The 55,035-nt window shown below is 64.0% G+C and carries 61 protein-coding genes and 1 pseudogene (1 of these 62 only partly in view); 20 read left to right on the top strand and 42 right to left on the bottom strand.

Annotation, left to right across the window (positions count from 1 at the left end; translation table 11 throughout):
- Positions 1-82: 82 nt before the first annotated feature.
- The 4 genes and pseudogenes from CHB97_RS07330 to CHB97_RS07345 all read right to left on the bottom strand — a co-directional run.
- Positions 83-715, bottom strand: a pseudogene (locus CHB97_RS07330) (tyrosine-type recombinase/integrase); the annotation flags it as partial.
- A 319-nt stretch (positions 716-1,034) separates the two neighbouring features.
- Entirely contained in the window at positions 1,035-2,612 is a 1,578-nt protein-coding gene (guaA, locus tag CHB97_RS07335; protein ID WP_089287331.1) for a glutamine-hydrolyzing GMP synthase, read from the bottom strand.
- A gap of 103 nt (positions 2,613-2,715) precedes the next feature.
- Positions 2,716-3,384 (bottom strand): DUF2987 domain-containing protein, encoded by a 669-nt coding sequence (locus tag CHB97_RS07340; protein WP_089287332.1) that lies wholly within the window; start codon positions 3,382-3,384, stop codon positions 2,716-2,718.
- A 23-nt stretch (positions 3,385-3,407) separates the two neighbouring features.
- Entirely contained in the window at positions 3,408-4,229 is an 822-nt protein-coding gene (locus tag CHB97_RS07345) for a class II glutamine amidotransferase (RefSeq protein WP_089287333.1), read from the bottom strand.
- Positions 4,230-4,427: 198 nt separating this feature from the next.
- On the opposite strand from CHB97_RS07345, the gene CHB97_RS07350 reads away from it, so the two are divergent.
- From CHB97_RS07350 to CHB97_RS07360, 3 genes are all read left to right on the top strand, one after another.
- Positions 4,428-4,607: a CsbD family protein gene (locus CHB97_RS07350; RefSeq protein ID WP_089287334.1), complete on the top strand. Its 180-nt coding sequence runs from the start codon at positions 4,428-4,430 to the stop codon at positions 4,605-4,607.
- Positions 4,608-4,629: 22 nt separating this feature from the next.
- Positions 4,630-6,222, top strand: a complete 1,593-nt coding sequence (locus CHB97_RS07355) for a phospholipase D-like domain-containing protein (protein ID WP_244559448.1) — start codon at positions 4,630-4,632, stop codon at positions 6,220-6,222.
- Between the two features lie 178 nt (positions 6,223-6,400).
- Positions 6,401-7,333, top strand: coding sequence for a ribose-phosphate pyrophosphokinase (locus CHB97_RS07360; protein WP_089287335.1), 933 nt, complete (start codon positions 6,401-6,403; stop codon positions 7,331-7,333).
- Between the two features lie 118 nt (positions 7,334-7,451).
- Here the strand turns inward: CHB97_RS07360 and CHB97_RS07365 are convergent, their stop codons facing one another.
- The 3 genes from CHB97_RS07365 to gatC all read right to left on the bottom strand — a co-directional run bounded on the left by CHB97_RS07365 (position 7,452) and on the right by gatC (position 10,636).
- Complete coding sequence (locus tag CHB97_RS07365) at positions 7,452-8,483, bottom strand: methyl-accepting chemotaxis protein (RefSeq protein WP_089287336.1); 1,032 nt, start codon at positions 8,481-8,483, stop codon at positions 7,452-7,454.
- Positions 8,484-8,852: 369 nt separating this feature from the next.
- Entirely contained in the window at positions 8,853-10,334 is a 1,482-nt protein-coding gene (gene gatA / locus CHB97_RS07370; protein ID WP_089287337.1) for an Asp-tRNA(Asn)/Glu-tRNA(Gln) amidotransferase subunit GatA, read from the bottom strand.
- Positions 10,334-10,636: an Asp-tRNA(Asn)/Glu-tRNA(Gln) amidotransferase subunit GatC gene (gatC, locus tag CHB97_RS07375; protein ID WP_089287338.1), complete on the bottom strand. Its 303-nt coding sequence runs from the start codon at positions 10,634-10,636 to the stop codon at positions 10,334-10,336. The genes gatA and gatC overlap by 1 nt, the downstream gene beginning before the upstream one ends.
- A gap of 102 nt (positions 10,637-10,738) precedes the next feature.
- Here gatC and ruvX point away from each other — a divergent pair, with 102 nt between their 5' ends.
- Entirely contained in the window at positions 10,739-11,272 is a 534-nt protein-coding gene (gene ruvX / locus CHB97_RS07380) for a Holliday junction resolvase RuvX (protein WP_089287339.1), read from the top strand.
- A gap of 226 nt (positions 11,273-11,498) precedes the next feature.
- Positions 11,499-11,942 (top strand): DNA-binding transcriptional regulator, encoded by a 444-nt coding sequence (locus CHB97_RS07385; RefSeq protein WP_089287340.1) that lies wholly within the window; start codon positions 11,499-11,501, stop codon positions 11,940-11,942.
- A 5-nt stretch (positions 11,943-11,947) separates the two neighbouring features.
- Here the strand turns inward: CHB97_RS07385 and CHB97_RS07390 are convergent, their stop codons facing one another.
- A complete protein-coding gene (locus CHB97_RS07390; RefSeq protein ID WP_160105649.1) occupies positions 11,948-12,496 on the bottom strand; it encodes a GNAT family N-acetyltransferase in 549 nt (182 codons plus the stop codon).
- Between the two features lie 240 nt (positions 12,497-12,736).
- Here CHB97_RS07390 and CHB97_RS07395 point away from each other — a divergent pair, with 240 nt between their 5' ends.
- Together CHB97_RS07395 and CHB97_RS07400 are read left to right on the top strand one after the other, a co-directional pair.
- Entirely contained in the window at positions 12,737-13,501 is a 765-nt protein-coding gene (locus CHB97_RS07395) for a TerB family tellurite resistance protein (protein ID WP_089287342.1), read from the top strand.
- A 69-nt stretch (positions 13,502-13,570) separates the two neighbouring features.
- A complete protein-coding gene (locus tag CHB97_RS07400) occupies positions 13,571-15,385 on the top strand; it encodes an ATP-binding cassette domain-containing protein (RefSeq protein ID WP_089287343.1) in 1,815 nt (604 codons plus the stop codon).
- A 65-nt stretch (positions 15,386-15,450) separates the two neighbouring features.
- On the opposite strand, the gene gpmA is transcribed toward CHB97_RS07400, so the two are convergent.
- Both gpmA and CHB97_RS07410 read right to left on the bottom strand, forming a co-directional pair.
- Entirely contained in the window at positions 15,451-16,140 is a 690-nt protein-coding gene (gene gpmA / locus CHB97_RS07405; RefSeq protein WP_089287344.1) for a 2,3-diphosphoglycerate-dependent phosphoglycerate mutase, read from the bottom strand.
- 108 nt (positions 16,141-16,248) lie between these two features.
- Entirely contained in the window at positions 16,249-17,532 is a 1,284-nt protein-coding gene (locus CHB97_RS07410; RefSeq protein ID WP_244559449.1) for an alpha/beta fold hydrolase, read from the bottom strand.
- 92 nt (positions 17,533-17,624) lie between these two features.
- On the opposite strand from CHB97_RS07410, the gene CHB97_RS07415 reads away from it, so the two are divergent.
- The 3 genes from CHB97_RS07415 to CHB97_RS25820 all read left to right on the top strand — a co-directional run bounded on the left by CHB97_RS07415 (position 17,625) and on the right by CHB97_RS25820 (position 19,044).
- Positions 17,625-17,888, top strand: a complete 264-nt coding sequence (locus CHB97_RS07415) for a hypothetical protein (protein ID WP_089287345.1) — start codon at positions 17,625-17,627, stop codon at positions 17,886-17,888.
- Between the two features lie 115 nt (positions 17,889-18,003).
- Positions 18,004-18,618 carry a polyhydroxyalkanoate synthesis repressor PhaR gene (gene phaR / locus CHB97_RS07420; protein ID WP_089287346.1) on the top strand — a complete coding sequence of 205 codons (615 nt, stop codon included), beginning with the start codon at positions 18,004-18,006 and terminating at the stop codon, positions 18,616-18,618.
- Positions 18,619-18,810: 192 nt separating this feature from the next.
- Positions 18,811-19,044: a hypothetical protein gene (locus CHB97_RS25820; RefSeq protein WP_143270767.1), complete on the top strand. Its 234-nt coding sequence runs from the start codon at positions 18,811-18,813 to the stop codon at positions 19,042-19,044.
- A gap of 78 nt (positions 19,045-19,122) precedes the next feature.
- On the opposite strand, the gene CHB97_RS07430 is transcribed toward CHB97_RS25820, so the two are convergent.
- The 6 genes from CHB97_RS07430 to CHB97_RS07460 all read right to left on the bottom strand — a co-directional run bounded on the left by CHB97_RS07430 (position 19,123) and on the right by CHB97_RS07460 (position 26,343).
- The gene (locus CHB97_RS07430) at positions 19,123-22,287 is read right to left on the bottom strand and encodes an efflux RND transporter permease subunit (RefSeq protein ID WP_089287348.1); all 3,165 of its coding nucleotides are present in this window, start codon (positions 22,285-22,287) and stop codon (positions 19,123-19,125) included.
- Positions 22,284-23,453 carry an efflux RND transporter periplasmic adaptor subunit gene (locus CHB97_RS07435; protein WP_244559450.1) on the bottom strand — a complete coding sequence of 390 codons (1,170 nt, stop codon included), beginning with the start codon at positions 23,451-23,453 and terminating at the stop codon, positions 22,284-22,286. Before CHB97_RS07435 ends, CHB97_RS07430 begins: the two co-directional genes overlap by 4 nt.
- 276 nt (positions 23,454-23,729) lie before the next feature.
- Positions 23,730-24,797 (bottom strand): 5-(carboxyamino)imidazole ribonucleotide synthase, encoded by a 1,068-nt coding sequence (locus CHB97_RS07445; RefSeq protein ID WP_089287349.1) that lies wholly within the window; start codon positions 24,795-24,797, stop codon positions 23,730-23,732.
- A 25-nt stretch (positions 24,798-24,822) separates the two neighbouring features.
- Positions 24,823-25,290 (bottom strand): 5-(carboxyamino)imidazole ribonucleotide mutase, encoded by a 468-nt coding sequence (gene purE / locus CHB97_RS07450; RefSeq protein ID WP_089287734.1) that lies wholly within the window; start codon positions 25,288-25,290, stop codon positions 24,823-24,825.
- A gap of 163 nt (positions 25,291-25,453) precedes the next feature.
- On the bottom strand, positions 25,454-25,654 hold the full coding sequence (locus tag CHB97_RS07455; protein ID WP_089287350.1) for a YdcH family protein: 201 nt from the start codon (positions 25,652-25,654) through the stop codon (positions 25,454-25,456).
- Positions 25,655-25,782: 128 nt separating this feature from the next.
- Entirely contained in the window at positions 25,783-26,343 is a 561-nt protein-coding gene (locus tag CHB97_RS07460; RefSeq protein ID WP_089287351.1) for a GNAT family N-acetyltransferase, read from the bottom strand.
- A gap of 167 nt (positions 26,344-26,510) precedes the next feature.
- On the opposite strand from CHB97_RS07460, the gene CHB97_RS07465 reads away from it, so the two are divergent.
- Complete coding sequence (locus CHB97_RS07465; RefSeq protein ID WP_089287352.1) at positions 26,511-26,801, top strand: acylphosphatase; 291 nt, start codon at positions 26,511-26,513, stop codon at positions 26,799-26,801.
- 262 nt (positions 26,802-27,063) lie between these two features.
- On the opposite strand, the gene CHB97_RS07470 is transcribed toward CHB97_RS07465, so the two are convergent.
- The 7 genes from CHB97_RS07470 to CHB97_RS07500 form a co-directional block, all read right to left on the bottom strand.
- Positions 27,064-27,309 carry a hypothetical protein gene (locus tag CHB97_RS07470; protein WP_089287353.1) on the bottom strand — a complete coding sequence of 82 codons (246 nt, stop codon included), beginning with the start codon at positions 27,307-27,309 and terminating at the stop codon, positions 27,064-27,066.
- Positions 27,310-27,425: 116 nt separating this feature from the next.
- Positions 27,426-28,157, bottom strand: a complete 732-nt coding sequence (gene lexA / locus CHB97_RS07475; RefSeq protein ID WP_089287354.1) for a transcriptional repressor LexA — start codon at positions 28,155-28,157, stop codon at positions 27,426-27,428.
- Between the two features lie 172 nt (positions 28,158-28,329).
- Entirely contained in the window at positions 28,330-29,529 is a 1,200-nt protein-coding gene (gene glp, locus CHB97_RS07480) for a gephyrin-like molybdotransferase Glp (RefSeq protein ID WP_089287355.1), read from the bottom strand.
- A gap of 27 nt (positions 29,530-29,556) precedes the next feature.
- Entirely contained in the window at positions 29,557-30,042 is a 486-nt protein-coding gene (gene moaC / locus CHB97_RS07485; RefSeq protein ID WP_089287356.1) for a cyclic pyranopterin monophosphate synthase MoaC, read from the bottom strand.
- A 3-nt stretch (positions 30,043-30,045) separates the two neighbouring features.
- Entirely contained in the window at positions 30,046-30,864 is an 819-nt protein-coding gene (trpC, locus tag CHB97_RS07490; protein ID WP_089287357.1) for an indole-3-glycerol phosphate synthase TrpC, read from the bottom strand.
- The gene (gene trpD / locus CHB97_RS07495) at positions 30,864-31,901 is read right to left on the bottom strand and encodes an anthranilate phosphoribosyltransferase (protein WP_089287358.1); all 1,038 of its coding nucleotides are present in this window, start codon (positions 31,899-31,901) and stop codon (positions 30,864-30,866) included. The genes trpC and trpD overlap by 1 nt, the downstream gene beginning before the upstream one ends.
- Positions 31,902-31,913: 12 nt before the next feature.
- Positions 31,914-32,519, bottom strand: coding sequence for an aminodeoxychorismate/anthranilate synthase component II (locus tag CHB97_RS07500; RefSeq protein WP_089287359.1), 606 nt, complete (start codon positions 32,517-32,519; stop codon positions 31,914-31,916).
- A gap of 207 nt (positions 32,520-32,726) precedes the next feature.
- On the opposite strand from CHB97_RS07500, the gene CHB97_RS07505 reads away from it, so the two are divergent.
- The 6 genes from CHB97_RS07505 (at position 32,727) to yihA (ending at position 37,822) form a co-directional block, all read left to right on the top strand.
- Positions 32,727-33,983: a divergent polysaccharide deacetylase family protein gene (locus CHB97_RS07505; protein ID WP_160105650.1), complete on the top strand. Its 1,257-nt coding sequence runs from the start codon at positions 32,727-32,729 to the stop codon at positions 33,981-33,983.
- A gap of 147 nt (positions 33,984-34,130) precedes the next feature.
- On the top strand, positions 34,131-34,265 hold the full coding sequence (rpmH, locus tag CHB97_RS07510) for a 50S ribosomal protein L34 (protein ID WP_089287361.1): 135 nt from the start codon (positions 34,131-34,133) through the stop codon (positions 34,263-34,265).
- Between the two features lie 47 nt (positions 34,266-34,312).
- A complete protein-coding gene (rnpA, locus tag CHB97_RS07515) occupies positions 34,313-34,720 on the top strand; it encodes a ribonuclease P protein component (RefSeq protein WP_244559451.1) in 408 nt (135 codons plus the stop codon).
- On the top strand, positions 34,717-35,007 hold the full coding sequence (yidD, locus tag CHB97_RS07520) for a membrane protein insertion efficiency factor YidD (RefSeq protein WP_089287363.1): 291 nt from the start codon (positions 34,717-34,719) through the stop codon (positions 35,005-35,007). The genes rnpA and yidD overlap by 4 nt, the downstream gene beginning before the upstream one ends.
- An 82-nt stretch (positions 35,008-35,089) precedes the next feature.
- On the top strand, positions 35,090-36,817 hold the full coding sequence (yidC, locus tag CHB97_RS07525) for a membrane protein insertase YidC (RefSeq protein ID WP_089287364.1): 1,728 nt from the start codon (positions 35,090-35,092) through the stop codon (positions 36,815-36,817).
- A gap of 327 nt (positions 36,818-37,144) precedes the next feature.
- Positions 37,145-37,822 carry a ribosome biogenesis GTP-binding protein YihA/YsxC gene (yihA, locus tag CHB97_RS07530; RefSeq protein ID WP_089287365.1) on the top strand — a complete coding sequence of 226 codons (678 nt, stop codon included), beginning with the start codon at positions 37,145-37,147 and terminating at the stop codon, positions 37,820-37,822.
- A gap of 191 nt (positions 37,823-38,013) precedes the next feature.
- Here the strand turns inward: yihA and CHB97_RS07535 are convergent, their stop codons facing one another.
- The 9 genes from CHB97_RS07535 to coxB all read right to left on the bottom strand — a co-directional run bounded on the left by CHB97_RS07535 (position 38,014) and on the right by coxB (position 45,903).
- Positions 38,014-39,489 carry a carboxypeptidase M32 gene (locus CHB97_RS07535; protein ID WP_200819863.1) on the bottom strand — a complete coding sequence of 492 codons (1,476 nt, stop codon included), beginning with the start codon at positions 39,487-39,489 and terminating at the stop codon, positions 38,014-38,016.
- Positions 39,486-40,220 carry an SURF1 family protein gene (locus tag CHB97_RS07540; protein ID WP_089287366.1) on the bottom strand — a complete coding sequence of 245 codons (735 nt, stop codon included), beginning with the start codon at positions 40,218-40,220 and terminating at the stop codon, positions 39,486-39,488. Before CHB97_RS07540 ends, CHB97_RS07535 begins: the two co-directional genes overlap by 4 nt.
- A gap of 27 nt (positions 40,221-40,247) precedes the next feature.
- A complete protein-coding gene (locus CHB97_RS07545) occupies positions 40,248-40,652 on the bottom strand; it encodes a DUF983 domain-containing protein (RefSeq protein ID WP_244559452.1) in 405 nt (134 codons plus the stop codon).
- A complete protein-coding gene (locus CHB97_RS07550) occupies positions 40,634-41,506 on the bottom strand; it encodes a cytochrome c oxidase subunit 3 (RefSeq protein WP_089287367.1) in 873 nt (290 codons plus the stop codon). The genes CHB97_RS07545 and CHB97_RS07550 overlap by 19 nt, the downstream gene beginning before the upstream one ends.
- Before the next feature lie 57 nt (positions 41,507-41,563).
- Complete coding sequence (locus tag CHB97_RS07555) at positions 41,564-42,214, bottom strand: cytochrome c oxidase assembly protein (RefSeq protein ID WP_089287368.1); 651 nt, start codon at positions 42,212-42,214, stop codon at positions 41,564-41,566.
- Positions 42,211-42,387 (bottom strand): hypothetical protein, encoded by a 177-nt coding sequence (locus CHB97_RS25825; RefSeq protein ID WP_200819885.1) that lies wholly within the window; start codon positions 42,385-42,387, stop codon positions 42,211-42,213. Before CHB97_RS25825 ends, CHB97_RS07555 begins: the two co-directional genes overlap by 4 nt.
- A gap of 14 nt (positions 42,388-42,401) precedes the next feature.
- On the bottom strand, positions 42,402-43,310 hold the full coding sequence (cyoE, locus tag CHB97_RS07560) for a heme o synthase (protein ID WP_089287369.1): 909 nt from the start codon (positions 43,308-43,310) through the stop codon (positions 42,402-42,404).
- 95 nt (positions 43,311-43,405) lie between these two features.
- Positions 43,406-45,019, bottom strand: a complete 1,614-nt coding sequence (gene ctaD / locus CHB97_RS07565; protein WP_089287370.1) for a cytochrome c oxidase subunit I — start codon at positions 45,017-45,019, stop codon at positions 43,406-43,408.
- 26 nt (positions 45,020-45,045) lie between these two features.
- On the bottom strand, positions 45,046-45,903 hold the full coding sequence (coxB, locus tag CHB97_RS07570; RefSeq protein WP_089287371.1) for a cytochrome c oxidase subunit II: 858 nt from the start codon (positions 45,901-45,903) through the stop codon (positions 45,046-45,048).
- Between the two features lie 463 nt (positions 45,904-46,366).
- Between coxB and tldD the strand changes: the two genes are divergently transcribed.
- Complete coding sequence (tldD, locus tag CHB97_RS07575; RefSeq protein ID WP_089287372.1) at positions 46,367-47,803, top strand: metalloprotease TldD; 1,437 nt, start codon at positions 46,367-46,369, stop codon at positions 47,801-47,803.
- A 52-nt stretch (positions 47,804-47,855) separates the two neighbouring features.
- On the opposite strand, the gene CHB97_RS07580 is transcribed toward tldD, so the two are convergent.
- The 7 genes from CHB97_RS07580 to CHB97_RS07610 all read right to left on the bottom strand — a co-directional run bounded on the left by CHB97_RS07580 (position 47,856) and on the right by CHB97_RS07610 (position 51,951).
- Positions 47,856-48,239, bottom strand: a complete 384-nt coding sequence (locus CHB97_RS07580) for a VOC family protein (RefSeq protein ID WP_089287373.1) — start codon at positions 48,237-48,239, stop codon at positions 47,856-47,858.
- Positions 48,240-48,405: 166 nt separating this feature from the next.
- On the bottom strand, positions 48,406-48,888 hold the full coding sequence (locus CHB97_RS07585) for a F0F1 ATP synthase subunit B (protein ID WP_089287374.1): 483 nt from the start codon (positions 48,886-48,888) through the stop codon (positions 48,406-48,408).
- Complete coding sequence (locus CHB97_RS07590) at positions 48,888-49,493, bottom strand: ATPase (protein ID WP_244559453.1); 606 nt, start codon at positions 49,491-49,493, stop codon at positions 48,888-48,890. Before CHB97_RS07590 ends, CHB97_RS07585 begins: the two co-directional genes overlap by 1 nt.
- Before the next feature lie 205 nt (positions 49,494-49,698).
- Positions 49,699-49,923 carry a F0F1 ATP synthase subunit C gene (locus tag CHB97_RS07595; protein ID WP_089287375.1) on the bottom strand — a complete coding sequence of 75 codons (225 nt, stop codon included), beginning with the start codon at positions 49,921-49,923 and terminating at the stop codon, positions 49,699-49,701.
- A 64-nt stretch (positions 49,924-49,987) separates the two neighbouring features.
- Positions 49,988-50,731: a F0F1 ATP synthase subunit A gene (locus tag CHB97_RS07600; RefSeq protein WP_089287376.1), complete on the bottom strand. Its 744-nt coding sequence runs from the start codon at positions 50,729-50,731 to the stop codon at positions 49,988-49,990.
- A 5-nt stretch (positions 50,732-50,736) separates the two neighbouring features.
- Positions 50,737-51,147, bottom strand: a complete 411-nt coding sequence (locus CHB97_RS07605; RefSeq protein WP_244559454.1) for an AtpZ/AtpI family protein — start codon at positions 51,145-51,147, stop codon at positions 50,737-50,739.
- Between the two features lie 114 nt (positions 51,148-51,261).
- A complete protein-coding gene (locus tag CHB97_RS07610) occupies positions 51,262-51,951 on the bottom strand; it encodes an SCO family protein (RefSeq protein ID WP_244559455.1) in 690 nt (229 codons plus the stop codon).
- A gap of 78 nt (positions 51,952-52,029) precedes the next feature.
- Between CHB97_RS07610 and CHB97_RS07615 the strand changes: the two genes are divergently transcribed.
- Together CHB97_RS07615 and CHB97_RS07620 are read left to right on the top strand one after the other, a co-directional pair.
- Complete coding sequence (locus tag CHB97_RS07615) at positions 52,030-52,575, top strand: EndoU domain-containing protein (protein WP_160105651.1); 546 nt, start codon at positions 52,030-52,032, stop codon at positions 52,573-52,575.
- The gene (locus CHB97_RS07620) at positions 52,572-52,838 is read left to right on the top strand and encodes a hypothetical protein (RefSeq protein WP_089287380.1); all 267 of its coding nucleotides are present in this window, start codon (positions 52,572-52,574) and stop codon (positions 52,836-52,838) included. The genes CHB97_RS07615 and CHB97_RS07620 overlap by 4 nt, the downstream gene beginning before the upstream one ends.
- Before the next feature lie 14 nt (positions 52,839-52,852).
- Here the strand turns inward: CHB97_RS07620 and glp (CHB97_RS07625) are convergent, their stop codons facing one another.
- The 3 genes in view from glp (CHB97_RS07625) to ubiB are tightly spaced (at most 33 nt apart) and all read right to left on the bottom strand, a layout consistent with a single transcriptional unit that may run on beyond the window.
- On the bottom strand, positions 52,853-54,073 hold the full coding sequence (gene glp / locus CHB97_RS07625) for a gephyrin-like molybdotransferase Glp (protein ID WP_089287381.1): 1,221 nt from the start codon (positions 54,071-54,073) through the stop codon (positions 52,853-52,855).
- Complete coding sequence (gene mobB / locus CHB97_RS07630) at positions 54,070-54,600, bottom strand: molybdopterin-guanine dinucleotide biosynthesis protein B (RefSeq protein WP_089287382.1); 531 nt, start codon at positions 54,598-54,600, stop codon at positions 54,070-54,072. The genes glp (CHB97_RS07625) and mobB overlap by 4 nt, the downstream gene beginning before the upstream one ends.
- A 33-nt stretch (positions 54,601-54,633) precedes the next feature.
- Positions 54,634-55,035, bottom strand: partial view of a 2-polyprenylphenol 6-hydroxylase gene (ubiB, locus tag CHB97_RS07635; RefSeq protein WP_089287383.1) — the 3' portion only. The gene runs 1,149 nt beyond the window's last position; the window shows 402 of its 1,551 coding nt (coding positions 1,150-1,551); the start codon falls outside the window, past its right edge; its stop codon occupies positions 54,634-54,636.

Raw genomic sequence — 55,035 nt, forward strand, 5'->3', positions numbered from 1 at the left:
TGCCGTGACCTTCCCCTGCTTAACTCGAACCATCAAAACCTCCTTCAATCCCGAATTTTAGGTCAATGGCTCTCCACTTTTCCAGGGCAAGTCCAGCGGGCGAGAGCGAGCGGTCCTTGGGAACGAACGTCGCGATCGACGCCGGCCCGACCTCTTCGGCGGGGTTCGGCACCTTCTCGCCGTGCAGCTTCGCGAAGGCGAAGACCAGCTTCACGATGTCACGGACATGGACCGCCGTGGCCGGTGCTCCCCGCTTCTTCACCTTGTCACACATCGCCCGGAGATCCTCGGGCGTGATTTCCGTCAGCAGCCGATTGCGGAACGTCGGCAGGATGTCCCGCTCGTAGATCGAGCGGCGCATCGCGCGGGTGCTTTCTGCCATCCGGTGCTCTTGCAGCCAGCGTTCGCCAAACTCGCCGAAGCTCTTTGCTTCCTTGATGCGGCGCTTCTCGCGCTGCTTCTCCTGGGCTGGTGACCGCCCTTCCTGAATCGAACGCTGCGCGTCGATCAGCTTCTCCCGCGCACGGGCCAGAGAGAGGCCCGCCGGCCCGTATCGGCCGAGGGTCAAGGTCTCGCGTCGACCGTGCATACGGTAATCATAGCGGAACACGACGGCACCCGACGGGTTCACGACGACATACATACCGTCACGGTCAGAGACCTTATATAATTTGTCCTTTGGTTTCAGTGCCTTGATTGCCGCATCAGTAAGCATCGGCCCCCTCCTAGATCGTTCAAAAAACGCCAGAGAGCCCCTAAAAATACCGCCAGGCCAAAATCGACCAATCCTGACGGCACATTATCCTTTATTCTCAATGGAATAAGGTCAAAAAAATACCGTCACAAGCTCTCTAAGCCATGACGGTATATGCAAATCTGCGATGTCACAAGACGCCCCATACCGTCAGCGCCGCCGTCGATCGCGAGGCTTTCCCAGCGATTGACGGCGAAAGACAGCGGAGATAAAATTATTTATTTTCAATACGTTATGGTGCGAAATCGGCGGTTATCGGCGGCGTTTGGGTAGGCGCGAATTATTCCCACTCAATCGTGCCGGGCGGCTTGGACGTGATGTCGTAGGTCACCCGGTTGATGCCGCGCACCTCGTTGATGATGCGGGTGGCGACGCGGCCCAGGAAGCCATGGTCGAACGGATAATAATCCGCCGTCATGCCATCCACCGAGGTCACGGCGCGCAGCGCACAGGCGTAATCATAGGTGCGGCCATCGCCCATCACACCCACCGTGCGCACCGGCAGCAGCACGGCGAAGGCCTGCCAGATGGCGTCATAGAGGCCGGCATTGCGGATTTCTTCCAGATAGACCGTGTCCGCCTTGCGCAGAATCTCCAGCTTCTCCCGCGTGATCTCACCGGGGATGCGGATCGCCAGGCCAGGCCCTGGGAACGGGTGACGGCCGACGAAGCTGTGCGGCAGACCCAGTTCGCGGCCCAGTGCGCGCACCTCGTCCTTGAACAGTTCGCGCAGCGGTTCCACCAGTTTCAACTTCATGCGGTCGGGCAGACCGCCAACATTATGGTGCGACTTGATGGTGACGGACGGGCCGCCGGTGAAGGACACGCTTTCGATCACATCCGGGTAGAGCGTGCCCTGGGCCAGGAATTCCGCCCCGCCGATCTTGGCGGCCTCGGCATCGAACACCTCGATGAACAGGCGGCCGATAATCTTGCGCTTCTGTTCCGGATCAGAAACGCCTTCCAGCTGGCCCAGGAACATGTCGGACGCATCCACATGCACCAGCGGGATATTGTAATGGTCGCGGAACAGGGTGACCACCTGATCGGCCTCACCCGCGCGCATCAGGCCGGTATCGACGAAGATGCAGGTCAACTGGGTGCCGATCGCCTCATGGATCAGCACGGCGGCGACGGAGCTGTCCACCCCGCCGGACAGGCCGCAGATCACCTTGGAAGAACCCACCTGTTCGCGGATGCGGGCCACAGCTTCGGCCCGGAAGGCGGCCATGGTCCAGTCGCCCTTCAGGCCCGCCACCTTGAACAGGAAATTGCGGATCAGCGCATCGCCATGCGGGGTGTGATAGACCTCCGGGTGGAACTGCACGGCGTAGAAGCGGCGGGTATCATCGGCGATGATGGCATAGGGTGCGCCTTCCGACGTGGCGACGATGCGGAAACCTTCCGGCAGCTTCGTCACCCGGTCGCCATGGCTCATCCAAACCTGTTCGCGGGCGCCGACATGCCAAGGGCCGTCGAACAGAGCGCAATCATCCTGCACATCCACAAAGGCGCGGCCGAACTCGCGGGTATCGCCCGGTTCCACCTTGCCGCCCAGCTGTTCGCACATGGTCTGCTGACCATAGCAGATGCCGAACACCGGCACGCCCAGCGTCCACACAGCTTCGGGGGCGCGGGGGCTGCCGGCTTCCGTCACGCTGGCAGGGCCGCCGGACAGGATGATGGCGCGGGGGGCGAAGGCGCGGATACGCTCTTCCCCGGCGCTGAACGGGATGATTTCGCAATAGATGCCGGCTTCGCGCACGCGCCGGGCGATCAGCTGCGTCACCTGCGATCCGAAATCCAGGATCAGGACGCGATCGGGATGGGCGGCGATGTCGGGGGCGGCGGCGGCCATGGCGCATATTCCTGGCTAGTGTCGGAAAATGCGCCGCACCCTAACCGAGGGGGCGGGGTGCGACAAGCAAACGCCAAGCAGGGCAGCCCCCGCTTCAGGGCGCTTACTCCTTGGTGCTGATGGCCGTATAAGCGGGGGGTTTGCTGAATGTGATGGTCGGGTTTTCCCGCCGCAGCTTCTTGTCATTGGCGATCATCACCCGCCCGTCTTTGTCGGCCTTGATCTGCCGGCTGCCGGACGGCCCCGCCAGGGTGGCCGTGCAATCCACCCCGCAGAAGACCCGCAATGTCTGGGCCGAGGGTGCCACGAAGGACAGCATCCCCGCTTCCTTGCCGATCAGCTTGTCAAACTGGGCAAAGGCCGCCTGCACATCAGCATAGGTGAAACCACTGCCATCGGCCGGCAGCTTCATGCCCACCTGCACGCGGATTTTATAGTTCTTCTCCGACTGATTGAACTGGACCAGCGTATTGGTCTTCAGCCAGTCCGGCTGATAGGGAAGCTGGAAGGCATTATCGGCATCGACCGGAATATCCAGCACGCCATCCGGGCTGGCGATGCTGATCGTCACCGGCAGATTAAGCTGTTTGCCATCTTCGGCCCGGATAGAGGTACGCAGCGACAGCCGGTCCCGTTCCTTCAGGGAATAGAACTTGTCCAGCTGGTCGAACAATTCCTTGTAAGGCACCTGATGCACCGCCGTCTGGGCGATGGCAGGGCCGGCCAGCAGCGGTAACGCCAGGACCAGGGCGGCCAGCACAGGATTCCTCATCGCCTTATCCTCCTTGGATGATGTCACGTGACAGGGGCCAGCGGTTCCACCCGCACCTGCCCGCCTTCCGCGACCAGGACGCTGGCATCCGGCACCTCCGTCCAATGGCCGGGATCTTCATCCAGCGGTTCAGAGAGGACCAGCACCGAATCCCGTCCCCTTCCGTCCAGGCAGAGCTTGCCATCCTGGCAGCCTTCGACATGGCCTTGTGTCCAGTACAGGCTGGGGGAATGTTTGTCGCTGGACCAGCGCACGGCATAAAGCCGCTTGCCATCGCTGGCCGCCGCCGTCATGCGGAACGGTTCTTCCACCCCTTCGGCCCGCATCAGGCCCAGAATCTGGGCGATGGTGCGGGCAAAGGCGCCGGCCGGGTCTTCCATCAAGCCATTGCCCAGGGCCAGGAAGAAGAAGGCCTCGCTATCCGTCGATCCTTCACGGAACCGGTAAAGATCGCGGCGGATCAGCCCTTCCACATCCTGGCGCACCTGGGGCCAGCCACCGATCTGGCCATTATGCATGAACAGCCAGTCGCCATAACGGAACGGATGGCAATTCAGCCGCGAAGTGGCCGTACCAGTGGAGGCCCGCACATGGGCAAAGAACAGCGGCGAGCGGATTTGTTCGGCCAGGGATCGCAGATTGGCATCCGACCAGGCGGGCATCGTATCCCGGTAGAGGCCCGGCCGGGTCAGGTCGCCATACCAGCCCAGGCCAAACCCGTCGCCATTGATGGAAACGACACTACGCTGGGCGTGCAGCGACTGGCGGATCAGGGAATTGCGGGGCTGGAACAGCAATGTATCCATGGAAATCGGCACGCCCGCATAGGCTAACCAGCGACACATGAAAAGGGGACTCCAAAAGCCAACGGGCAACAGACTGGCCGGTTCTTGTGGCGGAACAAGGGCGGATAGCGGCAGGGCAGCGCATGGGGGGTACCCCCTCAGCCGATGGACCCACAGCCCCCACGCCCCCGTTTCAACAACATCCCGCCGCTGCACACAGCAGACATGGCGGGCCAACAACCGGTCTGGAGGACCACCATGAGCAAGGAAAACATCAAGGGCAAGCTCAACGAGGCGAAGGGTGAGATCAAGCAGGCCGTGGGCCGCGCCACCGACAATCCGCGTCTGGAAAATGAAGGCACCGCCGACAAGGTGAAGGGCAAGGCCCAGCAGGTGGCCGGCCATGCCAAGGATGCCGTCCGCGATATCACCCGCTGAGCCAGCAGGGGCCGGACCAATCATGCGCGAGACCATGACAGGTGCGGCCCGTGACCTGAGCAGTGCCCCCCCGCCGGACGGGGCCCCCGCGTCCGGCGGGCCGGTGGCCTTGCTGCGCCCCGGCGAAACCTGCTGGCGGCTGGAGCGGGCCGACCGGCTGGGTGTGATGATCGACGCACAGGATTATTTCCGCACCCTGAAACAGGCTTTGCAGGGTGCCCGCCATCAGGTGCTGTTGATCGCCTGGGATTTTGATACCCGCATCCGGCTGGAACCCGACCGGGACCAGCCCATACCGGCCAAGGCCCCGGATAAGCTGGGCCGTTTCCTGGCCTGGCTGATCCGGCGCAAACCGGGGCTGCAGGTCCATGTGCTGAAATGGCGGTTCAGTGGTCTCTGGGGTCTGATGCGGGGCATGACACCGCTCTGGGTCTTGAATCTGATGAGCGACCGGCGGCTGCATTACCGGGTGGCGTCTGACCATCCGCTGGGCGCCTGCCATCACCAGAAAATCGTTGTCATTGATGACCGCATCGCCTTTTGCGGCGGCATTGATGTGACGGCGGAGCGCTGGGACACGCGCGGCCATCTGGATGATGATCCGCGCCGCCGGGGCCCCGGCCCCAAACATTACGCACCCTATCATGACATGAGTGCCGCCGTGGATGGGGCCGCCGCCCGCGCGCTGGGCGATCTGGCCCGCCAGCGCTGGCTCCACGCCACCGGTGAACGGCTGCCGGCACCGCCGCCAGCCACAGCCGATGACCCGGACCCCTGGCCCCCCGGCCTGCTGCCCTTGTTGCGCCGGTCCCTGGTCGGCATCGCCCGCACCCAGCCCGCCTTCAACGGACAGGAAGAGGCGCATGAGGTGGAGCGGCTCTGGCTGGAGGCCATCCATGCCGCCCGACACTACATCTATATCGAGGCGCAATATGTCGCCTGTCGCCGCATCGGCCAGGCCCTGCTGGAACGGCTGGAGCAGCCGGACGGGCCGGAGATTGTCATCATCAACCCCACCATCGCCAATGGCTGGCTGGAGGAAGCGGCCATGGGCCGCGCGCGCGACCATATTCTGGGCGCGCTCTGCGCCGCCGACCCGGAAGGGGAGCGATTCGCCTGTTATGCGCCCGTCACGCCCAAAGGGGTGCGCATCTATGTTCATGCCAAGCTGCTGATCGTGGATGACAAGCTGCTGCGCATCGGTTCCTCCAACATGAATAACCGCTCCATGGGGGTGGATACGGAATGCGATCTGGCCGTGGCGCTGGGGGATGGGCCAGCGGATGCGGCGGGGCGGGCCCGGTTGCGGGAGATGCGCGACGGGCTGATCGCCGAACATGTGGGCATCTCCGTGCCGCTGGCCACGCGAACGATTGCCGAAAGAGGCGGCATGATCGCCGCCATCGAGTCCCTGCGCCAGGCCGGCGGCAAAACCCTGATCCCGATCCTCTGCCAGGAGGTGAATGCGGCGGAAACCTTCCTGGTGGAGCAGGAATTGCTGGACCCGGAGCGGCCGCGCTACCCGTTCCAATCCTTCTTTCACCGGCTGGATTGGGGCTGGGCCCGTCGCCGCAAGGCCCGCCGGCTGCGGCGGGCGGTAAAACCGATAAAATGATATAAACCGCATCCATGTTTTGACGGTCTGCCACACCGTTGTAACGCGCAAGGGTGCCGCGATTTACAGCCCGGGGGGTCGGGGTTATGGTGCGCCCGCCTTCGTGAAGGTTTGGCGACACTGTTCCGCAGGGGCGCCGCTCACCCCTCCCCCTCCACCCAATGACGGGCAGCACGACATGAAGCTGATCGCCGGTAACAGCAATCAGCCCTTGGCTGAAGCCATTTCCCAGTGCCTTGAGGTTCCGCTGACCAAGGCCACCATCCGGCGTTTTGCCGATAACGAGATCTTCGTTGAGATCAACGAGAATGTCCGCGGTGAGGATGTTTTCGTGATCCAGTCGACCTCGGCCCCGGCGAACGACCATCTGATGGAATTGCTGGTCACGATCGACGCGCTGCGCCGTGGCTCCGCCCGCCGTATCACGGCGGTGCTGCCCTATTACGGCTATGCCCGTCAGGACCGCAAGACCGGCCCCCGCACGCCGATTTCCGCCAAGCTGGTGGCCAATCTGGTGACGACAGCCGGTGCCAACCGCGTGCTGACGCTGGACCTTCATGCCGGCCAGATCCAGGGCTTCTTCGACATTCCGCTGGATAATCTGGTGGCCGGTGGCGTGTTCACCAAGGACATCCAGGACCGGATCAAGGATGGCAACCTGATGGTTGTCTCCCCCGACGTGGGTGGTGTGGTGCGCGCCCGCGCCATTGCCAGCCGCCTGAATGCCGATCTGGCCATCATCGACAAGCGCCGCGAACGTGCTGGCGTCTCGGAAGTGATGAATGTCATCGGTGACGTCAATGGCCGCGACTGCATCCTGATCGACGATATCGTCGACAGCGCCGGCACGCTGTGCAATGCCGCCGTGGCGCTGAAGGCCCGTGGCGCCACTTCTGTGCGTGCCTATGTCACCCATGGCGTGCTGTCCGGCGGTGCGGTTGACCGCGTTGCCAAGTCCCCGCTGGATGAGCTGGTGACCACTGACAGCATCGTGGCGACGGAAGCCGTGCGCAATGCGCCGAATATCCGTCAGCTCTCGATTGCCAATCTGATGGCCGACGCCATCGAGCGCATCAGCAATGAACGCTCGGTCTCCAGCCTGTTCGACTGATCGGACGGCCGGTAACGGTTAAAGAAAGGGGCGGCAGGCCGATATGGCTTGCCGCCCCTTTTTATTTGGCGTCGCACATCAAGGAAGGGGGCGGGCTTCCGGCCGCCCCCTTCCCGCCTCAATGGCTCTTTTCACCCGACTGGACGATCACCCCGTACCAGCCGAGCCCACGATAAGTTTCATAGCCCGGTGTCAGGGCGAAGCCCACCAGACGGCCATATTTGTCGACATAGTGGCCCATCGGTTTGCCACCGGTTTCCAGCGGGAATGTCTCCGTCAACTGCCCGCGGCCATCGGATGAAGCGATGACCCGGCCAGCGGCATCCACCAGCAGGCAGCGCGTATGGGCCTCCTCGCTGCGGTCCAGCCGCACGCCGGTGGTCACGGCACGGGCCTGCGGTTCCCAGTCGAAGAAAATACCCATGGCGCCGATGACATCGCCATCAACCGCGCCGTCACGGCGCACGGCGGTGGAATAGGTTGCCACCGTGCGGCCATCCAGGGCCGGGTTGGTGGTGACATCGACAACGGCGAAATCCGCCCCATCCTTGGTGGCCAGCGCCTGCCGGAACCAGGGCTCGTTGGCAACATTGGTGCCGATGGCATGGGGGAAACGGCGCGGCCGGCCGGTGGCAATCACCCGGCCGCTGCGGTCGGCCACCCACAGGTCCAGATAGACCGTGTAGCTGTCCAGAATCACCCCCAGGCGGGAACTGGCAAAGGCCGTCGCATCCGGCGTGGGGGCGGCGATGCAATCCACCACCGCCTTGTCGGTGGCCCACCAGCGCACGTCACAGGAACGTTCGTAAAGATTCCGATCGATGATCTCGATCATGTTCAGCGCCAGATCGGCCAGACGCTGGCCCCGGAAGCGAACCATCAGGTCTTCGCCCACGGTGGCCATACGGTCCACCAACTGGCCGATCTCGCTCCGCAGCTCGCTGGCCACGACACTGACCTGGCGGGAGATGGAATTCACCTCATTCGCCACCACGGCAAAGCCACGCCCGGCATCCCCGGCGCGGCCGGCCTCGATCAGCGCGTTGAAGGCCAGCATCTTGGTGGTACGGTTGATATCTTCGATGGCGGAGACCTTCTGGCTCGCCACATCCAGCACGTTCCTCGTCAGATCGATAAGGCTGTTATCCATGAGCCGCCTCTTATGTGCACCGCAACAGCGTGTTTTTCTAAAGAGCAAAAACCGTGCCTGTTACGGGCTACCCGTTAACCTATTGACAAGATTTGACATTAAATAAATGACCGGACGATAGATAATTTCGCATATGCCGCATGAAACAGCAGGAAATAGCCTGCTGCCTTGTAATTAAGCTGTCTTAAATGAAACAAAGTCTGAACATCGCTGTATCTGGCAAGAACAGGCCCCCGACACTGGCCGGGCGCGGTTCCAGGCCCAACACACGTTGATGTGTGACGCCGCGCTTGGCTCTGCGCGCAGCAAAAAGGGCGGTGCCACTGGCACCGCCCTGTTCACAACTGACCAAAAAACAGGCTGATCAAATCAGCGGCAGAAGGGCGGCAGCGGCTGCGCGCCGGCGGCCTGTTCCATCACACCCGCGACCCGCAGCAGCGTCACCTCGTCAAAGGGGCGACCCAGGATCTGCAGACCCAGCGGCAGACCATCCGCAGCCAAGCCCGCCGGCACGGAGATGCCCGGCAGCCCGGCCAAGCTGGCCGGTACCGTGAACACGTCGTTCAGGTACATGGAAATCGGGTCATCCTGCTTTTCGCCGATGGCGAAGGCCGTGCTGGGGGCCGTCGGCGTCAGGATCACGTCACACTGCTCGTAAGCCTTGGCAAAGTCTTCAGCAATGCGGGCGCGGACCTTCTGCGCCTTCAGGTAATAGGCATCATAATAGCCGGCCGACAGCACATAGGTGCCGATCATGATACGGCGGCGCACTTCCTTGCCGAAGCCTTCACCGCGCGTATTCTCATACATCTCCTTCAGATCCTTGCCCTCAACGCGCAGGCCGAAGCGCACGCCGTCATACCGGGCGAGGTTGGAGGAGCATTCCGCCGGGGCCACCACATAGTAGGTGGCCAGCGCATATTTCGTGTGCGGCAGGCTGATTTCTACCGGCACGGCACCGGCTGCCTTCAGCCATTCGATACCCTGCTGCCAGACGCGCTCAATCTCCGCCGGCATCCCCTCCACCCGGTATTCCTTGGGAATACCGACGCGCAGGCCACGGATATCGCCGGTCAAGGCTGCCTGGAAATCAGGCACCGGCATATCGACAGACGTGCTGTCCTTGGGGTCGAATCCGGCCATGCTCTGCAGCATAATGGCGGCATCGCGCACCGTGCGGGTCATCGGGCCGGCCTGATCCAGCGAGCTGGCAAAGGCGATGGTGCCCCAGCGGGAGCAGCGGCCATAGGTCGGCTTCAACCCGACAATACCGGTGAAGCTGGCCGGCTGGCGGATGGAACCGCCGGTATCCGTGCCGGTGGCAGCAATGGCGAAACGGCCGGAAACCGAGGCCGCCGAACCGCCCGACGAGCCACCGGGCACCAGCTTGCGGTCGGCTGCCGCCGGGTCTTTCCCGGTCCAGGGGTTCAGCACCGGGCCGTAATAGCTGGTGATATTGGCCGAACCCATGGCGAATTCGTCCAGGTTCAGCTTGCCCAGCATCACCGCACCATCGCGGAACAGATTCGCGGTGATGGTGCTTTCATAGGCCGGCTTGAAGCCGTCCAGAATGTGGCTGGCCGCCGTGGTCAGCACACCCTTGGTGCAGAACAGATCCTTGATGCCCAGCGGCATCCCGTCCATCGGGCCGTTGGTGCCAGCGGCATAGCGCGCGTCGGATGCCTTGGCCTGGTCGAGCGCGATCTCCGGCGTCTCCGTGATGAAGGCGTTCAGCGGGCGGGCCGCTTCCACTGCCTTCACATAGGCCTCGGTCAGTTCGACCGCGGTGAATTCCTTCTTCTTCAGCCCGTCCAGGGCTTCCGACATGGAAAGATGGGTCAGATTGGTCATTATTCGACGACCTTGGGCACGGAGAAGAAATGTTCGGCGGCGTCGGTGGCGTTCAGCACCACGGCGTCGGGATAGCCCCCATCGGTCACCTGATCGGGCCGGCGGCGCAGGGTTTGGGCGGCAACGGAGGTCATCGGCTCGACACCATCGGTGTCAACCTCGCCCAACTGCTCGACCCAGCCGAGCAGTTTGTTCAGTTCATCCGCCAGATGCGCCTGTTCCTCTTCCGGCACCTTGATGCGGGCGAGGTGGGCGATCTTTGCCACGGTCTTGGCGTCCAGGGTGGCCTTGTCCTGCGACATGGTGCTAAATCTCGTCATAGCTGCGGGCGTCTTGCCCCGGCCGCCCCCATCAGGAAACCGATGATGCGGGCGCGAAAGCGGTTTGGAAGCTAGCACCACGTCATGGCAATCCGCAACCTTGAGGAACTGAAACCCGCAATGCCCCGTCACGCACGGCTGATGGGGCTGGATATCGGGGAGAAGACCATTGGTCTGTCCGTCTGCGATCCGGGCTTCAGCGTCGCATCGCCCATCGGCACCATCCGCCGCACCAAATTCACCCAGGATGTGCAGGAACTGGCCCGCGCCATGAAAGACCGCGACGTGCGCGGCCTGGTGATCGGCCTGCCGGTCAATATGGACGGGACAGAGGGGCCGCGCTGTCAGTCGGTGCGGGAATTCGCCCGCCAGATTCTGATGCGCCCGCAAATGTTCGCCCAGGGCGAACCGGAAATCGCCTTCTGGGACGAACGGCTTTCCACCAGTGCGGTGGAGCGCATGATGATCGAATGGGACATGACCCGCAAAAGACGGGACGAGGTGGTGGACAAGATGGCCGCCGCCTACATCCTGCAAGGTGCCCTGGATTTCATGAAGCGGGCGGAGCAGGACGCGGCGGGAGACGAAGAGGATGAAGCTGAGGGGGAAGATCGCTGACCCGCCTTCGGCCATCTTGACAAGGAAGCGGATGCCGTTAGGACCTCTGAGGGTCTGTCCAAGAGCTTTTACTTCTTTTCCAATCTCTTAACCGTCATTCCCGCGAAGGCGGGAATCCAAAATCCGCGCTGTCGTATGGATTCCCGCCTTCGCGGGAATGACGGTGGAAAAAGGGCAAGGTTTCGAAAGGCAAGATAACTTTCCGGACAGACACTCAGAGGCTGAAATGCTGCACTACACCGATTGCGGTCTGGAAAATATCTATCTGGCCAATGGCTATCAGGTGATGGAGACACCGTATGGCAAGGCGGTGTCGGTAGAGAACGCCCGTGAATTGCACCAGCGCATCGGTTGCGATCTGGTCAATGGGATGCCGCATCTGTCAGGTCGGCAGTTCCGATTCCTGCGCGCCGTGATGGATATGACGCAGGCTGAACTGGCCCGCCCTTTCGGCAATGATGTGCAGACAATTGCCCGCTGGGAGAAACTGTCGCGCGTGCCGAAGCTGGCAAACCAGTTGATTCGCCAGATTTACCTGGAACATGTGGGCGAAAAGCCCAGCTATACCGAAACGGTGGAGCGGGTGCTGTCGCTGCCCGCTGCCAAGCCCCGGCTGCAATACCGCGATGCCGGGGCGGGTCTGTGGCAACAGGATATCGTGGCGGCCTGACCGGGTCAGGCCGCGCGCGGCAGCCCGCCGGGGTCCAGCATCATGGTCAGCGCCGTGCTGCCGCGATCCATGGCTTCCAGGGTCAGGGAGAAGGCATCGGCGGGCGGCAGGTCAAAGTCACACACCACCTCGCCGCAATCAAACGTGACGCGGGCATCCAGCCGGCCGGCGATGCGCAGCATCCGGTGATTATCGCCCAGGCAGAACAGCATCATCCGGCCCATGCCGCGATTGCGGGCCAGCACCATGGCCCGGCGCACCATGGTGCTGCCAATACCCTGTCCCTGCCAGTCGGGTTCAATGGTGATGGCCAGTTCAGCCCGTTCGCCACGCGACGGGTCGCGGCGCAGCTCCACAGCGGCGCGGACTTCACCACCGATCAAGGCAACCAGGATGGTGGCATGGGCCCAATCGATGCCATCCACATAGGCACGCACCGCATCATCCGACATGCCGCCCATGAATCGGGCCCGGCGATCCCCGCGCGGCAGGCGCAGCAGGTGGTCGGCGTAACGCCCGGCCTCAGCCGGCAGAAGGGTGCGGAAAACGGTCATGGCAGGAACATCCAACGTCATGAAAGGCAAAAGGTTAAAACCCGAACGCCCCATATGCTGACGCAACCATCCCTACCGGTATCTGCCCACGCAAGGCGGCACCTGTTCTTGTGCGCTGCAATATAAACCTGTGACGCGATGATGCAATAAGGCCAAGCCTCCCCCAGCCATGCCGTTCCTGCATTGCGTCCGGCGTATCGCGCGTTATCCTGTAACGGACAATCCAAAGGCAGAACGATCATGAGCATCTGGGGCAAGGTCATTGGCGGTGCGGCAGGGTTCGCCATCGGCGGGCCGCTGGGTGGCTTGATCGGCGCCGTGGCGGGCCACGCCGTGGACGAATTGCGCAGCGTGGAGCTGCCCGACGGACCGGATGGCAAACCCGACCAGACGCAAAGTATCGCCTTTACCGTCGGCGTCATCGTGCTGGGGGCCAAGATGGCCAAGGCCGATGGCGTGGTCTGCCGAATGGAGATCAATGCGTTCCGCGAGGTCTTCAAGGTACCGGAGGCGGAGCTGCGCAATGTCGGCCGCCTGTTCGACATTGCCAAGCGCGACAGCGCCGGCTTTGAAACCTATGCACGGCAGTTGGCCGGCATGTTCAAGGATCGGCGCGCCGTGCTGGAGGAATTGCTGGGCGGCCTGTTCCATATCGCCGTTGCCGATGGCGTGGTGCATGAGGCCGAACTGACCTTCCTGCGCCGGGTGTCGGAGATTTTCGGCTTCCCGCCGGCGGAGTTTGAGCAAATCCGCCGCATCCATGGCGGTACCGCCGCCGGCTATGGCGACCCGCTGGATGATCCCTATGCCGTGCTGGGCGTGCCGGCGGGGGCGGATTTCCCCACGGTGAAGGCAGCCTATCGCCGCCTGGCGCGGGAAAACCACCCGGACCGGCTGGTGGCCGACGGGATGCCGCAGGAATTCATCGATCTGGCCCAGGAAAAGATGTCAGCCATCAATGCCGCCTATGACCGGATCGAGAAGGCGGCGCGGGAAAGGGTTTAATCCCCTTCCCTGCCCCTGGCATTGCCAGTAGAACGGGGCCAGAAACCCGTTCCAGGAAGTCTTGTCCCCATGGCCCCCAATAATCCCGCCCTTGTCGGCCTTGCCGGCGCGTCTGTCCATATGGGCGCCACCGTGCTGTTCGAGAATATCGACGTCGCCGTCTCGCGGGGGGAGAAGATCTGTCTGGTCGGCCGCAATGGCAGCGGCAAATCCACCCTGATGAAGGCGCTGGCCGGCATCATCGATGTCGACAAGGGCGAACGCTTCATCCAGCCCGGCGCACGGGTGGCCCATCTGGCGCAGGAACCGGATTTCACCGGCTTTGCCACGGTGGCCGAGTTCGTGGCCGGCGGGCAGGAGGAACCGGCCCTCTATCGCGTGGAAGCGGTGCTGGAGGCGCTGGACCTGCCGGGTGATCGGGCCTGCGCCACCCTGTCGGGCGGGGAATCGCGCCGGGCCGCACTCGCCCGCGCGCTAGTCGATCAGCCGGACGTGCTGCTGCTGGACGAGCCGACCAACCATCTGGATATCCCCACCATCCTGTGGCTGGAAAAGGAATTGCAGCAGTTCCGTGGTGCTTTGCTGCTGATTTCCCACGACCGCGCCTTCCTGGCCAACCTGTCCAAGCGCATCCTGTGGCTGGATCGCGGCGTGCTGCGCACCACCGAGCAATCCTTCTCCCAGTTTGAAACCTGGCGGGATGAGATCTATCGGGAAGAGGAAGCGACATATCACAAGCTGGACCGCAAGATTCAGGCGGAACTGAAATGGATGTGGGAAGGCGGCATTTCCGGCCGCCGCACCCGCAATATGGGCCGTGTGCGCCGGTTGCAGGGGATGCGCCAGGAACGCGCTGACCGCATCAAATCCCGTCAGGTCAATCTGGGCATTGCGGAGGGGGATGTTTCCGGCAAGCTGGTGATCGAGGCGGAGGGCATTTCCAAATCCTTCCACGGCCAGGCGGGCGAACGGGTGATCTGCCGCGATTTCTCCACCCGCATCCTGCGCGGGGACAAGGTGGGGCTGATCGGCCCCAACGGCGCCGGCAAATCCACCATCCTGAAAATGCTGACCGGCGAACTGGCACCCGACAGCGGCAATGTGAAGCTGGGCACCAACCTGCAGACCATCATTTTCGACCAGCGCCGCGCCCAGCTGGACCCCAATGCCACGCTGAAACAGGTGCTGCTGCCCGAAGGCGGGGACAATATCTGGGTCGGCGGCAAGCCGCGCCATATTGCCAGCTATATGAAGGACTTCCTGTTCGACCCCTCCATGATGGACCAGCCGGTGCGCGTGATGTCGGGTGGGGAGCGCAACCGGCTGCTGCTGGCCAAGCTGTTTGCCCAGCCCAGCAACCTGATGGTGCTGGACGAGCCGACCAACGATCTGGACATGGACACGCTGGACCTGCTGGAAGAGGTGCTGGCCGATTATGAAGGCACCCTGCTGCTGGTCAGCCACGACCGTGACTTCCTGGACCGGCTGGTCACCAGCACCATTGCCGTGGAAGGCGATGGCGATGTGGCCGAATATGCCGGCGGTTACAGCGACTATCTGATACAGCGCAAGGAGCGGGAGCCGGAAGCGGCCAAAACCGCCGCCAAGCCCAGCGCCCCCGCCCAGGCCACAGCGCCGAAGGCCAAGAAAAAGCTCTCCTTCAAGGAGAACCGGGAGCTGGAGGAATTGCCGGGCCGGATCGACGCGCTGGAAAAGAAGATCAGGCAGCTGGAAACCAAGCTGGCCGATCCCGCCTTTTACAGCAAGGATGCCAAGGGTTTCGCCAAGACAACCGATGATATCGGCACGGCCCAGGTCGAACTGGCCGCCGCCGAGGAACGCTGGCTGGAACTGGAAGCCCTGCGGGAAGAGCTGGAAGGGTAAGCAAAGCGTTGATAGACCATAAAAAAGGCCGGGTCCAACGCCCGGCCTTTTCTTAATTTACCTGATCAATCCAGGAAGTAGCGGTCCAGCGCCTTCAGATCGGCATCCAGCTCATAAACGATGGGCTTGCCGGTGGGGATTTCGAACTGAACGATATCCTCATCGCTCATGTCGGACAGGTACTTCACCAGACCGCGCAGGGAGTTGCCGTGCGCGGCGATCAGCACGCGCTGGCCGGCCTTCACCTGCGGCGCCACGACATGCACCCAATAGGGCACCACGCGGGCCACGCAATCCTTCAGGCTTTCCGTGCGCGGCAGGTGCGCCTTGGGCATCCCGGCATAGCGCGCATCGCCATCGGGCAGGCGCTCATCGCCTTCCTCCAGGGCCGGCGGGGCAATGTCATAAGAACGGCGCCAGATCTTGACCTGATCGGCGCCATGCTTGGCCGCCGTCTCCGTCTTGTTCAGGCCCTGCAGGCCGCCATAGTGACGCTCATTCAGGCGCCAGTTCTTGTGCTGCGGCAGCCACAGGCGATCCATGGCTTCCAGGGCCAGGTTGCTGGTCTTGATGGCGCGCTTCAGCACGGAGGTGTGGCAGCAATCAAAATCGAAGCCAGACGCCTTCAGCTTTTCGCCGGCCTGACGGGCCTCTTCCACGCCCTGGGGCGACAGGTCCACATCGGTCCAGCCGGTGAACAGGTCCATCTGGTTCCAGACGCTCTGGCCATGGCGGATCAGGACTAGCTTCGTCATCTCCCACTTCCTTCAAAAAGTTCCGGCTTGCGGGGGCCGGGTTGGCGAATAGTGCATAGCAAGCGCGGTCCTACCACAGCGGCCAGAGCCGTACCAGCCGCAAGGGCTCTAGCCCGCCGCCAGCAGCCAGTCCCGCAGCGGCTGCCAGAGTTTTTCCTTCGCCCCGCCGCTGACCACCATGCCGATATGGCCCAGTGGCGGATGCCAGGCGGTGGCACCGGGGATCGACCGGGCCAGCGCATCGGCAGCGGCCGGCGGCACGATGCGGTCACGCGCCGGCACCACCACCAGCGCCGGCTTGCGCCATGCCTCTGGCCGCACTGGCGCGCCGGCCACCTGCCATTCACCCCGCCCCGGCGTGTTGCTGCCGTACCAGTCACCCAGACATTCCCGCGCGATGGCGGCCGGCAGGGTGACGCCGTCATTCAGCCAATCTTCCAGCGCCACGAAATCATCGGCCGCATCGCTGGCCAGATCCATCTCGGCAAAGCGGCTGAATTTCTTCAGGGCCAGCAGCGGGTCCAGCGTGGCAAAGAAAAGCTGCACGGCATCGACCGGCAATTCCCCCAGCAGGTGCAGCGTCGGCTCAAAAGGCGGCAACAGGGTCGCCACCCGGCGGGCACCCGCCGCATCATCGGCATGGAAGTCCCAGGGCGTGGCGAGTGCCACATAGGCCGACACCTGATCGGGCCGGCGCAAGGCCGCCGCCAGGGCCAGCAGCCCGCCCATGCAATAGCCGGCCAGCACCACCGGCCCGCCCACCTGGGCCACCACATGGTTCAGCGCCCGGCTCAGCCGGCCGGCGATGATATCGGTCAGGGTGAAGGGCCGCTCCAGCGCCCCCGGCTGGCCCCATTCCAGCAGGAAGGGGCGCAGCCCCTGCCCTGCCAGCCAGCGCAGCAGGCTTTTCCGGTGCGACAGGTCCAGGATATAGCCGCGATTGACCAGGGAGGGCACGAACAGCACCGGCCGACCCTGGCCGCCAAAATCCAGCAGCCGGGTCGCCCCTTCCCGCCAGATGGTCGGCGCATCCGCCACATCGCGCTGATAGGGGTGCCGGCGATAGCGTTCCAGCCCGGTCATGAAGCGGTCGATTCGCCGCCGCATCTCCCGGTCGACCGCCGCCGGCAGCAGGGCCAGCGGGTCAGGCGGTGGGTTTGGTCCGGGGGGTACGCCGGGGGGCTGCTTTTTTTCGCGGAGCCGGGCGATCAGCGCCATCAGTTCCGCCGCCTGCGGGCGCAGGCTGGGATGCCAGGGCGGCGAGCTGTTGTTCAAGAGCGGCAATCCGGCCGCCGAGCTCAGCAAGATCGTCAGCCCCATCCCCAGATGCAGGCCCAGCGGGCGCGGCCCCTGCCGCAGGGGCCCGCTCCCCATTTCCCGGCTGTCGCGCACCCGTTCCCCCCTTACTGGCCTCTGCTTTCGTCTCAGCCGTGCCGTTCGGCCACAGGCCGGCCATCATATCCGCCCAAGGATTGCGTTCCCCCTTGCCGCCGCCGAAACCGGGCGGCATGGACAGGAACGGGTTCAGCATCAGGGCCGACTGGCTGACCGCCTGCATGGTGCGCGCCACGCTGTCCGCCATGGTGGGGTCGCTGCACAGCGCCGCCCATTGTTCCTGCCACAGGTCCAGGTATCGCCGGGCCAGATCGTCCAGCGATGGCGGTTCGGCCTCACGCATTGATGCCTCCTCTCCTTATCCGCAGCATGGGCGGGAAACATACAATAACGCGCTTCGCCGGCTGATCTGAAACAATTGTTTCGCCTGGATCGTTGTGGCGTTGCGGAACGCTTGCGCTGCGACCGCGCAATGACGTACTCCTAGTGATAACAAATCGGTGTTCGAACGGGAGGGTGCGACGGCAAATGGCTGACAAAGAAGAGGCTAAGCCCGCGCCGGTGACGATCAAGAAGTACGCCAACCGCCGGCTGTACAACACCGCCACCAGCAGCTATGTCACGCTTGATCATCTGTGCCAGATGGTCAAGGACGGAACGGATTTCGTCGTCTATGACGCCAAGACGGGGGATGATATCACCCGCTCGGTGCTGACGCAGATCATCGTGGAAGAGGAATCGAAGGGCCAGAATCTGCTGCCCATTCCATTCCTGCGCCAGTTGATCAGCTTCTATGGCGACAATATGCAATGGCTGGTGCCCCGCTATCTTGAACATTCCATGAAGTCCTTCACGGGCAATCAGGACAAGATGCGGGAATATTTCCAGACCACCTTCGGCAGCATTTTCCCGTTCGGCGGTTTTGAGGAGATGAGCAAGCAGAACATCGCCCTGTTCGAACGGGCGATGCGCATGTTCAGCCCCTTCAACGGCGAAGGCGGTGCGATGGATGCCAGCGGCACGCCGATGGCCGCCTCGGGCGACACGCCGAAGCCGAAGGCCGATGATAAATTCTCCGAACTGCAAAAGCGGCTGGATGAGCTGCAGAGCCAGATGGAAAGCCTGACCCGCCGCAAGGAATGAGCTTGCGGCTGATGTCGGCGGGGCTGCCCCGGCAATCCCACCGCCCCAGAACAGCGGATCAACCGCTGAACCGAGAGCACCCGCCCCTGCCAGGGCGGGTGTTTTGTTTCGGGGCTGTGACGAAATGGGGACAAAGCGGCTGCCCCCGTTTCGTCACGGGATCAGCGGGCGGAACCATGCGTTGATGGGGGCATGACATATCACCTGCCCATCGGCCGGCCCCGTCCGGCCCGACCGACCCGCCTCCTGCCGGAAGACAGGCTGGAGGCAGGCCCCATCCTTGACGCGGAATGGTGGGAAGACGAGCCCGCCGCCGTGATCGAGCCCCTGCCACCCCAACGCGCCCAGCGGCATCGCCCGCCGGATCGCGCCGGCCACCAACTGGCCTGCACAGCCTATCGTCAGGCGGCGCATTTCTACGCGTGATCATCCGATGAAAGCAAAAAAGGCGGCAGCCCACCCGGACTGCCGCCTTTTTTATACCCAGCCCCAAGGGGCAGCGGGTTACCCCGCCGCCACCTCCCGCGCCGACCGGCCCATCACCAGCCGGCGGATCAGCACATAGAAGACCGGGGTGAACAGCAGGCCGAAGAAGGTGACACCCAGCATCCCGAAGAACACGGTGGTGCCCAGGCTCTGCCGCATCTCCGCCCCTGCCCCGGTGGCGATCATCAAGGGCAGCACGCCCAGGATGAAGGCAAAGGAAGTCATCAGGATCGGCCGCAGACGCAGGCGGCAGGCCTCAATCACCGCGTCATAGCGATCCTTGCCCTCCGCCTCCAACTGACGGGCGAACTCCACGATCAGGATGGCGTTTTTCGAGGCCAAACCCACCAGCACCACAAAGCCGATCTGCGACAGGATGTTATTATCCATCCCCCGCATCATCAGCCCCGCCACCGCCGATAACAGGCACATCGGCACGATCAGCAGGATGGTGAAGGGCAAGGACCAGCTTTCATACTGCGCCGCCAGCACCAGGAAGACGAAGAAGACGCAAAGCGGGAAGATATAGAGCGCAGAATTGCCCGCCATCTTCTCCTGATAGGACAGGTCGGTCCAGGTGGCGGCAAAGCCGGGCGGCAGGTTTTCCACCGCCACCTGGTCCATCGCCTGGATGGCCGAACCGGAGCTGAAGCCCGGCAGCGTATTGCCCTGCAGCTCCGCCGCCGGGAACAGGTTATAGCGCAGCACCCGGTCAGGCCCGGTAACAAACCGGGCATCGATGAAGGAGCCCAGTTGCACCATGTCGCCCTTGCTGTTGCGGGTCTGCAACCGGCCGATCTGTTCCGGGTCCAGCCGGTGCTGCCAATCCGCCTGCGCCACCACCTGGAAGGTGCGGCCGAACAGGTTGGTATCATTCACATAGGATGAGCCCAGATAGACCGAGAGGGTCTGGAACACCGCATTCATCGGCACATTCAGCATCTGCGCCTTCACCCGGTCGACATCCAGGTAAAGCTGCGGTGCCTTGGCACTGAAGGGGGAGAAGACGCTGGACAGGCCCTGCACCTTGTTGCCGGCCATGGCCACCGCCCAGGTGGCGTCTTCCAGCGCCGCCGGCCCGGCATTGGCCATGTCCAGGATACGCATGGTGAAGCCGCCAGCCGTGCCCAGGCCGCGCACCGGCGGCGGCGGCACCACCACCAGCCGCGCTTCCGGCACCGCCATCAGCCGCTTTTGCAGGTTCTGGATCACCACATTGGCGGTCAGTCCCTGCGGCAAGCGTTCCTCAAACGGCAGCAGCGGCGTGAAGATGGCACCGGCATTGGCGGCAATGGTGCGGGTGGCACCGGAGAAGCCGGAGAACTGCACCGTATGGCCCACGCCCGGCGTCTCCCGCGCGATGCGGGATGCCTCCTGCACCACCTTGTCGGTATTGGCCAGCGATGCCCCTTCCGGCAATTGCACCACGACAATGACATAGCCCTGGTCCAGCTGCGGGATGAAGCCGGGCGGCACGCGGGTGAACAGGAAACCCGCCCCCGCGATCAGCAGCACATAGAGCCCCACCATCACCAGCGGCGCCCGCGTCACCCCACCGACCAGCCGGCCATAGCGATCCGCCATCCGGTCAAAGCCCCGGTTGAAGGCGTTGAAGAACCGGTCGGTCAGGCCGGAAACCAGGGCCAGCCGGCCCCGCGCCTCCGCATGGCCCGCCGTGTGGGATTTCAACAGCAGGGCGCACAAAGCCGGCGAAAGGGTGAGGGAATTGAAGGCGGAAATGATCGTCGCCACCGCGATGGTCACCGCGAACTGGCGATAGAACTGGCCCTGGATACCATCGATGAAGGCGGTGGGGATGAACACGGCCGACAGCACCAGCGCGATGGAGACGAGCGCGCCCCCCACCTCATCCATGGTGATGCGGGCCGCTTCCAGCGGGGAATGGCCCAGCCCCAGATTACGCTCCACATTCTCCACCACCACGATGGCATCATCGACGACGATACCCACCGCCAGCACCAGCCCGAACAGGGTCAGGTTATTGATGGTGAAGCCCAGCGCCGCCATCACGGCAAAGGTGCCGATCAGCGAAACCGGAATGGCCACCACCGGAATGATGGTGGCCCGCCAGCGCTGCAGGAACAACAGCACCACCAGCACCACCAGGGCCACCGCCTCGCCAATGGTTTTCACCAGCTCATGCACCGATTCGGCAATGAAGGTGGTGGTGTCATAGACGATGCGATATTCCAGGCCGGGCGGGAAATCGCGGCTCAGTTCCGCAATCTCCTTCTTGATATTGGCGGCCGTTTCCAGCGCGTTGGAGCCGGGGAGCTGGGAGACGGCCAGCGCCACGGCCGGCTTGCCATCCAGATAGGAGTTGCGCACGTAATCGCGCGCCCCCAGTTCCACCCGCGCCACATCCTTCAGCCGGACGATACGGCCATCGGCGCCGGATTTGACGATGATATTCTCAAATTCCTGCGGCTGGGTTAGCCGGCCCTGCAGGGTGATATTATACTGATAATCACGCGGCACGGCCACCGGCGGGGCACCCAGTTGGCCGCCGGCCACTTGCACATTTTGCGCCTGCACGGCCGCCAGCACCTCAGGTGCGGTCATGCCCAGCGAGGCGATCTTCTGCGGGTCCAGCCAGAGGCGCATGGAATAATCGCGCGCGCCGAACATGGAAATATCACCGACGCCGGCCACCCGGCTCAGCGCATCCTTCACCCGCAGCAGGCCGTAATTGGAGATATAGAGCTGGTCATAGGTGTCGTCCGGCGAGATCAGGTGGATCACCAGCATCAGGTCGGGCGAGTTCTTGCGGGTGACGATGCCGTTGCGCCGCACCTCTTCCGGCAGGCGCGGCTCTGCCACCGCCACGCGGTTCTGCACCAGCACCTGGGCCTGATCCAGATCGGTGCCCAGCTTGAAGGTGACGGTCAGGTTCATCTGCCCGTCAGAGGTGGATTGGGAGGACATGTAGAGCATCCCCTCCACCCCGTTCACCTCCTGCTCGATCGGGGCGGCGACGGTGGCGGCCACCGTCTCGGCATTGGCGCCGGGATATGTGGCGCGCACCGTCACCGTGGGCGGCACCACTTCGGGATATTGCGAGACGGGCAGGCCAAGATAGGCGATGCTGCCGACAGCCAGGATGAGGATGGAAATCACCATGGCGAAGATCGGCCGGTCGATGAAGAAACGGCCGATCTTCATGGCTTGGCCCCCGTCTCAGCGGCCTGCAACGGCTTTTCCACCGGGGCCACCGTGGCACCGGGGCGCACGCGCAGCAGGCCGGCCGTGACAATGCGCTCATTGGCGGCCAGCCCTTCGCGGACCACGCGCAGGCCGTCGATCAGGGGGCCCAGCGTGACCGGGCGCATCACCACCTTGTTATCAGCCCCGACCACCATCACATAGCGGCGGTTCTGATCGGTGCCGATGGCGCTGTCAGGCACCAGCAGCCCCTGATATTCACTGCGCCCCGCCAGCCGCAAGCGGCCGAACAGGCCCGGCGTCAGCACGCCATCAGGATTGTCGAACACGGCGCGGGCACGGATGGTGCCGGTGCTGTCATCAATGCTGTTATCGATGAAATCCAGCTTGCCCGGGTGGCTGTACCCCGTCTCATCCGGCAGGGCCAATTCCACCGGATGCTGCACCACCCGGCCAGACTGCCGCTGGCCCGACTGGTTCAGCCGCTGATAGCGCAGATATGACGCCTGATCGGCATCGAAATAGAAATAGATCGGGTCCAGCGAGACGATGGTGGTCAGCAGGGTCGATTCCGCCGACCCGCCGCTGACCAGATTGCCCACCGAAACACGATGGTTGGAGACGCGGCCGGTGACAGGCGCGCGCACCTGGGTGAATTCCAGGTTCAGCGCGGCGGCCCGCTGCTGCGCTTCCACTGCCAGCAGGCCGGCCTGGGCCGCCTGCAGGCTCTGCGACCGGGTATCCAGCACCGATTGCGACACGGCCTGGGTCTGCCGCAGGTCGCGCGCCCGGTTCAATTCCCGTTCCGCCAGCGTCACCTGAGATTTGGCCTGCGCCACCGCCGCCTGGGCAGCATCCAGCGCCGCCTGATAGGGGCGCGGATCGATGATGAACAGCAGGTCGCCCTTGTTCACCAGATCGCCATCATGGAAATTGACGGAGGTGAGATAGCCGCTGACCCGCGCCCGGATCTCCACCCCCTCTACGGCGGTGAAGCGGCCGGTATATTCATCCCATTCGCGGATGTTCTTCTGCAGCGGCTGGCTGACCACCACCTGCGGGGCGGCGGGTGCCGTGCCCTGCCCCGTCTCATTCTTTCCACAGCCGGCCAGCGCCAATGCGCCCGCCATGCCCATAGCCACGGCAAGCAGCTTGCCCCTGCGCATGGATCAATCCCCTGGCTTTTTCGAAGTTGGGGGAAGAATGACAAGTTATTTGTCAGACGACTTGCAGAATCTTGCGATGGCAGCGGAAATTTCCAGCAAGGCTGCCATTTTTCTGCCGGGAAACAATGTGTGCGCCCCATCACAGACGGGGGCCGATTCATGTTGCAGCGCACACTGTTCATTAAACTGGCTGGCCGGCCGCGCTTTCAGGAAAAAGCCCTTGGAAAACAAGGCTGAAAAGAAAACGGCCCGCCGGGAGGGGCGGGCCGTGGAACATCAGACGGGGCGGGTCACATGCCCCATTTTGCGGCCGGGCTTGGCCTCCCCCTTGCCATAAAGGTGCAGCCGCGCCCCCGGTTCGGCCACCAGGGCGGGCCAGTTATCGGCATCGCTGCCGATCAGATTGGTCATGACACAGGGGGCGCGCAGCCGGGTGGAGCCCAACGGCAGGCCGCAGACGGCCCGCACCAGCTGTTCAAACTGGCTGGTCTCGGCAAATTCAATGGTCCAATGGCCGGAATTATGCGGACGCGGGGCCATTTCATTGACCAGCACCCGGCCATCGCGGGTCACAAACATCTCCACCGCCAGCAGGCCGATGACACCCAGCGCCTCTGTCAGGGCCAGCGCCATCCGTGTTGCCTCCGCCGCCACATCATCGCTGACATTGGCGGGCACGGTGCTGGTATCCAGGATGCCGCCCTTATGCCGGTTTTCCACCACCGGATAGGCGGCCATCTGCCCATCGTGGCCGCGCGCCACGATGACGGAGACCTCGCAGGCGAAATCGACAAAGCCTTCCAGCACCGCCATATCGGTGCCCAGCGCAGCCCAGGCGGCCGCCAGATCGGTATCGGCGGCAATCCGCACCTGACCCTTGCCGTCATAGCCCATGCGGTTGGATTTCAGGATGGAGGGCGTCCCCAGCTCCGCCACCGCCTGTTTCAGGGCGGCAGCGCTGTCCACGGCGCGGAAAGGGGCGGTGCCCAGGCCCAGACCATTGGCGAAATTCTTTTCCGCCAGCCGTTCCTGCGCCACCGCCAGCACGGCGGCACCCGGATGCACGGCGACATGGCGGGAGAGGAATTCCACCGTCTCCGTCGGCACATTCTCCCATTCCAGGGTGACGACGGCGACGTCATCAGCAAAGCGCGACAGGGCGCGGCGATCGTGCCAGCCGGCCTGGGTGTGGCTGGCCACCACCTGACCGCAGGAACTGTCCATGCCCTCCGGCGCGAAGACATGCACCTTATAGCCCAGGCGGGCGGCGGCCAGCGCGGTCATGCGGCCCAACTGGCCGGCACCGAGCATACCGATGACGGAGCCGGGGGGAATCATCGTCATATGAGGGCCCTCAGGAAAGCCGGGATCAAACAGGATCGTCGACCGGAATATCGGCAACGCTATCGGTCTGGCGCGCACGCCACGCCGTCAGCCGTGCATCCAGCGCCGGGTCGGACAAGGCCAGGATGGATGCGGCCATCAGGCCGGCATTGATGGCCCCGGCCTTGCCGATGGCCAGCGTGCCCACCGGCACGCCGCCGGGCATCTGCACGATGGACAGCAGGCTGTCCTGGCCCTTCAGCGCGTGGCTTTCCACCGGCACACCCAGCACCGGCAGCGTGGTCATGGATGCGGCCATGCCCGGCAGATGGGCGGCACCGCCGGCACCGGCGATGATCACCTGCAGCCCGCGCCCCTTGGCGCCGGTGGCATAATCATAAAGCCGCTGCGGGGTGCGGTGGGCGGAAATGATGCGCGCCTCAAACGGCACGCCAAGATCAGCCAGCACATTGGCGGTATGTTTCATCGTGGCCCAGTCAGACTGGCTGCCCATGATGATGCCGACAGGCACCTTGGCATCGGTGGAAGAGATGTTGCTGGGCAAGGTACCGGCTCCCTAATCACCGATCGGGTCTTGGAAGCGGCGGATTATAGGCAGCAGCGGGCCCGAAACAACCGCCGGACATGCAACGCCGCCCGGCAGAAAAGCGGGTAAATCAGGCGATGATATCCGGCACCAGCTGGCTTTCCAGCCGGGCGATCAAATCCTTCAGCAAAAGCTTGCGCTTCTTCAGCCGCTGAATCTGCAACTGATCCAGGGGAGCCTGACCGGCCAGACGCTGGATGATATCGTCCAGGTCACGATGCTCCATACGGAGCGTCGCCAGCTTCTCCTTCAGCGCATGTTGCTCGTTCATCGGGTTCCGCGTCGCACGTCAATCTCAGGCGATCCAGCGCCCGGGCGACTGCATATCACAAAACGCCGTGCGGGTGGTGAACGCAATTTCAAAACGGGAGCCTTGACCAGAGTGGCGGCCGGACAGGGTCAGGAACCGACATGCGGATCGGCTGCCATGCGGGCCAAAGGCAACAGATCGGTCCAGCCATAGGCCACCTCCGACAGGCGCTGGCCGGCAAAGCTGATCGGCTGTTCGGCCAGCAGCACCCCGCCCATCCGTTCATAAAAGAACCGGCTGGGATTGTCGCGCAGCACCCATACCACCGCCGTATGCAACCCGGCCCCCAGCAGATCCTGCGCCATGGCCCCCAGCAGGCGCCGGCCCCAGCCGCGCCCATGCACATGATCGGCCAGATAGACGGCGTAGAATTCCCCGCCATAGCCGGCAAGGCTGGTGCGCTGCGGCCCACAGGAGGCAAAACCGACAATCCCCTGCCCCTCCCCCTGCACCACATAGGTACGCCGCGCCCGCACGCCGGAGGAGAGCAGCGCCCGCCAGCGGCGGGCATGGGTATCGACAGACAGGCTGATCAGATAATCGTCCGGCAACATGCCGGCATAGGTCGACCGCCAGCTATCGACATGCACAGCCGCGATGCCAGCGGCATCGGCCGGCTGGGCGGGACGGATGAGCGGCGTTGTGGCCATGGGCGGACCTCCGGGCAAGCCAGACCAGGACCATATGCTGCCCCAGATTCGGCCATCTGACCAGCCCCGGCAGCAGGGAGCGACACCTCTTCGCGGACACTGCGCATTGACAAGTGCGGCCGGGTGCGGCTGGATTGGCGCAACAAAGCGAGACGAGAGAAAGTACGATGACAATCGAGGAACGCCGCGCCGTGCATCTGCGCATCACCGGCAAGGTGCAGGGTGTCTGGTATCGCGGCTGGACCGTGGAACAGGCGCGGCTGCGCCAGCTGGATGGCTGGGTGCGCAACCGAACGGATGGCAGTGTGGAAGCCGTGCTGGCCGGCCAGGGGTCAGACATCGACGCCATGCTGGATGCCTGCTGGCAGGGCCCGCCCTCGGCCAAGGTGATCAATGTCCAGGTGACAGAGGCCGATGATCCCGGCCATATCGGCTTTGATCAACGGTCGGATGCCTGAGTGTCGGTCTGGAAAGTTTTCTTTTTTAACGTTTTCCGAGATTTAAGATTTCCGATCACCGTCACCCCGGCGAAGGCCGGGGTCCAGAATCACGGGCACATTGATCTACGAACATGGACCCGGCCTTCGCCGGGGTGACGGAGGGGACACAGTAAGATTTTGATAATGAATGAAAACCTTGCAGACAGACACTAACCGACAGTCCCATCGGTCACCGCACCAGAGGGAGTACGGGCGGCCCGGCAACCATCGCTGACAGCGGTTATTGATCGCCCGCCAGACAGCCATGTTCCACCGATTGTGCCGCCAGTTCCTGGAACTGGGCGAGATAGCGCCCATCCATGGCGATGTTGGGATCACGGATCGTATCGGCATTCAGCTGCCGCATCTGGCTGTTGATCCGGTCGCAGGGGCTGGTGCAGGCACCAAGCCCCAGCAAGGCGACACCCAGCACCAGCGGGCCGGGGCGCAGGAGACGGTAAGAGCGGGAAAAGGGGCGGTGCATCATCACACGCTTCTGACAAAGGGGGAGAATTCAGGCTGACCCTGAACCCACCCCCCGGCCAAAGCGCGGCCTTATGGTGACGGGATTGCGGCAGAAAGCCCCGTCACCCGCCCTGCCGATCAATAACGCCGGATCAAACCGACCAGCCGACCCTGCACATTCACCCGATCCGCGCCAAAAACGCGGGTTTCATAGGAGGGGTTGGCCGGTTCCAGCGCAATGGAGTTACCCTTACGGCGCAGCCGCTTCAGCGTCACTTCCTGCTCATCGACCAAGGCCACCACGATGGTGCCATTCTCTGCCATGTCGCAGCGCTGGATGATCACCGTGTCCCCATCCAGAATGCCAGCCTCCACCATACTGTCGCCGGCCACTTCCAGCGCATAATGGTCCCCGGTGGCCAGCAGGGTGGCTGGTACTTCGATGCTGGCGGAACTGTCGCGCATCGCCTCAATCGGCAGGCCGGCGGCGATCCGGCCATAGAGCGGCAGCGACACCGCCTCCGCATCATTGCCATTGGCCGAGCGGCCAGGCAGGGCACCGCGGAAATCACCCCGGATGACATTGGGCTTGAATTTGGGCTCCAAGGCCACAGGGGCCGCCGCGGCTGGTGCCTTGGCCGCGCGGGGAAGCGGCGGTTCGGGCAGGCGCAGCACCTCCAGCGCGCGGGCGCGATGCGGCAGGCGGCGGATGAACCCCCGCTCCTCCAGCCCGGTGATCAGACGATGGATACCGGATTTGGACTTCAGCCCCAGCGCATCCTTCATTTCATCGAACGAGGGGGAGACGCCACCTTCATTCAGCTTCTCATTGATGAAGATCAGCAATTCCTGTTGCTTGCGCGTCAGCATCGTTACCCCTCGCCGCTTTCCGGATGCCCTGAACGGTTTCCCGCCAAACTCCCGCAATCATATAGAACAATCCCGGAACGTCAACCGGATGTTCCGTCTTGGTTCCAATTTCTTGCAAACGTTGGCATCGGGATGCGGCGGGGAGCGGGATTTCGCGTTAAGCGATCGGTGGTTACAGCGCGTCCAGTGGCATGATCCGCACCCTATCCCCCGGTGCCACCGCCGGGGCGTGGGGATCGCGCAGAATCAGACAATCGGCCCAGGCCAGCCGGCTCAACATGCCGCTATCCTGTTTCGGGAAGGGGGTGGCAACCTCCCGTCCCTGATCATCGCGGGACAGCTTGGCACGGATGAAATCCGCCCGGCTGTCATTGGTGCCCAGATTGCCACCGATCAGGGCCTCGCGCGTCTCATCCGCCGTTGGCAGCCCCTGCATGGCCAGCAGCAGCGGACGCAGGAACAGCCAGGCGCAGACCAGGGCAGAGACGGGGTTGCCCGGCAGGCCCAGCATGGGCACACCCTTGATGCGGCCGAACATCAGCGGCTTGCCGGGCCGCATGGCGATTTTCCAGAAATCCAGTTCCAGCCCAGCACCGCCCAGCACCGACCGCACCAGATCATGTTCCCCCACCGACGCCCCGCCGATGGTGACCAGCAGGTCGGTGCCGCCGGCGGCGGCGGCCAGTTCTGCCAGACTATCGCGGTTATCGCCGGCAATGCCCAGATCCACCGCCTCCCCGCCCAGCTGGCGCACCAGGGCGCAGAGTGCCAGGGAATTGGAGCTGACAATCTGGCCCGGTGCCAGCGTATCGCCGGGCATCACCACCTCATCCCCCGTGGCGAGGATGGAGACGCGGGGGCGACGGCGCACCTTCAGCCAGGGCACATTCATGGACGCTGCCAGCGCCAGATCGCGCACGGTCAGCCGCCGCCCCGCCGGCACGCCGACATCGCCAATGCTGAAATCCTGTCCCGCCGGCCGTATCCAGCGCCCCGGCCCGCCACCGTCCTTTAAAGTGACGGTGGCGCCGTGATCGTCGGCATCCTCCTGCACCACCACCGTATCGGCCCCATCGGGCAGGGCCCCGCCGGTGAAAATCCGCACCGCCTGCCCCGGCCCCACCGTACCCACAAAGGGCCGGCCCGCCGGGGCCTCCCCGATACGGGTCAAGGTCACCGGGAACGTGGCGATATCCGCCGTGCGCACGGCCCAGCCATCCATGGCCGAAACGGCCGTCGGCGGATGCGTCACCCGCGCCACCACATCGGCCGCCAGCACCCGGCCCAGCCCCTGGGTCAAGGGCACCTGTTCCGCCGGCAGCGGCTGGATATTGGCCAGGATACGGGCGCGGGCTTCGGAAAGGGGGATCATGGTGCGGCCTATCTGTCAGATCGACGTTTAACCCTGCGGTCCTACATAAATCCCGCTCTTGCCGCCTTCCTTATAGGCAAGCTGGATGGCCCCAATCACCATGCCCTTATCCACCGCCTTGCACATGTCATAGATGGTGAGCGCGGCAACGGACACGGCCGTCAGCGCCTCCATCTCCACGCCCGTGCGGCCTTTCAGCTTCACGGTGGCGCTGATCTCCACCTTCGACCCCACCTCATCCAAGGTGAAATCCACCGACACTTTAGACAAGGCCAGCGGGTGGCAGAGCGGGATCAGATCGGCGGTTTTCTTGGCGGCCATGATGCCGGCCAGCCGCGCCACGCCCAGCACATCGCCCTTTTCCATGCCGCCAGCGCGGATCAGGGCCAACGTCTCCGGCTGCATGGCGATATGGCCGCGCGCCGTGGCGATGCGCACCGTCTCCTCCTTGGCGGAGACATCCACCATGGCGGCGTTGCCGGCCTCATCAAAATGGGTCAGGCGGCCGGCCATGGCTCAGGCCGCCGGGGTGAAGGGGGTGGACAGTAAAGCGCGGGTGGCAGCCACCACGTCGGGCTTGGCCATCAGCGATTCCCCGATCAGGAAGCGGCGCGCCCCGGCACCGGCCAGCCGCGACAGGTCCGCCGGACTGTGGATGCCGCTTTCCGCCACCAGATGCCGGCCCGCCGGCACCATCGCCGCCAGCCGTTCGGTGGTGGCCAGATCGATGGAAAGGGTTTTCAGGTTGCGGTTATTCACCCCCAGCAGACCGCCGGGCAGCGTCAAGGCCCGCTCCATCTCCGCCTCGTCATGTACCTCCACCAGCACATCCATGCCGTAGCCGGTGGCGGCATCGTAGAGGTCACGCGCCAGCGCATCATCCAGGCAAGCCATGATCAGCAGGATGCAATCGGCCCCCAGCGCCCGGCTTTCGGCGATCTGATAGGGATCGATCATGAAATCCTTGCGCAGGGCCGGCAGGTCCACGGCCGCGCGGGCCGCCTGCAGGAAAGCATCATCGCCCTGGAAATAGGGGATATCGGTCAGCACCGACAGGCAGGTAGCCCCCGCCTCCTTATACGCCCGCGCCAGGGTCGGCGGGTCGAAATCAGCGCGGATCAGGCCCTTGGAGGGGCTCGCCTTCTTGATCTCCGCGATCAGGGCCCAGCGCCCCTCGGCCACGGTGCGGGAAAGGGCGGCGGCGAAACCACGCGAGGCCGGTTGGGCCTTTGCCGCCTCTTCCACCAGCGCCAGGGGGCGGGCGGCTTTGGCGCGGGCCACATGCTCTGCCTTGTCGGCACAGATGCGGGCCAGAACGTCGGGTGTACTGTTCATTATTCGGTCACCGGAATATGGGTGATGCTGGCCAGGCGCTGCAGCGCCAGACGGGCCTGCCCACTGTCAATGGATTCGGCCGCCCTGGCGACGCCCGCCTTCAGATCGGGCGCCTTATCGGCCACCACAAGGGCGGCGGCTGCATTCAGCAACACAATGTCACGATAGGGGCCCTCGGCCCCGGCGAGTACGGCGCGCAGGGAGGCGGCGTTTTCCTCCGGCGTGCCGCCGCGCAGATCATCGGCGGTGGCACGGGGCAGGCCCGCATCCTCTGGCGTGATCTGGAACGTGCGCACAACGCCATGGCGCAGTTCGGCCACATGGGTGGGGCCGGTGGTGGTGATCTCATCCAGCCCGTCGCTGCCATTCACCACCCAGGCCGTTTGCGAGCCCAGATTATGCAGCACATGGGCCAGCGGCTCGATCCATTGCCGGGCGAAGACGCCCAGCAATTGCCGCTTCGCCCCGGCAGGGTTGGACAGCGGGCCCATCAGGTTGAAGATGGTGCGCGTGCCCAGCTCCACCCGCGTCGGCCCGACATTGCGCATGGCGGTATGGTGGCGAGTGGCCAGCAGAAAGCCAATGCCGGCATCGAACAAAGCCCGGCGCACCAGGGTGAAATCAGCATCCAGGTTCACCCCCAGCGCCGACAGCACATCCGCCGCCCCCGATTTCGACGAAATGGCCCGGTTGCCATGCTTGGCCACCGGCACGCCGCAGCCGGCAATCACAAAGGCCACGGCGGTGGAGATATTATAGGTATGGGCCCCGTCGCCGCCGGTGCCACAGGTATCGATAATGCCGTCGGGCGCTTCGATGCCGATGGCCTTGGCGCGCATGGCGCGCACGGCCCCGGTGATCTCCGCCACCGTCTCCCCGCGCACCCGCAGCGCCATCAGGAAGCCACCCATCTGCGACGGCGTGGCATTGCCCGACATGATGATGGCGAAGGCGTGTTCGGCCTCCGCCTCGCTGAGACTGGCACCGGTGGCGACCTTCGCCAGCAGCGCCTTGAAATCGCCCATATCGCCGATCATCGGCCCCCGCCTTCAGGCAACGGTGCGCAGGCGGGGCCCGCGCGTGATGTTGGCCAGTTCCAGGAAATTATCCAGGATCTTGTGACCATTCTCAGACGCGATGCTTTCCGGGTGGAATTGCACGCCATGGATGGGCAGCGTCTTGTGCGACAGCGCCATGATCATCCCATCATCCAGCCATGCCGTGCTTTCCAGACAATCGGGCAGCGTTTCCTTCTCCACGATCAGGGAATGGTAACGCGTGGCTTGGAACGGGCTGGGCAGGCCTTTCATCAAGGTGCGGCCTTCATGGAACACCGTACCCATCTTGCCATGCATCGGCTGGGGCGCGCGCACCACCTTGCCGCCAAAGGCCTGGCCGATGGCCTGATGCCCCAGGCAGACACCCATCAGCGGAATCTTATGTTCGGCGGCGGCATGGATCAGCGGCAGGCAGATGCCCGCCTTGTCCGGATCACACGGGCCGGGCGACAGCACAATGGCCTGCGGCTTCAGCTCCAGCGCCTGCTCCAGTGGCAGCGCATCGTTGCGCCACACCTGCACATCAGCGCCCAATTCGCCCAGGTAATGCACCAGATTCCAGGTGAAACTGTCGTAATTGTCGATGAACAGCAGCATGGCGGAACTCATCAGCCTCAAGGACGCGCCCCCTTGGCGCGGGGGCACAGCCTATAGGCAGCAGCGGCACATTTCCAGCCCGTGCGGTGTTTTAAGCCACGTTACCGGGCGCTGCCCGCCCTGCGGTCACGGCATTGCGGCAGGTCGCCTTTTGTTCCATTACTGGCGGCACGCCATCCCTTTCCCATGGCATCGGACCCTTCGCGCATGACCAACCCCCGCCGCCCCAACAGCCCCCGTGTTCGCCCGCCGCGCTTTTCTGCCGGCCCCCGCAAGGGTGGCGGGGGCCGTTCCCGCGCCAAGCCGCCCGCTGGACTGCGCGGATGGTGGACGCGGTTGAGCCAGGGGCGGCGCTTGCTGTCCGGCTTGGGATTTGCCCTGGTACTGGGGGGCGGGCTGTTCCTGCTGGTGCAACCCCATGGCGGCTATCGCCCGGTTTCCGCCGGCCCTGCCCTGACCCCGGCAGAGGAAATGGCCGATGCCGAGGGGGAGGATGAGAGCGCCGAAGCCGTTGACGAAGACGCGGCAGAACGGGCCGGCGTGCCGCAACTGCCCGGCAAGGCCCCTGCCATACCGGAAAAGCCCGCCCCGCAGGCCGCCGCCCCCGCAGCGCCGAAACCCGTTGAGGCACAGCCGGCAGCAACGCCAACGCCTGCACACACCACCCCCGGCACTCAGGTGGCAGCATTGCCCCGCCTGCCCCAGCCCCTGCCGGCCAAGCCATCCCCGCCCGCCGGCACCCCCGCCTGGCAGCATTACGCCCGCCCGGCCCCCGCCCCGGACGGGCGGCCGCGCATCGTCATCGTCATTGATGATATGGGTGTGGATCGCAAACGCAGCGACAAGGTGGTGGCACTGGATGGCAATCTGACCCTGGCCTGGCTGCCCTATGCCCGCGACCTGCCACAGCAGACCCAGCAGGCCCATGCCAGGGGCCATGAACTGATCGTGCATATGCCGATGGAACCATCGGGCAAGGAGGATCCTGGCCCCGGCGCCCTGCTGACCCGGTTCGGCGAAACGGAACTGCGCCAGCGGCTGGCCGCCAACCTGTCCGCCTTCACCGGGTTCGTTGGCATCAACAACCATATGGGCAGCCGTTTCACCGCCGACCGCGACAACATGGCCATTGTGCTGTCGGAATTGTCGGCGCGCGGCCTGATGTTCCTGGACAGCCGCACCACACCGGACAGCAAGGCCGCCCCGCTGGCCGCCCATTATAATGTGCCGATTCTGGCCCGCGACGTCTTCCTGGACCATGTGATGACGCCCGATGCCGTGGCCAAATCACTGGCCCAGGTGGAAGCGATTGCCAGGCGCAAGGGGGTTGCGATTGCCATCGGCCACCCGCATGATGTGACCATCGCCGCCTTGAACCAATGGCTGCCGACGCTGGAGGCCAAAGGCTTTCAGCTGGTGCCGCTGACGGCCGTGCTGCCCGCCGGCCCGCGCGTGAATGGCTGAACCCCGCCGCCTGCCCCGCAGCTTTGCCGGCCTGGGTTGCGGGTAAGTTGCGGGGAAAATGTGGCGGCGCGATTGACTCCGCGCACCTTCACCACTATACAACGCGCTTCGTTAAAGCCGTCCGTTTTCCAGACCGGAGTAAGTACCGTGAAGCGTCCCTTCCAGCCGAGCAAGATCGTGCGCGCCCGCCGTCATGGCTTCCGTGCCCGCATGGCCACCGTCGCCGGCCGCAACATCATCAACAAGCGCCGCGCCCAGGGCCGCAAGCGCCTGTCTGCCTAAGGGTATTTGTTGGCATGGCACCCCAGGCTGGGAAAAAGGTTGGCCGCTTGAAAAAGCGGCCTGAGTTCCTGGCGGTTGCGGGTGCCAAGCGCAAATGGGCGACAGCGGGCCTGATTGTTCAGGCCCGCGCCCATGATGACCGGCAGCATCCTGATCCCGGCCAGCCGGCGATCCGAATCGGTCTTACCGCCAGCAAAAAGGTCGGTGGCGCGGTTGAACGAAACCGCGCCCGTCGTCGTTTGCGGGCAGCATTGGCCGAGGTGCTGGCCCCCCATGCCAAGGCCGGGCACGATTACGTGCTGGTGGCGCGGGGGGAAACCGTGCATCGCCCCTATGCGGCGCTGAAGGATGATCTGGCGCAGGCCCTGAAAAGGCTGAAGCTGTGGCGGGACAAGCCGGGGGATGTGCCCCGTGTGCCGCCCCGGTCCAAGCCGGCCAAGGAGCAGTGCGAATGAGCCCGGCGGCCTGGCTGCTCCGGGCTTTTGTGCATTTCTACCGCTGGTTCATCTCGCCCCTGCTGGGGCCGCGCTGCCGTTTTCAGCCCACCTGTTCGGCCTATGCGCTGGAAGCGCTGGCCCGCCATGGCGCCATCAAAGGCGGCTGGCTGGCCCTGCGGCGCATCGCCCGTTGCCATCCCTGGGGGGATTCGGGGTATGACCCGGTGCCTCCCGCTGGTGACAGGGCAGCCCCACCGGGGCGTCAGGCGCACAGGGCGGGCGGGAATTGTTGCGGCGGGCATTGATTGCCCGCCCATTTCATGTGAGGAACCTGGGGCCCCGGCCCCATCCGATTTTGCCCTTTGGCGGAACCTGGAACACGCACCCATGACGGATCAGAAGAACCTTATCCTGACCATCGTGATTTCGATCGCGATCCTGTTCGGGTTCCATTTCTTCTATGAGCGGCCGCGTCAGCTGGCCGCCCAGGCGGAATTCCAGCGCCAGCAGGCGCTGCAGGCCGATACCACCCCGCAGCCGGCCACCACGCCCGGCGCCCTGCCGGGTGCCGCAGCCGATGCCAACGCTGTGCGCGACCGCGCCGCCGTGCTGGCCGACAATGGCCGTATCGCCCTGTCCACCCCCAGCCTGCATGGCTCCATCAGCCTGCGTGGCGGCCGGATCGATGATCTGACCCTGGCCAAGTACAAGACCACCACCGACAAGAACAGCCCGGAAGTCGTGCTGCTCTCGCCGCTGGGCGCGTCCGACCCCTATTTCGCTGAATTCGGCTGGGTGCCGGCCAGCGGCCAGAACGTCTCCCTGCCCAAGGGTGACAGCGTCTGGACCGCCAGCACCGACAAGCTGGCCCCCGGCCAGCCGGTAACGCTGAGCTTTGACAATGGCCAGGGTCTGGTGTTCGAACGCACCATCGCCGTGGACGAGAACTATATGTTCACCGTCACGGAGCGGGTGCGCAACCAGACCGGGGAGCCGGTCAGCCTCTACCCCTATGGTTTTGTGCAGCGCCGGGGCACCCCGCATGAAGCGGGCATGTATATCCTGCATGAAGGCCCGCTGGGCGTGCTGAACGGCACGCTGAAGGAATTCAAGTACAAGAACCTGAAGGAAGACGGCAAGACCGAGACGCTGTCGTCCACCGGCGGCTGGATCGGCATCACCGACAAATATTGGCTGGTCAGCCTGATCCCCGACCAGAAGACGGATATTGAGGCCCGCGTGCTGCACCAGCGCGTCGGCACCGATCTCTATCAGGTGGATTTCCGCGGCACCCAGGCCCTGACCGTGGCCCCCGGTACCACGGCGGAAACCACCCACCGGCTGTTCGCCGGTGCCAAGGTGGTGAACCTGCTGGACCAGTATAGTGAGAAGCTGGGCATCGCCGATCTGAACTATGCCATCGATTGGGGCTGGTTCTATTTCCTGACCATTCCATTCTTCCACGCGCTGGATTTCCTGGGCCGTGCCCTTGGCAATTTCGGTCTGGCCATCCTGGCATTCACCGTCGTGCTGCGCCTGGCTTTCTTCCCGATCGCCAACAAGCAGTATCAGGCGTTCGCCAAGATGAAGAAGCTCCAGCCCAAGATGGAGGAGCTGAAGAAGAAGCATGGGGATAACCGCGAAGCCCTGTCCATGGCGATGATGGCGCTGTATCGGGAGGAAAAGGCCAACCCACTGTCGGGCTGCCTGCCGATCCTGTTGCAGATCCCCGTCTTCTTCGCGCTCTACAAGGTTCTGTATGTCACCATCGAAATGCGCCATGCGCCCTTCTATGGTTGGGTGCATGACCTGTCGGCCCCCGATCCGACGACCCTGTTCAACCTGTTCGGCCTGATCCCGTGGGATCCGCCCAGCATGTTGCATATCGGTGTCTGGCCGCTGCTGATGGGCGTGACCATGTACCTGCAGCAGAAGCTGAACCCGTCCAACCCGGACCCGGTGCAGCAGAAGGTGTTCATGCTGCTGCCCTTCGTCTTCACCTATATGATGGCCAGCTTCCCCGCCGGTCTGGTGATCTACTGGACCTGGTCGAACCTGCTGTCCATCCTGCAGCAATGGTTCATCATGCGCCGGATGGGCGTGAAGGCGAGCTGAGCGAAGGGAAAGATCAAGCCTTTTACGACTATCCCTTGCCGTCATCCCAACTAGAGCACCGCAGTAACAGTTCGCACACCTATGCCTTCCCCGCGAAAGCGGGGAACCAGGGGCCACCAGGAACCACATGTAACTGCCTTGGCCCCTGGACCCCCGCTTTCGCGGGGGAGGCACGAGTATCATCCGGTTTCCACGTTAATGCTCATGCATGAAGCCGGGATGACGGAAAGATGCCGATAACTGACGTATGAGAATCCCCCCGGTCCCGCACCGGGGGTCTTTGTTTTATGAAGTACCGTTGTTTCCCCGCGTGAAGGAGTATTCCCCATGGCCAAGCCGCTGACCATCACCCCCAGCCTGATGGGCGACCTGTCGGAAGCCGAGATTGAGGCGGGCCGCCTGCTGTTCGCCCGGGAATGCGATTTCTTCTGGGGGGCGGAGGCTGCCACCACCTTGCCGGAAGCCGTGTTGCCGGAAATCTGCTTTGCCGGCCGGTCCAATGTCGGCAAATCATCGCTGGTCAATGCCCTGACCGGTCGCAAGACCCTGGCCCGCACCAGCCAGACGCCGGGGCGGACCCAGCAGCTCAATTTCTTCAATCTGGGCAGCCGGCTGGTGCTGGTGGATATGCCGGGTTACGGCTATGCCCAGGTGTCCAAGGAGCGGTCGGCCGCCTGGACCGATTTCATCCGCGCCTATCTGCGCGGCCGCGTCACGCTGAAGCGCGCCCTGGTGTTGGTGGATGCCCGCCACGGGCTGAAGCCGCATGACGTGGATATGATGAAGATGATGGATGAAACCGCCGTTGGCTATCAGATCGTGCTGACCAAGGCCGACACGCTGAAGACCGGCGGGGTGGAGCGCATCCGCGAACAGGTGGCCGTGGCGCTGAAGAAGCATGGTGCCGCCCATCCGGAGGTGCTGGCCACCTCATCCGAAACCGGCCTGGGCATCCCCGAACTGCGCGCGTTCCTGACGCGCATGGCCGAACCGGCGGTGGGGTGAAACCAACGGTCAAAATTTTTGACCGTTGGTACGGCGGCGACTGCCGCCGCGCCGCTTGGTAGCGGCGTAGCCAAGCCAGCGGATGCTGGCGCCGGCGATTGAGGGGCACGAAAGCGCGACCTTCGGTCATGATTTCGCGCCAATGGTATGAGAACAAGGGGGCCGGGCAGGCCCCCTTGCTGTATCAGCGCTCAAAGATAGCGCGCCTCAAGATGTGCTTTGAAAATGCCGGCATCCAGCCGCTTGCCGGTGGCATTCAGCAGTAATTCACCGGGTGAATAGCGGCGCCCCCAGCGGTGCACATTCTCCCCCAGCCAGCCGATCAGGGGGCCAAACTCGGCCCGGCCGATCTGTGCATCCAGATCGGGCAGCGCCTTGCGGGCGGCATCGAACAGTTGGGCGGCCATCATCGCCCCCAGCGTATAGGTGGGGAAATAACCCCACAGCCCGCAGGGCCAATGCACATCCTGCAGGCAACCCTGGGCATCGTCCGGCGGGGTGACGCCCAGCAGGTCGCGCATCCCCTGGTTCCAGGCCTCCGGCAGATCGGCCAGATCCAGACGCCCTTCGATCATCGCCTGTTCCAGCCGCCAGCGCAGGATGACATGGGCCGGGTAGGTCACCTCATCCGCATCGACCCGAATGAAGCTGCGCTCCACCCGGCGGAAGCGACGGCGCAGATTATCGGCCGACCAAGCCTCCCCTTCCCGGCCGAAGCTGCGGGCCAGCAGCGGCGCCAGCCAGGACAGGAAGGCCGGATGCCGCCCCACCTGCATATCAAAGCTCAGGCTCTGGCTTTCATGTACACCCAGGCCCCCGGCCAGCCCGACTGGCTGGGCAGCCCAGGCCGCCGGGCGCCCCATTTCATAGAGCGCGTGGCCAGCCTCATGCAGGCTGGATTTCAATGCCTTGAAGAAGTTATCCTCATCAAAGCGGGTGGTGATGCGCACATCCCCCGTGGCCCCGCCACAGAAGGCGTGCAGTGACTGGTCGATACGGCCGGTGAAGCCCAGCCGCTCCGCCAGCTCGGTGACCAGTCGGCGCTGGGTCTCGATGGGGAACGGGCCCTCATAGGGCTCAGGTGCCGGCTCGGCCGCCTGCCGCTCCTCCACCCGCGCCAGAAAGCCGGGCAGGAAAGCAGCGTAATCATCGAAGACCGGGCCGAAATCCGCCACCTTGCTGCCCGGTTCATATTGCCCGTGCAGCGCATCATACAGCCCGCAGCCCAACACCCCAGCATAGGAAGCCGCCAGTTCCCGCTGGCGATCCAGCACCACCCGCAGGGAGGGCAGCAGCAGGGCAAAATTTTTCTCCGCCTTGGCGGTGCGCCAGATCATCTCGCAGTGGGACGCGGCGCGGGCATTGGCCTCCACCAGATCGGCGGGCACGGCGCGGGCCAGCAGCACTTCCCGTCGCATCTCCGCCAGATTGGCCCGCTGCCAGCCATCCAGATCGGCATTCTCCGCCGCGGCCAGCCAGTCCGGCAGCTTTTCATCCAGCAAGGCCGCATGGATCACCCCTTCCAGGGCCGCCAATTGCTCGGCCCGCGCCGGGGAGGCAGCCGGCGGCATCATGGTGCGGCTGTCCCAGTTCAGGATGCCCAGTGCCCCCTGCAGGGCGGAACGGCGGGCGAAATGGGCCTCCAGGGCGCGATAGGCGTCGATCATGCGGTCGGGTCATTCCTGCGGCGAAAACTCGCCGCAAGATAAACCCCGACCAGGGTGAGTGCCAGCCCATACCAGGTGAGCGCATAGGAGAGATGGTCGTTCTTAACCTTCAGGATAGTGCGGCCGCCGATGGGATAACCGCCCGGATTGGGCGTGGCATCAGCCTGCAACACCAGGGGCGCCAGGGCCGGCACAGCGGCGAAACGGGCGAGCGCCGGCAGGTCGAACCAGTACCAGTCATTGCGGGCCGGATCATTTTCCGGCTGCATCCAGGCGCGCGGCTCCGGCGCGCGCAGGATGCCGGTGATGGTCACCTCCCCCGCCAATTCCCCGGCCGCACGGCTGGCCGGATCGCGCTTGTCGAGTGGAATCCAGCCGCGATCCACCAGCACAATGCCGCCACCATCGCTGCGCACCAGCGGCGTCAGCACATGCAGACCGGGCAGCATCCGCCCATCGGGGCCGGGATAGAGCCGGGGGCCGATCAGGGCTTCTTTTTCGTGCATAAATTGGCCGGTCACAAAGGCGCGGCGATAATCCCAGGCGGCGGGATCGGCCACCAGGGCCGGCAGGGCCACCGGATCGGCCGTCATCCCCGCCTCAATCCGCGCCAGAAGATCGGTCTTCCAGTGCAGCCGCTGCAACTGCCAAGTGCCCAGCCCCACAAGGATGATCAGCGCCAGCAGGCTTGCCAGGGTCGGGATCAGGCGGGGGCGGAATTGGCGCGACATGGGGTTGTTCACAAAGGTCAGGGGCGGCTATTCCCCCGCCTCCCCATCAAAGGAATCACGGCGATAGCCATATTGCAGGGCGATGGTAACACCCTTGGCCGGGCGCAGCATCCCCAGTGTCGCCCCCATGATCACCGGCACCCAGATCAAGGCGTGCAGCCAGAGCGGCCAATCCACCTTCAAGGAGATGATCAGCGCCGCCGGCACAATGGTGAAGCCCAGAATGAAAATCAGAAAAACCGCCGGGCCGTCCCCACTGTCGTGCCGGGCCATTTCCAGCCCGCACACCGAACATTGGTCGACGACCCGCATGAAGCCGGTATAGAGCCGGCCCTTGCCGCAGCGCGGGCACCGGCAAGCCAGGCCCGCGCGCAACAGGAAAGAGAGTTTCTGGTCCAATGGGGCAGCGCCGATCAGTGCGCCGCCACCCACTTGCCACCCGCACCCCACCAATAGATGGAGATGAACAGGAACAGCCAGACCACGTCGACGAAATGCCAGTACCAGGCCGCCGCCTCAAAGCCGAAATGGCTCTGCGGGGTGAAATGGCCCTTCTTGGTGCGGAAATAGCAGACCGCCAGGAAGACGGTACCGACGAAGACGTGGAATCCATGGAAGCCGGTAGCCATGAAGAAGGCCGAGGAATAGACATTCTCGCCAAAGCCAAAGGCGGCATGGCTGTATTCGTACATCTGGAAACCAGAGAAGACGATACCCAGCAGCACGGTGATACCGAGCGCGCGGGCGGCCTCTTCCATCTTGTTTTCAATGATGGCGTGGTGCGCCCAGGTGACCGTGGTGCCGGACAGCAACAGGATCACCGTCATCAGGAACGGCAGGTCGAACGGGTTGAACGGCGTGATGCCATGCGGCGGCCAGACCCCGCCCGTCGCCTCGACGCGGGCATATTGGATGGCCTCGCCATAGAACAGGCTGGCATCGAAGAAGGCCCAGAAGAAGGCGGCGAAGAACATCACCTCCGAGGCGATGAACAGCGACATGCCATAGCGCAGGCCGATCTTCACCACCGGGCTGTGCGCCTTCTCCACCACCGATTCCTTGATGATGTCGCGCCACCAGCCGAACATGCAGGCCAGCACAGCCAGAAGGCCAGCGGCCAGCAGGTACCAGCCATGGCCATGGAACTGCATGACCGCCCCCACCGCCAGCAGGCCGCCGGCAAAGGAGCTGAGCAGCGGCCAGGGGCTGGGATTGACCAGATGATAGGGCTGGGGAATGCCTTCCGTCGGAACGCCACCAGCTGCATGGGCCTTGATGTCAGCCATCTCTCTAATCCCTCGACTCTTGAACTCGGTCGCACATTGATTGATCGTGGGCGCAGGTCATTGTTGCCGGCCCGTCATGGCGCTCTCCGCCCCCGCCCCGGCGGTGGACGTCGCCTCCCCTTGCCGACCAGCATCCCCTCGCCCGTCACCGGGCAAGGCCGCGCTCTGGTCGGCGGCGCGGAAAAATGTGTAGGACAGCGTGATGGTCTTCACGTCATCCAGTTCCGGATCATCGGCAATCGCCGGATCAACATAGAAATAGACCGGCATCTCCACCGACTGGCCGGCTTCCAGCCGCTGTTCGGTGAAACAGAAGCATTGGATCTTCTGGAAATAGATGCCCGCCTTGTCCGGCGTCACGTTATAGGCGGCCGTTCCTGTCACCGCCCGGCTTTCCCGGTTATGCGCGTGGTAATGAACGGTCGCCGGCTCCCCCACCCGCACCTGGATGGATTTTGTTTCGGGCTTGAAATCCCAGCCGATGGAATTGTTCACATCCGCGTTGAAACGGATTTCCATCACCCGATCCAGCACCCGCTCTGACGCGCCTTTTGCCACCTGGGTGGTGCCGCCAAAGCCCGTCACCCGGCAGAACAGGCTGTAAAGCGGGACCGAGGCGAAGGACAGCCCGACCATGCTGGCAACCAGCAGGCCCAGCCCCACCGCCATACGGGCGTTACGCTGTTGCGGGGTGCGGGGCTGCTTCATGGGAAGCTGCCCCCGCTCATCCGGATCATTGCCACGAAATAAACCAGGACGACGAAACCCAGCAGTGCTGCCAGCGTGGCCAGATTCTTGCCCCGCTGACGGCGATGCACCTCCGTATCGGCGCCATGGCGGCGGGCGGGCTTCTGGGTCATTTCGATACCGTCAATCGTCATTGTCTTGTGTCTCCTCACGTTGCCAGATGGTCGCCGATCAGCAGGGCGAACAGCAGGAACAGATAGAGGATGGAAAAGGCGAACATGCGCTTGGCCGGCTTGTGATCCTGGCTGCGCAGGGTGGCGATGGCGCAGGCCACGAACAGCCCCCCCAGCACCAGTGACCCGGCCAGATAAGCCAGCCCGCCAATGCCCAGGAAATAGGGCGCGGTGGCCAATGGCAGCAGGATCAGCGTGTAGATCAGCATCTGCCGCTTGGTTTCTGCCTCCCCTGCCACCACCGGCAGCATCGGCACACCCGCGTGCTGGTAATCCAGCCTGCGGAAGATGGCCAGTGCCCAGAAATGCGGCGGCGTCCAGAAGAAGATCAGCGCGAACAGCACGATGGAGGCGATGGAGACTTCCCCCGTCGCTGCCGCCCAGCCAATCATCGGCGGGAAGGCGCCAGCCGCCCCACCGATGACGATGTTCTGCGGCGTGCGCCGCTTCAGCCACATGGTGTAGATGAAGATGTAGAAGGCCGAGGCCAGGGCCAGCAGCCCCGCCGCCACCCAGTTCAGCGCCAGCCCCATCAGGGCCACGGACGCGATGGTCAGCACAATGCCGAAGGCCAGGGCTTCGGCCGCCGGCACGCGGCCCTGCGGGATGGGCCGGCCCGCCGTGCGGTCCATCAGCGCATCAATATCGCGGTCATACCACATATTGATCGCACCGGCCGCACCCGAGGCGATGGCGATACAGAGCACCGCCACCAGGGCCAGCAGAGGATGCAGATGGCCGGGGGCCACCACCATGCCGGCAAAGCCGGAAAACACCACAAGCGACATGACCCGCGGCTTCAGCAGAGCCACATAGTCCCGCACGGAACCCCCGGCCAGCGCCGGGCCTTCCAGTGCCTCATTGTCGATCACGCCATCGGTCATTCAGGGGGTCTCTTCACATCGAACCGGATTGGCAGAGTACGGATGAAAGGGGTGTGCGGGCCGGTCCCGTCTGAAGCCAGGACCGGCCCATCGCCTTACTTCACGCGCGGCAGGGTTTCGAACTGATGGAACGGCGGCGGGGAGGACAGCGTCCATTCCAGCGTCGTGCCACCCGTCTCCCAGTAATCGCCCGTCACCCGGCGCCCGGCGAACAGCGTGTAGATCGCCATGATGCAGAAGAAGATGGTGGAGGCGAAGGCCAGGTAGGTGCCGTAGGAGGAGACCATGTGCCAGAAATGGTAGGCCTCGTTATAGTCCGGCATCCGGCGCGGCATCCCCGCCAGACCCAGGAAGTGCTGCGGGAAGAAGATCAGGTTGACGCCGATGAAGGTCGTCCAGAAATGCAGGTGCCCGGCCCAGGCAGGATGCTGACGGCCCGACATCTTGCCGATCCAGTAATAGTAACCGGCGAAGATGGCGAAGACGGCACCCAGCGACAGCACATAGTGGAAGTGCGCCACCACATAATAGGTGTCGTGCAGCGCGATATCCATGCCGCCATTGGCCAGCACCACACCCGTCACCCCACCCACGGTGAACAGGAAGACGAAGCCGATGGCCCAGACCATAGGCACTTCAAAGCTGATGGAGCCGCCCCACATGGTCGCGATCCAGGAGAAGATCTTCACGCCCGTCGGCACGGCGATGATCATGGTGGCGGCGGTGAAATAGGCGCGCGTATCCACCGAGAGACCGACGGTGAACATATGGTGCGCCCAGACGATGAAGCCGACCACGCCGATGGCAACCATGGCATAGGCCATGCCCAGATAACCGAAGACCGGCTTGCGGGAGAAGGTGGAAATGATGTGGGAGATGATGCCGAAGGCCGGCAGGATCATGATGTACACTTCGGGGTGACCGAAGAACCAGAACAGGTGCTGGAACAGGATCGGGTCACCACCGCCGGCCGGATTGAAGAAATCCGTGCCGAAATTACGGTCGGTCAGCAGCATGGTGATGGCACCACCCAGCACCGGCACCGACAGCAGCAGCAGGAAAGCCGTAACCAGCATGGCCCAGGCGAACAGCGGCATCTTGTGCAGCGTCATGCCGGGCGCGCGCATGTTGAAAATGGTGGTGATGAAATTCACCGCCCCCAGGATCGACGAAGCGCCGGCCAGATGCAGGGCGAAGATGGCCATATCGACCGAGGGGCCGCTATGGTCATATTGCGCGCTGGAAAGCGGCGGATAAATCGTCCAGCCCGTCCCGGCACCCGGCCCGACAAAGGCCGAGGAGAGCAGCAGCAGGAAGGCCGGCACGATCAGCCAGAAGCTGATATTGTTCAGGCGGGGGAAGGCCATATCCGGCGCCCCCACCATCAGCGGCACAAACCAGTTGCCGAACCCGCCAATCAGCGCCGGCATCACCACGAAGAACACCATGATCAAACCATGGGCGGTGATGAAGACATTCCATTGCTGGCCGACATCGGCGGAGAAAGCCGTCAAATACTGAATGCCGGGATCTTGCAGCTCCAGGCGCATGATCACGGAAAACAGGCCGCCGATGACACCGGCGATGACCGCAAAGAACATGTAGAGCGTGCCAATATCCTTGTGGTTGGTCGAAAAGAACCAACGCGCCACAAAGCCCGGCTTGTGATCATGGTGATCGTGGGCATGCGCCCCGCTGACAGCACCCATGGTGTTACCCTCTCCTCCGATCCCGGTTACTGGGCGCCCGCCGCCTGGGCGAGCTGCCGGGGTTCGGACCCGTTGTTATTCAGTGCCTGCTTCTGCTGACCCAGCCATTGCTGGAAGGCTTCTTTGGAAACCGCCTCGATGGCGACCGGCATCTGGCCGTGGCCTGTGCCGCAGATTTCCGAGCACTGGCCATAGAAGACGCCTTCGCGGTTGGCGCGGAACCAAGTCTCGTTCAGGCGTCCCGGCACCGCATCCTTCTTCATCCCCAGCGACGGAATGGCGAAGGAATGGATGACGTCGGCACCGGTAACCAGCACGCGGATATCGGTATCCACCGGGACGATAATGCGCTGGTCCACCTCCAGCAGGCGATGCTGGCCAGGCTTCAGATCCTTGTCCTCAATCATGCGGGCGTCGAACGCCACACCTTCATGATCAGGATATTCGAAGGACCAGTACCATTGATGGCCGGTCACCTTGACCGTCAGTTCCGGGTTGGGCGCCTTGTCCATGAAATAGAGCAGGCGGAAGGACGGAACAGCGATCAACAGCAGGATGATCACCGGAATACCGGTCCATGCCACTTCCAGCAGCGTGTGATGGGTGGTGGTGGACGGCACCGGGTTGGCGCGCCGGTTGAACCGGATCATCACGTAAACCAGCAAAGCCGTGACGAACAGGGCAATGGCCGTGATCGTCACCAGCAGCAGGTTATGGAAATCATGCAGCCGCTCCATCACCGGCGACGCCGCCTCCTGCATCCCCAACTGGGCGGGGGCGGGCACACCGACGAACTTCGCGGCCTCTTGGGCCATCACCGAACCGGCGGTGAAAACCGCCAGCGACAGGCCCGACAATGCGGCACCGATCTTGCGTTTGAACATCCCTCACCACTCTCGTCGTTCCGGGGATTTTGGCATCCCCTTGTATGTCAGCCGAACATCCCACCACCCCGTTCCGCTGCCGGTGGCACGAAACGGAACCGTTATGCCGATGCCCATCGTTTCGATCGGTTAATCGTTCCGGCGAGCACCTGCGATACGGGACACGCATCCAGTATAATATGCAGACCTAACGGCCCCATATATCGCCTGGGAGCATAACGCGCAAAATGCCGGCGGGGCAAGCCGCTACGCCACGCTTCTGCCATCATTCACCGGGGCAATCCGTCGCACTTGTAACGGGTTACGGGGCAAACCACCCGGTTTCAGCCGGCTTGCGCCGACAAAACGGGCAGGGAAAAATTTCCGCCCTGCGGTACGGGCATTCATCCGACACCCTTGCCGGGCTGGCTCCGTATCGCCATTCTTGCTGGGTGAAACCCGTTGTTTGAAAGCGACTCCATCCATGTCCCTGCTCTCCCTGACCGACGACATCTTCTTCCAAAAGGCCGGCCTCGACCTGGGACGGACGGAAGCGCTGGTGCGCGATGCGCTGCACGGCGCCGATGATGGGGAGCTGTTCCTGGAATATGCCCAGAGCGAGAGTTTCGCCTGGGATGACGGCAAGCTGAAAAGCGCCGGCTTTGACACCACCCAGGGATTCGGCCTGCGGGCGGTTGCGGATGAGGCCACGGGCTATGCCCATGCCTCCGTCCTGACGGAGGATGCCATCCGCCGCGCCACGGCCACGGTGCAGGCCGTGCATCGCGGCCATTCCGGCGTCATGGCGGAAGCCCCCATCGGTACCAATCGCCTGCTCTATGCCAGCGACAACCCGTTGGGACTGGTGCCATTCGAAGCCAAGGTGAAGCTGCTGGCGGAGATCGATGCCTACGCAAGGGGCCGCGATCCGCGCGTACGGCAGGTTTCCGCCTCCCTCGCTGGCGAATGGCAGGCGGTACAAATCCTGCGCGCGGATGGCACGCGCGTGGCCGATATCCGCCCGCTGGTCCGGCTGAATGTCTCGCTGGTGGTGGGCGAAGGGGAGCGGATGGAGACCGGCTCCTATGGGGCCGGCGGCCGCCGCACCTATGAGGCGTTCCTGGACCCTGCCGTCTGGCGCGGCTATGTCGACGAGGCGCTGCGCGGCGCCTTGATCAACCTGTCCAGCGTTGAGGCACCGGCCGGCGAAATGCCGGTGGTGTTGGGGCCCGGCTGGTGCGGCATCCTGCTGCACGAGGCCATCGGCCACGGGCTGGAGGGCGATTTCAACCGCAAGAAGACGTCCGCTTTCTCGGGCCTGCTGGGTCAGCGGGTCGCTGCCCCTGGCGTCACCGTGGTGGATGATGGCAGCATCGAGGGGCGGCGCGGGTCGATCACGGTGGATGATGAAGGCACGCCCAGCCAATGCACCGTGCTGATCGAGGATGGTATCCTCAAAGGCTATATGCAGGACCGGCTGAATGCCCGGCTGATGGGGGTGAAACCCACCGGCAATGGCCGGCGCCAGGGTTTCTCCCATATGCCGATGCCGCGCATGACCAACACCGTCATGCGCAGCGGCGACAAGACGCCGGAGGAGATCATCGCCTCGGTAAAGCGCGGCATCTTCGCCGCCAATTTCGCCGGCGGTCAGGTGGATATTGTCTCGGGCAAGTTCGTCTTCTCCGCCAGCGAGGCCTATCTGATCGAAGATGGCAAGCTGGGCCCGGCGGTGAAGGGCGCCACCCTGATCGGTAATGGCCCCGACTCGCTGACCAAAGTGACGATGATCGGCAATGACAGTTCGATGGACCCCGGCATCGGGGTCTGCGGCAAGGCTGGCCAGGGTGTGCCGGTGGGCGTGGGCCAGCCCACCTTGCGCATCGACGGGCTGACCGTCGGCGGCACCAAGGCTGCCTGACAGAGCGGGGCAAGGCAGAGCGGCGGCCCGTTTCAGGCCGCCGCTTTCCAGATCAGGCCGGCAGCCGATACATGGCACACAGCTTGTTGCCCGCCGGATCGCGCAGATAAGCCAGATACAGGCTCATCGTGCCCAGGCTGCGGGGGCCCGGCGGATCCTCACAGCTCGTCCCGCCAGCCGCGACGCCGGCGGCGTGCCAGGCATCCACCTGTTCCGCCGAAGCGGCAGCAAAACCAATTGTGCTGCCATTGGCAAAGGTGGCCGGCTCGCCATTGATTGGCTTGGTGATAGCGAAAATGCCGGTCGGCGCGCGATAGAAGACGCGGCCCTTGGGGTCATCCACACCGGGGGCGATCCCCAGCGCCGCAAAGGTGGCATCATAGAAATTCTTCGACGCTTGGATATCATGGGCGCCGAGCATGACATGGCTGAACAATTCTCATCTCCCTGAAAGACACCGCCTGATGTCGGCGGTTTGTCTGTGTGATGGGATCATAGGAAGCGGGGGCCGATCGCGTCCAGGCCTCCCCATGGGCAAAGCAAATAAAAAGGCCGCCGGATCGCGCCAGCGGCCTTTTCTTACTTCAGCAAGCTGTCACTGCTCAGTGCAGCTTGGCCGGCAGTTCAGCGATTGCCTGGTTGACCAACGTGCCATCGCGGCCGGCATCCAGGTTTTCGATCAACAGCTTCTCGGTTGCGGCCACAGCGATATCAACCGCCAGTTCGCGAACCTGCTGTATCGCCTGATTTTCCGCCTGGGCGATCTTGTCCATCGCCTGCTGTTCACGACGCTTCAGCGCCACTTCCAGATCGCTGGCGGCATGGGCACGGATGCGCTGAGCCTCCTCACGGGCGGAAACCAGGATGGATTCGGCTTCCTTCAAGGCATCGCGCTGCTTGCGCTGGAACTGGGCGAGGGCTGCCTGGGCATCCTCACGCAGCTTCTGCGCCGCTTCCAGTTCACCGGCGATGCGCTTGCCGCGCTCATCCAGCGAACCGATGATCGACTTGCCGGCCAGCTTAGCGACCAGCAGAACGAAGATTACGAAGGCAACGCCGAAGAAGAAATTGCTGTCGAAATGCATCACGCACGCTCCTTCAGCACGGCTTCAACGGCGGCTTCGGTCGTCTCTGCGGAGACGGCGACACCGACCAGACGAGAAACGGCAGCCTGGGCCGTTTCACCGGCGATGGTGCGCACATTGCCGAGCGCCACCTGCTTGGCGGCCTGGATGCGCTCCTCCGCCGTGCGGGTCCGCTGGGCCAGATCGGCAGCCAGATCGCCATTACGACGGGCGGCTTCGGCATCGGAAGCAGCAACGGCCTTGGCCATTTCCTGCTGCGCGTTGCCCCGCGCCTCGGTCAACGCCTTTTCATAGGCCTGCATGACCGCCTCGGCTTCCGCCCTCAGCGCGCTGGCCTTTTCCAGGTCGTTGGAAATCTTTTCCTGACGGGCTTCCAGCACCTCGGCCACCCGCGGCAGGGCCACCTTGGACATCAGCCAGAGCAGCAGGCCGAACGTGATGATCAGCCAGAAAATCTGCGACGCGTAGCTGGCCGGATTGAGCTGCGGCAGGCCCTTGGAATGATGCTCACCCTCAGCGGCGAGCACAGGCCCGGCCACCAGCAGAGCCATCGTCAGGGCCGACGCGGCACCGGCGCACAGGCGCGAAAAGCGTTGGACAGGCATTGAAGCACCCATTCACTGCTGACCGCCGTCACCTTGCAACAGGCGACACACGATCACGCCACACCCCACAGCACCAAGCCAACCGGAACCATAGGCCCGATAGGAAGACCGCCGCTGCCCGGAATTCATAACCCGGCAGCGGCGGCAAACCCGGCGCTGAAGCCATGCCATCCCGGAAGGGACAGCAGGATGAAACCGTCGCTGATTAGGCGAACAGGATCAGGAAGGCGATAACCAGGGCGAACAGACCAGCGGCTTCCGTCAGAGCGAAACCGATGAACACGAAGGTCTTGTAGCTGTTCAGAGCGGCCGGGTTACGGGCAGCGGCCTGGTACAGGCCCGAGAACAGGTTGCCGAGGCCGATGCCGACGCCCAGCAGAGCGAACATGGCCAGACCAGCACCGATGTACTTTGCGGCTTCAGCTTCCATTTTGAAGATCCTCTAGGTTGGAAGTGTCTCTTTGGGATGAAGACGAGTTGGACGACCGGATTGCTTAGTGCAGTTCCAGCGAGTCACGCAGATACACGCAGCTCAGCAGCGCGAAAACGTAGGCCTGAATGCCGGCGACCAGAAATTCCAGGCCGAACAGGGCGACATTCATCAGCACAGGCAGAATACCAATGGCAGCACCAGCACCGCCGGCAGCCAGCAGGCTGACCGTGAAGCCGGCAAAAACCTTCATCATCGTATGACCGGCCAGCATGTTGGCGAACAGTCGGACGGAGAGGCTGATGGGGCGCACGAAGTAGGAGATCACTTCGATGACAATGATCATCGGCGCCAGCCACAGGGGCGTGCCATGCGGCAGGAACAGGTGCAGGAAATGCAGACCATGCCGGGCAAAGCCGATCACCGTCACAATCAAGAAGACGAACAGCGCCATCGTGAAGGTCACGATGATGTGGCTGGTGAAGGTGAAGGAATAGGGGATCAGGCCCAGCACATTGCCGAACAGCACAAACATGAACAGGGAGAAAATCAACGGGAAATACTTGCGGGCCTGCGGCCCGGCATTATCCCGCACCATCTCCGAGACAAATTCATACAGCACTTCCGCCATGGATTGCAGGCGCCCCGGCACCATGGCGCGACCACGCATCCCGAACACCAGCAGCGCTGTGCTGACCACAACAGCCAGAACCATGAACAGCGCCGAATTGGTGAAGGAAAGGTCCAGATTGCCAACCGGGAGGCTGACCAAGCGCTTGACCTCGAATTGCTCCAACGGACCAGCCACGATGCCTACTCCCCACCGTCCCGTTCTTCCCGGGACTTGCCGAACCCTGCCGCGTACCCGTGGCCATTAACCACACGATACACATTCATGAAACCCGCAATCGCACCCACGAAGATCATAACAATCATGCCAATGGGTTTGGTACCCAACCAAAGATCAAGCCCATAGCCGAGGGCGAGCCCCAGCAACACGCCTGCCACCAGCTCCACCCCGATGCGGATACCCAGCGCCATATCCCCGCCTGAACCCGCCGACACCCCAGGCTGGGGCTCAGGCTTGTCCAGGCCGGCTTTTTGCCGGGCCTCACGCAAACGGGCGTCCAGTTCCTCCAGCGAGGGGGGAGGGCTATCATGTGACACGAAGCATCTCCCTTCGCCGGGGTTGGTTTGAATACCGTGCGAAAGCGGCGGCACCATACGGGCAGCCCCCAACCCTGTCAAGGGAGGACGCCCTTAGTGGAAACTCATATATTTCAATAACTTAACTAATATGCATAGGTCCGATGCTGCGCCGCATCGCGTCTTTTGTGCTCAATTTGCCGTTTTTTCGCCCGAATTGCCGGTAGTGGGGCTGCCGGCGTTACCATTTGGCAGCCGCTGGCGGATGTCTGCGACGATCCGGGCCGCCGCCGTTCCGCGTGGATAAAGGGCGGCCAGCGCCCCATCTGCCCCCATCAGATAAAGATAGGCGGAGTGGTCCATCATATATCCCGTGCCATCCGGCTCCCCGCCGGATTTGGCGTAATAGACGCGGTAGGCCTTGGCAACGGCCGCCACCTGATCCGGCGTGCCGGTCAGGCCGACAATCCCGGGGTGGAACAGGGCCACGTAATCGGCCACGACCTGCGGATTGTCGCGCGCGGGATCGATGGTGATGAACAGGGGCTGGAGCTTGGCCTGTTCTTCCGGTGACAGGGCGTCCATCACCTCGGCCATGGTCTGCACCTCGGTGGGGCAGATATCGGGGCAATAGGTATAGCCGAAGAAGATCAATAACATACGCCCGGCATAGTCCTTCTCCGTCACCGTGCGCCCCTGGTGGTCGGTCAAGGTAAAGGGGCCACCGACCGCTGCGGTTTGATTGCCCATGCCCGCCGCACCCGCGGCCGCCATCTGGCTGTCATGGCGGATAGTGAGCCAGGCCAGCAGCCCCAGCAGGGCCAGACCGGCCAGTGCCAGCGGAACCAGACGGAGGGAGCGGCGGGCAGGTTTCATCATCATGTCCCTTGCGGTGGGCGGTGCATCACCGCCACATTGATGGCCCTATATGGAACCGCGCAGCCGGGGAAGGAAGCGATCATGGCAAGGGGCCGCATCGGCGGGATTATCGTGGCACTGGGCCTGTGCCTGACGGGCAGCCTGGCCCAGGCACAAGCAGCGATGAGCTGTGCGGATGGGGCTTTTCAATGGTCTGACGGCAAGCCCCGCATCAACCTGCGCCATATCCTGTGCGGGGAGATCAAGAAGAATGGCGATCCGATGGGGCTGCACTCCAAAGCGCTGGTCTCCACCTCCAAAATCATCGCCGGTATTGATGCCCAGCCGACCCAGCCGGATGGGCTTTATGGTGCGACGGTTCGTTTCGAGAACGGAACGTCCAAATTTTCCACGCTCTATCCGGACAATTGCACCCCGGCGCAGATCACCGCTTCCATCCGTTATGCCTTTGCCAACCAGAGCGGCCCGGCCAAACCCTGGGGTTTTCTGGGCTGCTCAGCGCCGACCGTTCCGACAGCGGAACAATGCACGGGGCCAAAGGGCCAGCGCTTTGTGATTCGCTTCGGCCTGAACAAGGAGGGCGATATCAACACCGCCTTCCCGCTGATCGGGGAAAGCTGCCAATGAGCGGGGCGGATTTGACGGCGGAACAGGCGGAATGGCTGGCCGATTGGCTGGCCAGCGATATAGCGGGCGATGCAGCGGCGCGGGCCGCCTTCGCAGCGGCATTGGCCGGTGACGGGCCAACCCCGGCGCGGCGCATCGGCAATCTCTATGCGGCCAGCCTGTCCGAGGACGGGCTGCTGCTGGAAAATATCCATGATGACGATCTGGCCCCGGTACTGATTCCCGCCCCGGCTGCCCGCCGGGCGCTGGCCGATAAGGGCTGATTCGGGGAGGCCTATCAGGTCAATGGGAGCAGCGGGGCCAGATCCCCCGCTGCCAGATGTTCCCGCTCCTCGGCCAGTTCCAGCAGCCCGTCGGCCTGCACCATGCCGGTGAACATGCCGGTCAGCGGCAGGGCCAGGGCGCTGCCATCGGCCCCCTGCCCCAGCCGCACCGGCAGAAATTCCCGCCGCCCAGCCTTTTTCGCATGGGCGAATCCGGCGCGGACGGCAAAGCGCGGCGGATTTTCCACCCGCGCACCGGACAGGCGCTGAATCAGGGGGCGGGACACCAGCAGGAAGGTAACCAGCACGGCGGACGGGTTGCCCGGCAGGCCGCAGAATACCGCCCCGCCCAGCCGGCCCAGCGCCAGCGGCTTGCCGGGCTTGATCGCCAGCTTCCAGAAAGACAGCACGCCCAGCGCCTCCACCGCCGGACGCACATGGTCGGCATCGCCCACCGACATGCCGCCCGAGGTCAGCACCAGATCATGATTCTCTGCCGCCTGTGCCAGCACCCGGCGAATCAGCGCCGCATCATCGGCCAGAATGCCCAGATCGGTGACGGTACAGCCCTGCCGCGCCAGCAGGGCGCGTAACAGATAGCGGTTGCTGTCATGGATGGCGGGCGGGGCGGCGTCCTGCCCCGGCTCCCGCAACTCATCCCCGGTGGAGAACAGCGCCACCCGCAGCGGGCGGCGCACCGGCAGGCTATCCCACCCCTGGGCCGCCGCCAGGGCGATATCGGCAGGGCGCAGGGTGTGGCCCGCCGATAGCAGCAGCGCCCCCAAAGCCACATCCTGCCCCACCCGCCGGCAATTGGCCCCCAGCGGCAGATCGGCCGGCAAGGCCACCCGCTCATCAGGCAGCAGATGCACCTCTTCCTGGATCGCCACGCTATCCAGGTCGGCGGGCAGCATGGCACCGGTCAGGATACGCACGGCGTGGCCGGGCGGCACCAGCGGCGGCCGATGGCCCGCCGCCACCTGTCCCGCCAGCGGCAAGGGCCCCGGCAGGTCGGCATGGCGCAGGGCATAGCCATCCATGGCGCTGTTATCGAATCCAGGCAACGGGGCGACCGCCCGCAGGTCAGCGGCCAGCACCCGCCCCAGAGACGCGGCCAGCGGCACGCACTCCTCTTCCGTTACGGCATCGAAACGATCATTGACCAGGGCCAGAACCTGTTCCAACCGCAGCAGATTTGATCCGGCATCGAAACAACTTCCACAGGCCCCGCTCATCGCGGACCTCTCAGCCGGCAGCGTTCCAGGATCAAGTCGGCGATGGCCTCCACATCCTCCAGGTTCAGCACCGGCAGCGGGCAGCCCGGCAGCGGCACGTCACTGGCCACAGCGATGATGTTGGGGTCATCGGGGTACAGCAACGGCTTGCCATTGGAAGGTCGATGCACCTCCAGCTTGGGGTGGCTGTCGCGTTTGAAGCCTTCCACCAGAATCAGGTCGACCGGCGACAGCTTGGCCACCAGTTCGGTCAGGCTCAGCTCCGGTGACCCGCGATTCTCATGCATCAAGGCCCAGCGCTGGCCGGATGCCACCAGCACCTCTGACGCGCCGGCCATGCGGTGAACATAGGAATCCTTGCCCGGCTGGTCGATATCAAAGGCGTGATGGGCGTGTTTCAGGGTGGAAACCGTGAAACCGCGCTGCGCCACCACCGGAATCAGCCGCGCCATCAGCGTGGTCTTGCCGCTGCCGCTCCAGCCCGACAGGCCGAAAAGATTGGCGGGAAGCGATTGATCGGCCCCCATATTCCCCCCTTCCCCGGCCTGTAGCGGCCGGGATTATCGCAATGCCAGCACCAGCAGGGCACCGGCCGCCAGCGCCAAGGCCAGCCAGAGCGGGCGGCGCTGGCGTTTATTTTCCAACGCCTGGGCCTGGGCCAGCAAGGCCAGACTGTCAGGATGCAACCGCATCCCCCCGCCTTCGGCCAACTGAAAGGCCGCACGCTCCAGATCGCGCACCAGGGTCGGCAGCCGGCCGATAATGCCGGCCATGGCCCCGGCCGCATCGGCCACCCGTGCCTCCGGCCCGCGATTTTCCACCATCCAGCGTTCAATCAGCGGTCGCGCCAGTTCCCACATATTCACATGCGGGTTCAGCACCCGGCCCATCCCCTCCGCCGTCAACATGCTTTTCTGCAGCAGCAACAACTGTGGCTGCGTCTCCATCTGGAATTTTTCCGT

It is taken from the genome of Azospirillum sp. RU38E (assembly GCF_900188385.1).
Taxonomy (GTDB): domain Bacteria; phylum Pseudomonadota; class Alphaproteobacteria; order Azospirillales; family Azospirillaceae; genus Niveispirillum.

Coding starts and splice junctions, on each gene's coding strand:
- CHB97_RS25820 (WP_143270767.1), top strand. CDS start 18,811: ATGACATATCACCTGCCCATCGGCCGGCCCCGTCCGGCCCGACCGACC.
- yihA (WP_089287365.1), top strand. CDS start 37,145: ATGGCCAAGCCGCTGACCATCACCCCCAGCCTGATGGGCGACCTGTCG.
- CHB97_RS07460 (WP_089287351.1), bottom strand. CDS start 26,343: ATGGCCACAACGCCGCTCATCCGTCCCGCCCAGCCGGCCGATGCCGCT.
- tldD (WP_089287372.1), top strand. CDS start 46,367: ATGTCCCTGCTCTCCCTGACCGACGACATCTTCTTCCAAAAGGCCGGC.
- CHB97_RS07505 (WP_160105650.1), top strand. CDS start 32,727: ATGACCAACCCCCGCCGCCCCAACAGCCCCCGTGTTCGCCCGCCGCGC.
- CHB97_RS07595 (WP_089287375.1), bottom strand. CDS start 49,923: ATGGAAGCTGAAGCCGCAAAGTACATCGGTGCTGGTCTGGCCATGTTC.
- CHB97_RS07445 (WP_089287349.1), bottom strand. CDS start 24,797: ATGACGATGATTCCCCCCGGCTCCGTCATCGGTATGCTCGGTGCCGGC.
- gpmA (WP_089287344.1), bottom strand. CDS start 16,140: ATGACGAAGCTAGTCCTGATCCGCCATGGCCAGAGCGTCTGGAACCAG.
- phaR (WP_089287346.1), top strand. CDS start 18,004: ATGGCTGACAAAGAAGAGGCTAAGCCCGCGCCGGTGACGATCAAGAAG.
- glp (WP_089287355.1), bottom strand. CDS start 29,529: ATGATCCCCCTTTCCGAAGCCCGCGCCCGTATCCTGGCCAATATCCAG.
- CHB97_RS07535 (WP_200819863.1), bottom strand. CDS start 39,489: ATGATCGACGCCTATCGCGCCCTGGAGGCCCATTTCGCCCGCCGTTCC.
- CHB97_RS07395 (WP_089287342.1), top strand. CDS start 12,737: ATGAGCATCTGGGGCAAGGTCATTGGCGGTGCGGCAGGGTTCGCCATC.
- lexA (WP_089287354.1), bottom strand. CDS start 28,157: ATGCTGACGCGCAAGCAACAGGAATTGCTGATCTTCATCAATGAGAAG.
- CHB97_RS07620 (WP_089287380.1), top strand. CDS start 52,572: ATGAGCGGGGCGGATTTGACGGCGGAACAGGCGGAATGGCTGGCCGAT.
- CHB97_RS07610 (WP_244559455.1), bottom strand. CDS start 51,951: ATGATGATGAAACCTGCCCGCCGCTCCCTCCGTCTGGTTCCGCTGGCA.
- CHB97_RS07360 (WP_089287335.1), top strand. CDS start 6,401: ATGAAGCTGATCGCCGGTAACAGCAATCAGCCCTTGGCTGAAGCCATT.
- CHB97_RS07455 (WP_089287350.1), bottom strand. CDS start 25,654: ATGAACGAGCAACATGCGCTGAAGGAGAAGCTGGCGACGCTCCGTATG.
- CHB97_RS07615 (WP_160105651.1), top strand. CDS start 52,030: ATGGCAAGGGGCCGCATCGGCGGGATTATCGTGGCACTGGGCCTGTGC.
- glp (WP_089287381.1), bottom strand. CDS start 54,073: ATGAGCGGGGCCTGTGGAAGTTGTTTCGATGCCGGATCAAATCTGCTG.
- CHB97_RS07400 (WP_089287343.1), top strand. CDS start 13,571: ATGGCCCCCAATAATCCCGCCCTTGTCGGCCTTGCCGGCGCGTCTGTC.
- CHB97_RS07500 (WP_089287359.1), bottom strand. CDS start 32,519: ATGCTGCTGTTCATCGACAATTACGACAGTTTCACCTGGAATCTGGTG.
- guaA (WP_089287331.1), bottom strand. CDS start 2,612: ATGGCCGCCGCCGCCCCCGACATCGCCGCCCATCCCGATCGCGTCCTG.
- coxB (WP_089287371.1), bottom strand. CDS start 45,903: ATGTTCAAACGCAAGATCGGTGCCGCATTGTCGGGCCTGTCGCTGGCG.
- CHB97_RS07350 (WP_089287334.1), top strand. CDS start 4,428: ATGAGCAAGGAAAACATCAAGGGCAAGCTCAACGAGGCGAAGGGTGAG.
- CHB97_RS07550 (WP_089287367.1), bottom strand. CDS start 41,506: ATGGCTGACATCAAGGCCCATGCAGCTGGTGGCGTTCCGACGGAAGGC.
- CHB97_RS07555 (WP_089287368.1), bottom strand. CDS start 42,214: ATGAAGCAGCCCCGCACCCCGCAACAGCGTAACGCCCGTATGGCGGTG.
- CHB97_RS07540 (WP_089287366.1), bottom strand. CDS start 40,220: ATGTCGCGCCAATTCCGCCCCCGCCTGATCCCGACCCTGGCAAGCCTG.
- CHB97_RS07470 (WP_089287353.1), bottom strand. CDS start 27,309: ATGATGCACCGCCCCTTTTCCCGCTCTTACCGTCTCCTGCGCCCCGGC.
- trpD (WP_089287358.1), bottom strand. CDS start 31,901: ATGATCGGCGATATGGGCGATTTCAAGGCGCTGCTGGCGAAGGTCGCC.
- yidD (WP_089287363.1), top strand. CDS start 34,717: ATGAGCCCGGCGGCCTGGCTGCTCCGGGCTTTTGTGCATTTCTACCGC.
- CHB97_RS07365 (WP_089287336.1), bottom strand. CDS start 8,483: ATGGATAACAGCCTTATCGATCTGACGAGGAACGTGCTGGATGTGGCG.
- moaC (WP_089287356.1), bottom strand. CDS start 30,042: ATGGCCGGCCGCCTGACCCATTTTGATGAGGCCGGCAACGCCGCCATG.
- CHB97_RS07465 (WP_089287352.1), top strand. CDS start 26,511: ATGACAATCGAGGAACGCCGCGCCGTGCATCTGCGCATCACCGGCAAG.
- CHB97_RS07385 (WP_089287340.1), top strand. CDS start 11,499: ATGCTGCACTACACCGATTGCGGTCTGGAAAATATCTATCTGGCCAAT.
- yidC (WP_089287364.1), top strand. CDS start 35,090: ATGACGGATCAGAAGAACCTTATCCTGACCATCGTGATTTCGATCGCG.
- mobB (WP_089287382.1), bottom strand. CDS start 54,600: ATGGGGGCCGATCAATCGCTTCCCGCCAATCTTTTCGGCCTGTCGGGC.
- trpC (WP_089287357.1), bottom strand. CDS start 30,864: ATGAACAGTACACCCGACGTTCTGGCCCGCATCTGTGCCGACAAGGCA.
- CHB97_RS07585 (WP_089287374.1), bottom strand. CDS start 48,888: ATGCATTTCGACAGCAATTTCTTCTTCGGCGTTGCCTTCGTAATCTTC.
- ruvX (WP_089287339.1), top strand. CDS start 10,739: ATGGCAATCCGCAACCTTGAGGAACTGAAACCCGCAATGCCCCGTCAC.
- CHB97_RS07590 (WP_244559453.1), bottom strand. CDS start 49,493: ATGCCTGTCCAACGCTTTTCGCGCCTGTGCGCCGGTGCCGCGTCGGCC.
- ctaD (WP_089287370.1), bottom strand. CDS start 45,019: ATGGGTGCTGTCAGCGGGGCGCATGCCCACGATCACCATGATCACAAG.
- CHB97_RS07430 (WP_089287348.1), bottom strand. CDS start 22,287: ATGAAGATCGGCCGTTTCTTCATCGACCGGCCGATCTTCGCCATGGTG.
- gatA (WP_089287337.1), bottom strand. CDS start 10,334: ATGACCAATCTGACCCATCTTTCCATGTCGGAAGCCCTGGACGGGCTG.
- gatC (WP_089287338.1), bottom strand. CDS start 10,636: ATGTCGCAGGACAAGGCCACCCTGGACGCCAAGACCGTGGCAAAGATC.
- CHB97_RS07345 (WP_089287333.1), bottom strand. CDS start 4,229: ATGTGTCGCTGGTTAGCCTATGCGGGCGTGCCGATTTCCATGGATACA.
- CHB97_RS07435 (WP_244559450.1), bottom strand. CDS start 23,453: ATGCGCAGGGGCAAGCTGCTTGCCGTGGCTATGGGCATGGCGGGCGCA.
- CHB97_RS07355 (WP_244559448.1), top strand. CDS start 4,630: ATGCGCGAGACCATGACAGGTGCGGCCCGTGACCTGAGCAGTGCCCCC.
- purE (WP_089287734.1), bottom strand. CDS start 25,290: ATGGGCAGCCAGTCTGACTGGGCCACGATGAAACATACCGCCAATGTG.
- CHB97_RS07340 (WP_089287332.1), bottom strand. CDS start 3,384: ATGAGGAATCCTGTGCTGGCCGCCCTGGTCCTGGCGTTACCGCTGCTG.
- cyoE (WP_089287369.1), bottom strand. CDS start 43,310: ATGACCGATGGCGTGATCGACAATGAGGCACTGGAAGGCCCGGCGCTG.
- CHB97_RS07390 (WP_160105649.1), bottom strand. CDS start 12,496: ATGACCGTTTTCCGCACCCTTCTGCCGGCTGAGGCCGGGCGTTACGCC.
- CHB97_RS07605 (WP_244559454.1), bottom strand. CDS start 51,147: ATGGTGCCGCCGCTTTCGCACGGTATTCAAACCAACCCCGGCGAAGGG.
- CHB97_RS25825 (WP_200819885.1), bottom strand. CDS start 42,387: ATGACGATTGACGGTATCGAAATGACCCAGAAGCCCGCCCGCCGCCAT.